This is a genomic window from Streptomyces sp. NPDC002499 (genome assembly GCF_053595415.1).
On record NZ_JBSFXO010000014.1, the window covers coordinates 333,277 to 390,947 of the forward strand.

Below are 57,671 nucleotides of genomic sequence, written 5' to 3' on the forward strand. Positions count from 1 at the left end.
TCGTCGAACGGATCCACCGGGCTCATCGTCGCCACTCCATCGCGCCTACGCACAGTGATCAGGTGCGTAACTCGTGTTCCAGCCTAGTGCGTCCCGCTCCCGCGTGAACGACAAACACCGACCATGCGGCAGGGGTGGACGACAGCGCGGGTGACCAGGCGGGAGCCGGGATGCGCGGTGATCTTGCGGCGGCCGGGCGGCGGCGGGGACCGGGCGGCCCCGCCGCCCGGTGTGGCCGCTGAGACAGAAGGCGCTTTCCGCACCCTTGACGTGGCGGTGTGGCAGGTCGTCAGAATCTGTTTGTTCGCGATCAGTTGCACGATCAGTTGTGAGTACTTCTGGGCCCTGATGAGGGAGAGCCGCCATGACGGTCACTCGCAGATCGGTATTGCTCGCCTCCGCCGCCGCGCCCGCGGCCGGAGCACTCCTCGCCACCCCGGTCGCCCGGGCCGCCGGGACCGCCACCGGGAGCGGATCCGGCCGCCTCACGGTCGCGCTGCGCGACGGCTGGCGCTTCGCGCTGGTCGATCCTGGGGGCCTCACCGATCCGACCGGCGCCTACGCACAGGCCGCCGACCCCGCCTACGACGACTCGACGTGGCGCGAGGTCGCGGTCCCGCACGACTGGAGCATCGAGCAGACCCCCACCACCGAGCACGGCACCACCAGCGGCACCGGCTTCTTCCCTGGCGGCCTCGGCTGGTACCGGATCGCCTTCACGCTGCCGCCCGCCCTGGCCGGCCGCCGCATCTCGGTCGAGTTCGACGGCGTCTACATGGACTCGTACGTCCACTGCAACGGCACCGAGGTCGGCCGCCACCCATACGGCTACACCGGCTTCGCCCTCGACCTCACCGAGCTGCTGCACACCGACGGCACCACCGAGAACGTCATCGCCGTCAAGGTGCAGAACCAGCTCCCCAGCAGTCGCTGGTACTCGGGCAGCGGCATCTACCGCGAGGCGCGTCTGGTCGTCACCGAGCCCGTGCACGTGGAGCGCTGGGGTACGTACGTCACCACGCCGGAGGTCACCGCGGAGCGGGCCGTCGTGCGGGTCGCCACGGCCGTGCTCAACGAGTCCGGAGCCGCGCACCAGGTCGAGATCAGGTCGAAGGTGAAGGACCCGCGCGGCCGGACCGTGGCCCGTACCGCGAGCACGGTCCTCGTCACCGACCGGACCGCCGAGACCCATGAACTCACCGTCCCCGAACCGAAGGTGTGGGACTTCGCGGCCCCGCACCGCTACACCCTGGAGACCGAACTGCGCGTCGGCGGCGAGGTGGTCGACACCTACCGAACCGCCTTCGGTATCCGCACCTACCGCTTCGACCCGGCCGAGGGCTTCTTCCTCAACGGCACCCACGCCAAGCTCAAGGGCGTCGACCTCCACCACGACCAGGGCGCCCTCGGCGCCGCGATCAGCGTCGACGCCGTCCGCAGACAGCTGACCATCATGAAGTCGATGGGCGTCAACGCCTTCCGCACCTCCCACAACCCGCCCTCGCCGCAGATCGTCGAGGTCTGCGAGGAGTTGGGCATCGTGATGATGGTGGAGGCCTTCGACTGCTGGCGGACCGGCAAGACGAAGTACGACTACGGGCGCTTCTTCGACGAGTGGTGCGAGCGGGACGCCACCGAGATGGTCCTCGCGGCCCGCAACTCGCCCGCCGTGGTGCTGTGGTCGATCGGCAACGAGATCCCCGACTCCACCTCCGCCGCCGGTCTCGCCATGGCCGACCGGATCATCGCCGCCATCAGGGCCGCCGACGACACCCGTCCGCTGGTCATCGGCTCCGACAAGTACCGCAGCGTGCCGCGCAAGGGCTCGGCCGCGGACCTGATGCTCGCCAAGCTGGACGGCCTCGGCCTCAACTACAACACCGCCAAGTCCGTCGACGCCCTGCACGCCGCCTATCCCGGCCTGTTCCTCTTCGAGTCCGAGTCCTCCTCGGAGACCTCGACCCGAGGCACCTACCAGGAGCCGGAGCACCTCAACACGGGCGAGAACTACACCCCTGGCAGGCGGGCGACCTCCTCCTACGACAACAACCTCGCCTCCTGGACCATGAGCGGCGAGTACGGCCACAAGAAGGACCGGGACCGGAAGTGGTTCGCGGGGCAGTTCCTGTGGTCCGGCATCGACTACATCGGCGAGCCGACGCCCTACAACGTCTTCCCGGTCAAGGCGTCCTTCTTCGGCGCCGTCGACACGGCCGGCTTCCCCAAGGACATGTACCACCTCTTCCGGAGCCAGTGGGTCGCCGAGCCGATGGTCCATCTGGTGCCCATGAGCTGGAACCACGACAAGGGCGCCACGGTCGAGGTCTGGGCCTACTCCAACGTCGGGACGGTCGAGCTGTTCCTGAACGGAAAGTCCCTCGGTACGCGGACGTTCGACACGAAGAGGACCACGGACGGCCGCACCTACCTGGAGACCACCGAGGCCACCGGTGACGACAAGACCTTCACCGACGGCCCCTACCCGGGCAGCTACACGAGCCCCAACGGCAGCGCGGGCAAGCTCCACCTGACGTGGAAAGTGCCCTACAAGCCAGGGGAGTTGAAGGCCGTGGCCCGCAGCGGCGGCAAGGTGGTGGCCACCGACGTGCTGCGCACGGCGGGCGCGCCGCATGCCGTACGGCTGACCGCCGACCGCAAGTCCCTTGCCGCGGACGGGCGTTCGCTGGTGTTCGTGACCGCGGACGTCGTCGACGCGCACGGAGTGGTGGTGCCGGACGCCGAGCACCTGATCACCTTCGACGCGAAGGGCGGCTCGCTCGCCGGACTCGACAACGGCCGCGAGGAGAGCGCCGAGCGCTACCAGGCGACCACCCGAACCGCCTTCCACGGCAAGGCACTTGTCATCGTGCGGTCAGGAACCAAGCCCGGCACTCTGAAGGTGACCGCGCGGGCGGAGGGGCTGCGAACGGGCACGACGACCATCCGCACGACGCGTGCGGGGTCGGTCGCCCTCACCTCGCCGGCCACGTTCGAGCCCGAGACGCCCGCAGCCGTGAACTACCCGCACGCGGACGCCAGTTACTCGGGCCGTCCCGACACTCTGCCCGCCGCGATGCTCGACGGCGACGCGGCCACCGGCTGGTCCAACGGCTTCGCGAAGTCGGCCACGGCCCTGCTGCCCGCCTTCAGCGGCGCTCGCCCCGAGGACTGGGTCTCCGTCGACTTCGGACGGGCTCGGAGCATCGACCGTGCCGAGATCTCCTTCACCGTGGACGCGACCCACAGCCTGCCCAAGTCCGTGGCGGCGGAGGTGTGGGACGGCCGCAGGTACGCGCCGGTCACGGGGACGGCGGTCGAGTGGGCCACCGCCTCGGACGCTCCGACCGTGGTCACCTTCGACGCCGTACGTGGCTCCCGGCTGAGGTTCACGCTGACCAGCGCGCGGCCGGGCGAGGCCGTCGGCGCGGTGCGGATCAGCAAGCTGGAGGTGCCGGCGGGCTGAGGCGGTCGTGCGGTCGGGACGGGAACCGCGGGCAACCGGGTCCTGTCCCGACCGGACGGGAAACGTGCGAATCCAGTCCCGTCCCGTCCGGACCGTTGACGTTGTGTCATGACACGAACAACATGAACCGCGTCCGCATCTGGGAGCGCTCCCATCTGAGCGATGGCGAGCGTCACCCGCACCTCCGCCCGAGGAGCCCAGACGTGAAACGACGCAGAACCGCCCTGCTGACCCTGACGGCCCTGCTGGGAGCCCTGCTCACCGCGCTGCCGGCCGGTCCGGCCGCCGCCGACGAGGTCGAGCAGCTCAAGAACGGCACCTTCGACACCACCACCGAGCCCTGGTGGACGACGAGCAACGTGACCGCGGGACTGTCCGCCGGACAGCTCTGCGCGGACGTGCCGGGCGGCACCACCAACCGCTGGGACGCCGCCGTCGGCCAGAACGACCTCACCCTCGTGAAGGGCGAGTCGTACAAGTTCGCCTTCACCGCGAGCGGTTCGCCCGCGGGGCATGTGGTGCGGGCGGTCGTCGGGCTCCAAGTGGCGCCGTACGACACGTACTTCGAGGTCAGTCCGGAGCTGAGCGTCTCCGGTGACTCCTACGCGTACACCTTCACCTCGCCCGTCGACACCACTCAGGGGCAGGTCGCCTTCCAGGCCGGTGGGAGCGCCGACGCCTGGCGGTTCTGCATGGACGACGTGTCGTTGCTCGGCGGGGTCCCGCCGGAGGTGTACGAGCCGGACACCGGACCGCGGGTGCGCGTCAACCAGGTCGCCTATCTGCCCTCGGGCCCGAAGAACGCCACGCTGGTGACCGACGCGACGGCGAAGCTGCCGTGGCAGCTGAAGAACGCGGGCGGCACCACGGTCGCCCACGGCTGGAGTGCGCCCCGCGGGGTCGACGTCTCCTCCGGGCAGAACGTCCACTCGATCGACTTCGGCGCGTACCACCGGCAGGGCAAGGGCTTCATGCTCGTCGCCGACGGCGAGACGAGCCGCCCGTTCGACATCGGCACCAGCGCGTACGAGCAACTGCGGGTCGACGCGGTGAAGTACTACTACACGCAGCGCAGCGGCACCGCGATCCGCGACGACCTGCGCCCGGGGTACGGACGCGCGGCCGGGCATCTCAACTCGACGCCGAACCAAGGCGATTACAACGTCCCCTGCCAACCCGGTGTCTGCGACTACACCCTTGACGTCACCGGCGGCTGGTACGACGCGGGCGACCACGGCAAGTACGTCGTCAACGGCGGCATCGCCACCTGGGAGTTGCTGAGCACGTACGAGCGCTCGCTGCTGGCCCGCGCCGGGCACCCCGGCGGGCTCGGTGACGGCACCCTCGCCCTCCCGGAGAGCGGCAACAAGGTGCCGGACGTGCTCGACGAGGCGCGCTGGGAGCTGGAGTTCCTGCTGAAGATGCAGGTGCCGGACGGGCAGCCGCTGGCCGGCATGGCCCATCACAAGATCCACGACGAGCAGTGGACGGGCCTGCCCCTGCTGCCGAGCGAGGACCCGCAGAAGCGCGAGCTGCACCCGCCGTCCACCCAGGCGACGCTGAACCTGGCGGCGACGGCGGCCCAGGCGGCCCGTCTGTACCGCCCCTACGACCGCGCCTTCGCGGCGAAGGCCCTAGCGGCGGCCCGCAAGGCCTGGTCCGCGGCCCTGGCCCATCCCGCGATGTACGCCTCCGAGAGCGACGGCACCGGTGGCGGCGCCTACCCCGACACGAACGCGACCGACGAGTTCTACTGGGCGGCGGCGGAGCTGTATCTCACCACGGGGGACCGGGAGTTCAAGGATTACGTCCTCGAATCCCCGGTCCACACCGCCGACATCTTCGGCAGCCTCGGCTTCGACTGGGGCCGCACGGCCGCGGCCGGCCGCCTCGACCTCGCGACTGTGCCGAGCCGGCTGCCCGGCCGCGACAAGGTGCGCGCGTCGGTGGTCAAGGGCGCCGACGGCTACCTGTCCACGCTCAGGTCGCAGCCGTACGGCATGCCGTACGCCCCGCCCGACAACGTCTACGACTGGGGCTCCAGCCACCAGATCCTCAACAACGCGGTCGTCCTCGGCACCGCCTACGACCTCACCGGCGCCTCCAAGTACCGCGACGGCGCGGTGCAGAGCATGGACTACATCCTCGGCCGCAACGCGCTGAACATGTCGTACGTCACTGGCTACGGCGAGGCCAACTCCCACAACCAGCACAGCCGTTGGTACGCCCACGAGCTGGATCCCAACCTCCCGAACCCGCCGCGGGGCACCCTCGCCGGCGGTCCGAACTCGTCCATCCAGGACCCCTACGCACAGAGCAAACTCCAGGGCTGCGTCGGCCAGTTCTGCTACATCGACGACATCCAGTCCTGGTCCACCAACGAGACCGCGATCAACTGGAACGCGGCCCTCGCCCGGATGGCGTCCTTCATCGCCGATCAAGGCTGACCTGATCCGGGTCGGCCCGGTCGGGGTCGGCCCGGTCGCGGTGGGACTCACCGCCCACGAGCTCCCCCGGGCGCTCATGGGCGGTGAGAGTGTGCAGGCGGGCCTGGTCCAGCGGCTGGTGCACCTCGACGTACTCACCGTGCGGCAGCCGTTTGATCAGGCCGGTCTCCCGACCGTGCAACACCAGCTCCCGGTCCCGGAGTTGGAGCCCCAGACAGATCCGGCGGGTGGCCACGAACACGACGGCCGGCAGGACGAACACCGCGATCCGCACCGTCCAGGTGACGGTGTTGATCGACAGATGGAGACGGGTGGCGACGATGTCGTTGCCGCCGCCCGCCAGCAGGATCAGATAGACGCTGATCCAGGCCGCGCCGATCGCGGTGCGGGTGGGGCGGTTGCGCGGGCGGTCCAGGAGGTGGTGCTCCCGTTTGTCGCCGGTGAGCCGGGACTCCAGGAACGGATAGACGCCGATGAAGACGAGGAGGAGCGGGAAGACGACGACCGGGATCAGCACGCCGAGCACCAGGGTGTGCCCCCACAGGGTGATCTCCCACCCCGGCATCACACGCACCAGGCCCTCCGCGAAGCCCAGGTACCAGTCGGGCTGGGCGCCCGTGGAGACCTGGTCGGGGCGGAAGGGGCCGTACACCCAGACCGGGTTGATGGCCGCCACGGCCGCGATCAGGGTGAGGCCGCCGAAGACCAGGAAGAAGAAGCCGCCCGCCTTGGCCAGGTAGACCGGCATGAACGGCGTGCCGACGACGTTGCGTTCGGTCTTGCCAGGTCCCGCGAACTGGGTGTGCTTGTGGTAGACGACCAGCAGGATGTGCACCACCACCAGGGCGGCCATGACCCCGGGGATCAGCAGGACGTGCAGCGAGTAGAAGCGCGGCACGATGTCGTGGCCCGGGAACTCGCCGCCGAACAGGAACATCGAGAGATACGTCCCGACGATCGGGACCGACAGCAGCGCGCCGTTGACGAACCTGAGGCCGGTGCCCGACAGCAGGTCGTCCGGCAGCGAGTAGCCCATCAGGCCCTCGAACAGGCCGAGGAACAACAGGGTCCAGCCGAACACCCAGTTGAGCTCGCGCGGCTTGCGGAACGAGCCGGTGAAGAAGTGCCGCATCATGTGCGTGAGCATCGCCGCGACGAAGATCAGCGCGGCCCAGTGGTGCAGCTGCCGGATCAGCAGCCCGCCGCGCACGTCGAAGCTGATGTCGAGCGTGGAGGCGTACGCCTCGGACATCCGGACGCCGTTGAGCGGGACGTAACTGCCGTGGTACGTCACCTCGTTCATCGACGGATGGAAGAAGAGGGTGAGGTAGACGCCGGTCAGGATCAGCACGACGAAGCTGTACAGGCAGATCTCGCCGAGCAGGAACGACCAGTGGTCCGGGAACACCTTGCGCAGGTACTTCCGGCCGAGGGTGTGGATGCCGAGGCGGCCGTCGAGCCAGTCGGCGACCCGCTCGCCCTTCGACGCCTCCTGAGTGCTCGACGCCTCCCGAGTCGCGGTCACGCTTCCTCTCCGTCCTTCTCGTTCCTGTCGTCCGTCTCGTCCTTGATCACGTGTGTGAGCTTGTCGGGATTGGTGACGATGTAGACGCCGTTGATCCGGTCGCCCTCGTCGGTGAGGTCCATGACCATCACCGCGTAGGCGGCGTCGCCCTCGAACAGCACCACGGCGTCGTCGCCGTTGACGCGGCGGTAGCGCAGGTCCAGGCCCCGCGGATCGTGCCGGGAACCGAACTTCGTGATGAGGCGGGCCGCCTTGTCCCGGCCGTGCACCGGCCGCAGCCCCGCCGGCTTGCGGTTGCCGCCGCCGTCCGTCCAGACCGTGACGTCCGGCGCGAGGATCTCGAGGAGCGCGGAGATGTCCCCGCCGAGCGCGGCCCGCACGAACCGCTCCGTCGCCTCCCGCCGTACCCGCGGATGCGCCCGGTACAGCGGCCGCCGGGCGTGCACATGGGCCCGCGCGCGGTGCGCCAACTGCCGTACGGCCGCCGGGGTCCGGTCGATGATGTCCGCGATCTCGGTGTGCGGGTACCCGAACACCTCGTTGAGGACGAACACCGCGCGTTCCAGCGGGGTCAGGGACTCCAGGACCACCAGCATCGCCAGCGACACCGACTCGGTGCGCAGGGCCGGGTCGTCGGCGCCCGCGTCGTCGCCGACCAGCGGCTCCGGCAGCCACGGGCCGACATACGTCTCCCGTCGGCGGGTGATCACGGTCCGGCGCTGGAGGGCGTGATTGACGGCGATGCGGACCAGGTAGGCGCGGGGGTTGGTGATCCCCTCGGCGCCCCGGCCCGACCACGACAGCCAGGTCTCCTGCAACACGTCTTCGGTGTCCGCGACGCTGCCGAGCATGTTGTAGACGAGGCCGAACAACAGCTCCCGATGGTCCATGAAGGCATCGGTCGCCTGGTCGGTCACATGGGTTTCGGACATAGGTGGGCCTCCCCGCTGAGCGCTCACTACTGCGAGGGCCGCAGGGGGTCGGAATGTGACAGCGGACGGCCCGAATGTGACCTATGCCTCACAGAAAAGGCGGCGCGTCACACTCGGCGACCGGCCCGGCCTCTTGAACGCGAGTCCAACGCAAGGAGACCGACATCGTGTTCAAGAAGTGGCACGGCAACCCCTGGGCGATCCTGATCACCCTCTCTCTCGGGTTCTTCATGACCCTCCTCGACCTGACGATCGTGAACATCGCGATCCCCGACCTGGGCGCGGATCTGGACGCGTCCCTCGACGAGATCCTCTGGGTCGTCAACGCCTACACCCTGGCGCTGGCCGTCCTGCTGATCACCGGCGGCCGCCTCGGCGACCTGCGCGGCAAACGCAACCTGTTCGCCACTGGAGTCGCCGTCTTCACCCTGGCGAGCCTCGCCTGCGGCCTGGCCCAGGACCCGACCCAGCTCGTCGCCTTCCGGGCCGTACAGGGCCTGGGCGCGGCGCTGTTGATGCCCCAGACCCTGTCGATCATCACCGAGGTGTTCCCTGCCGAGCGACGCGGTGTGGCGATGGGCATCTGGGGCACGGTCGCCGGCGTGTCCGGCGCCCTCGGGCCCATCCTCGGCGGCGCCCTGATCACCCACCTCAGCTGGCGGTGGATCTTCTTCGTCAACCTGCCGCTGGGCGCCCTCGTCCTGCTGCTGACGGCCACGATCATCCCGGCCGGCCGGCGCACGGTCCGCCACCGCCTCGACACCTTCGGCGTGGCGCTCGCCTCGACTGCCCTGTTCTGCCTGGCCTTCGGCCTCACGGAAGGCCAGCGCTACGACTGGAACCGCTGGATCTGGGGCCTGTTCGTGCTGGCCGGTGTGTTCTTCGCCGCGTTCCTGCTGCACGAGCGCGGCCAGCAGACCAAGGAACCCCTCGTCCCGTTCTCGCTCTTCCGCGACCGCAACTTCGCCCTGATCAACTTCGTGGGCGTCACGGTGTCGTTCGGCGTGGTCGGCATGTTCCTGCCGCTGACGATCTACCTCCAGTCCGTCCTCGGCTACAGCGCCCTCAAGTCGGGCCTGGTGCTCCTGCCCGTGGCCCTCGGCTCGTTCGTGACCGCGGGACCGGCCGGAGCGCTCGCCGACCGGATCGGCGGCAAGTTCATCCTGATGGGCGGGCTGCTCGCCTGGGCCGGGGGACTGGTGTGGGTGGTGTCCGTCGCCGACGTCGGCTCGGACTGGCCGAGCATCGCCTTCCCGCTCCTGCTCACCGGCCTCGGCGTCGGCTGCACCTTCGCCCCCATGGCCGCCGAGGTCATGCGCGGCGTCCCGGCCGCCCTGGCCGGAGCCGCGTCCGGCGTCACCAACGCGCTGCGCCAGGTCGGTTCGGTGCTCGCGGGCGCCGTCGTCGGCGCCGTGCTCCAGGCGCAGCTCTCCTCCGCACTGACCGACCGGGCCCGCGAGAGCGCGGACAGGCTGCCCGCCGCCTACCGCGACTCCTTCGTCGGCGCCTTCTCCCGGGCCGAGGCGGACGTGAGCGCTCAACAGCAGGCCGGCACCCCACAGGGGGTCCCGCAGGACGTCGCCGAGCGGATGCGCGCCCTCGGCGGCCAGGTCTTCGGCCACGGCTTCGTCGACGCGATGGGCCCGGCCGTGTACGTCTCCGCCGCGGTCCTGCTGGCCGGAGCGCTCGCCTGTCTCGCCGTACGCCGGTACCGCGGCCCGTCCGCCAACCCGCACGCCCTGCCCGTGTCCGAACCCGAGCTGGAAGAGGCCGCCTGATGACCGAGACCCGTACGGAAAAGATCGACTTCACCGCCATGTACGCCTCCCACGACGCCTTCCGGCGTGACCTGGAGCGCCTGGGCCAGGCCGTGGCCGACGGCCGGGCGAACACTCCCGGGGTGCGCGCGGGTTGGGACAACTTCACCCACCAACTCCACATCCACCACACCGCCGAGGACAGCGGCCTGTGGCCGCGCGTGCGGGACCGTGTCGCCGGGCGCCCGCGCGATCTCGCCCTGCTCGACGACATGGAGGCCGAGCACTCCCGCATCGACCCGCTGCTCACCGCCGTGGACACGGCACTGCGGGACCAGGCCCCCGAACTCCCGGACCTCGTACGGGCGTTGACAGCCACGCTCGACGACCACCTCAAGCACGAGGAGGACAGCGCGCTCCCGCTCATGCAGGACGTGCTGACCAAGGCCGACTGGGCCGCCTTCACCGGCCGCATCCGAGAGACCCAAGGCCTGCGCGGCGCGGCGGTGTTCGTGCCCTGGGTCGTCGACGGCGCCCCGGAGACAGACCGAGCGGCCTTCCTGAACTCCATGCCACCCCCGGTCCGCGTCCTCAACCGCCTTTTCTGGGAGGGCGGTTACAGGAGGAAGGGCCTGTGGACCGAACACTGAACGGACCGAACGAATACAGTTGCGGTTCCGCCGTGCCCCGGTAAGGGGCGCGGGGAACTGCGCGACCAGCCACGACGACGCGGCAGAAAACCGACGACCTACTACGGCACTCCCGTCACAGCAACGTCGGTTGAAGGGCACCCTCGTGCGTGAGCAGCTGCACCTTGCGCTCGACCCCGCCCGCATACCCCCGCATCGAGCCATCCGCACCGATCACCCGGTGACAAGGCCGAACCAGCAGCAGCGGATTCGCACCCACCGCCGCACCCACCGCCCGGACCTCGCCGCGCGGCACACCGAGCCGCTCGGCGAGCCGCCCGTACGTCGTCGTCTCGCCGTACGGGATGTCGTCCAGCGCCCGCCACACCCGCTGCTGGAACTCCGTCCCCGCGGGGGCGAGTTCGAGCGCGAAGCGGGTGCGGCGGCCGGCGAAGTAGTCGGCGAGCTGCCGGGCGGCCTCGCCGAACGCGGTGTCGTCACGGCGCCACTCCGCGCGGACGGCGGGCGCGTTCCGCTGCCCCGGCATGGACAGCGAGGTCAGCCGCGGGCCCTCGCCCACGAGCAGCAGTTCCCCGAGCGGGCTGTCGATCGTCCTGTACGTCGTTTCCATGGCTCCAGTCTGCTGCGCCGAGCGCCCCGGGACCGGCGGGATTCGGACGTGGCGTTCGCGCCGGAACCGCCCTTGACGGTACCTGGTCACAGGCACTGTGAGCAGCGCGTATTTACGATCGAGTACCCCGGCGGTACCGTATGCGCATGCCAGCTCTGAATGTGGAGTTCAGCGATCGCGAACTAGAGGATCTGAGGCAGATCGCCAAGGAACGCGGTACGTCGATGAAGGCGCTCGTGCGCGAGGCGGCCGCGGCCGACATCGCCAGGCACCGCGCGCTACAGGAAGGCGCCGAGGCTTTCCGGCGTTTCTTCGCCACGCACGCCGACGAGTTCGCCGCCGCCTTCCCTGACGACGAACCACCCGCGGCCGGCGAGGGGCGGGTCGCCTGAGCGATGGCACCCGTCATCCACATCGACGTGCCCTGGCTGCTCCAGCGGCACGAAGAGGTGCTGCCCGAGCAGCCCACGATCAACGACTTCTCCGCCCTGGTCGCCGCCGTCGCGCGACACCGCGTCGATCCGCCCCGGCTCGGCACGGACTCCGACCCCGCCTGGCGGGCCGCCGCGCTGCTGCACACGCTGGCCCTGCTCAAGCCCCTGCCGTCGGCCAACGCCCGGTTCGCCTGCGCGACGGCGGTGGCCTACATGTTCGTCAGCGACGTCGGCATCGATCCGCCCTACGGCGCGCTCGTCGACCTCGCCCGCGATCTGATCTCCGGCAAGACCGACGTCTACGGCGCGGCCGACCGGCTGCGCTCCTGGCAGATCTGAGGCGCGAGGATCCAAGGCCCGGAGATTCGAGAAGTACGGTCCCGGGGCCGCCGACCGAGGGCGGGAGGAACAAGGTCGGCGGCCCGGATGGGCGCGGGAGAGCCGCCGTTCCGCGCCGGGCCTCCGAGAAGGGCCGGTCCCATCTGACTACGCCCGCGCACCCGGGGGGAGCGCACGTGGCGCTCCGGCGCGTGCGTGTGTTTCACACGGGGCGCATGGAATGCCGAATGGTGGCGAACACGATCCGACTAGCCGTCGTATCAGACTTCCGTTCAATGAGGCCGATGTTGCCCAAGTGCCTTGTTGGTCATGAGTGTGTTGTGCGAGGGTGAAGCACCTGTGCGGGGGGTAATGGCCGAACCTCGTTCGACCTATGGGGATCCGGGTCGGACGGACGTAGCTGAATTTCACGCCTCTCGTGCTCGCCGTCCAGAAGGTATGCACCACAGGGGGCCTTTCGGCGGTCACCGCTCACGTGCCCCATGTGTGGGAAGGAATCCGCTCCGTGTCCACCCCCCACCCCCCTCAGCCCCCTTACCCGCCGCCCGGCGGGGTTCCCGGAGAATCCGACGAGAACCTCGCGGCCATGCTCGGCGGCCGTCCCGACGGTGAGGTCACCCATTCCGTCGCGCTGCTCATGGCGCGGCACTGGCCGGCGGCCCACGACTACGGGTCCATCTGCCTCGCCTCCTCGGGCGACGTCGTCTCCATGGTGACCTCGGCCGCGTTCCACCAGGTGCTCGACCGGCTGGCGCTGGGCGAGCCCGGCGTCGCGCTGCGCCCCAGGATTCTGCTGGCCGTGCGGGACACGGCCCGGGTGTGGTCCGCCGAGGACCGAATATCCGCGGTTCTGCCGCAGTTGCAGAAACCCGCCGGCGGGCGCGGTATGCGTGACGCCAAGTCGATGACGCCCGATAACCGCAAGCTGGCGGAGCGTTCATTTCACGCTCTTCCCGGACTCGCCCGGTGTTTGCTGTGGCACACCGAGGTCGAGGCGGAACCGATTTCCGTTCCCGCCGGACTGCTCGGCATGGATACCGACAGCGCGTCGGCGGCACTCGAACAAGCGCGGGAAAAACTCCGCGAGGGTTGTGTACATGCCCATCGGGAACTCGCCCCGTCCAAGGAATGCAGCTACTACAGCCGCCTCCTGGATGTTTCGCTGCGCCGTGGCGGCACCCTGCTGCCGGATGTCCAGCAGCATCTGTCGGTGTGCCGCTACTGCCGTTTCGCCGCCGAACAACTGAGCCAATTCGAGGGCGGGTTGGGGGTGCTCCTGGCCGAGGCGGTACTGGGCTGGGGTGCCCGCCGCTACGTGGACTCCCGCCCCGGGCGTACGCCGGGGGAGTCCCGCGGCGCGCGCAACGTCGGCCGGCACGGCGGCGGACGCCACCGGGTCCTGCCCCGCATCACTCTGCCGCTCCGCCGTCCGCCGGGATCGCCGAGGGCCTCGCGCACTCTGATGACCGGCGTGGGCCTCGTCTCGGCCGGGGTGATCGTGACCTTGGTCGCCGCCGGCATGTGGTCCCACGACAGCGGCGTCGACCCGGCCGCCTCCAACAGCGCGAGCGACGGCACGTCACCGAGCGCCGGGACCCAATCGTCTCCGGGCACCGCCAAACTCCCCACGGCCGGTGGCCGGTCCAGGCTGCGCAACGTGGCGGCCGGCCTCTGCCTCGACATCAAGGGCACGGTACGGGCCGGCGCCGGGGCCGAACTGGCCACCTGCTCCGACGTCTTCACCCAGCAGTGGACGTACGGCGACGACGGGCTGCTGCGCAGCGCGGCCGACCCCGCTCTGTGCCTGGACTCGCACGTGGACGCCGGTGTGGTCGTCCTCGGCACCTGCGCCGACGAGAAGGCCAAGCGCGGTGACGACGTCCGCTACGACTTCACCGTGCAGGGAGAGGTGGTGCCCCGCTGGGACGACAGCCTCGCCCTCGCCGCCACCACCGGCGACCCCGGTGCCGACATCGTTCTCAAGGTGCGGGACCGCTCCACCGGGCAGCGCTGGGTGGGCGACGCGCAGACCACGGCGAGCCCCAGCTCGCTCGCGGTCACGCGGACCGAGGAACCGCCCGAACAGCAGCCGGCGGAGCTGAACCGCCGGACGGCGTAAGGGGAGTGCGACGACCGCGAGGACGTCGCACGGGACGTGACGGCGCGCCGGTCAGCCGGATTCCTCGGTGAGGTCGGCGGCGCCGATCGTGGCGGGCGTGGCATGGCCGGAGAGGGCGAGGGTGAGGTCCAACTCGGCGAGCAGGCAGCGGATCACGTGCTCGACGCCCACCTGTCCGTCGAGGCCGAGCCCATACACGTAGGGCCGCCCCACGAGCACCGCCCGGGCGCCGAGCGCGAGGGCCTTGAAGATGTCGTCGCCGGTGCGGACGCCGCTGTCGAACAGGACGGTCAGCCGGTCGCCGACCGCCTCGACCACTCGGGGCAGCGCGTCGGCCGCCGCCACGGACCCGGCCACCTGCCGGCCCCCGTGGTTGGAGACGACCACGCCGTCCATCCCTGCGTCGGCGGCGAACCGGGCGTCGTCGGGGTGCAGGATGCCCTTGAGGACGATCGGACCGTCCCAGTTCTCGCGTAGGAACGCCAGGTCCGGCCAGGTCTTGGCGGGGTCCGAGAACATGCCGACGAAGTGCATCACCGCCGCGTTCGGGTCCTCGGCGACCGGCTTGGCGAGGCCCGCCTGGAACGCCGGGTCGGAGAAGTAGTTGGCGGTGCCCACGCCGTGCAGGAACGGCAGATAGGCCTGGTCGAGATCGCGCGGGCGCCAGGCCAGCAGCGGGGTGTCCAGCGTGACGACCAGCGCGGTGAAGCCGGCCGCCTTCGCCCGGTTCAGGAAACTCCGCGCCACCTCCGGGTCCTTGGGCCAGTACAGCTGGAACCAGCGCTCGGCGTCCCCCATCGACTCGGCGACCTGCTCCATGGGGGTGCTGGACGCGGAGGACAGGATGAACGGCACCCCCTGCGCGGCGGCGGCCCGGGCCGCGGCGGACTCGGCGTCGGGGTGCATGATCGACAGCACGCCGACCGGCGCCAGGGCCAGCGGCGCGGGCAGGGCGCGCCCGAGCACCTCGACCGACAGGTCCCGCTCGTGCACGTCCCGCAGCATGCGCGGCACGATCCGACGCCGTTCCAGCGCGGCCCGGTTCGCGCGCGCCGTGCTGCCGTCACCGGCGCTGCCCGCCACATAGCCGACCGGGCCGGGGCCGAGCCGCTGCTCGGTGATCTCCTCCAGCCGGGTGAGGTCGGTGGGCAGCCGCGGCACGGCCCCCGACATCCCGTTGAGATAGATCTCGTACTGGAAGTCCGCCCAGTGCTTGCCCATGGGGCCATCCCGCCTCTCGTCGCTGAGAACGCGCTGCACCCGAACGATACTGGCGAGTAGGCGCAGGTCCGAGACCCGGGGCGGGCGTCAGCGGTTGGCGGGCGTCAGCGCGCGGTGCCCGACTCGTGCAGGATCCGGGCCAGTTCGGCCGGCTCGGAGAACATCGGCCAGTGACCGGTGTCCAGGTTCACCAGCTCCCACCGCTCACCGCGCAGCAACTCGGCCACGGAAGGCGGCGGTTCCGGACCGTCCAGGAGGCACTTCACGTACGTCGAGGGCAACTCGCCCGGGGAGCCGGTCAGCACGGCCGGTTCGGTGAGCGTGGCGCCGGGGTGCGGGGTGCCGCCGGCGAGGATCCGGGCGATCTGCTCGTCCGTGAGGCCCTGCCCCGCGTAGTCCTCGGCGTCGAGCGGCGGCCAGAAGCCGTCGTGCTCGTCGATCGCCTTACGGACGTGGTCGCTGGGCCAGTCGTCCAGGAAGGACTCTCCGTCGGTCGGGAGGTTCGCATCGATGTACACGACTCTGCGCAGCCGGTCCCCGATCCGCTCGGCTGCCTGGCCGACAGGAACACCTGAGTAGCTGTGCCCGACCAGGACCACATCGCGCAGGTCGAGCCGCTCGACCTCGTCGACGATGTCCTGGACGTGCGTCTGCTGCCCGGCCGGGACCCCCCGCTTCTCGGCCAGTCCCGTCAGAGTCAGGGGATGAGGTTCGTCCCCGGCCGCGCGCAGCCCGTCCGCCACCTCGTCCCACGCCCACGCGCCCAGCCAGGCGCCCGCCACCAACACGAATCGAGTCATGCTCGCAACGTAGCGGAGGGGTCTGACACCGGCCCCTCGTCGGCTTCCGTGCCGGGACCCGTGATCGGCGGCACCGGCACCTCCACGGTGCGGGCCAGCCGCGCGCCCTCGGGCCCGTACACCGCGCGGGGCTCGGGGAAGAGCCGCAGCAGCGACAGGAACAGCACCGCGGCCACCACCAGGGACAGCGGCAGGCTGATGTCGACGCCGTTGGCCAGATCGCCGAGCGGTCCCACGAACTGGCCCGGGATGTTGGTGAAGAGCACGCCGATGACGGCGGAGACCCACCAGGCGGTCATGCCCCGCCAGTTCCAGCCGTGCGCGAACCAGTAACGGCCGCCGCGCTGACGGCGGTTGAAGACCTGGAGCGCGTCAGGGTCGTACCAGCCGCGCCGGGTGAAGAAGCCCAGCATCATCACGACCATCCACGGCGTGGTGCAGGTGATGATCATCGTGGCGAAAGTCGAGATCGACTGGACCAGGTTCAGTCCGAACCGGCCGATGAAGATGAACGCGATCGACAACACGCCGACCAGCACGGTCGCCCGCACGCGCGAGAGGCGCGGGAACACCGACGAGAAGTCCAGGCCGGTCCCGTACAGCGCGGTCGTCCCCGTCGACATGCCGCCGATCAGGGCGAGCAGACACACCGGCAGGAAGTACCAGGTCGGCGAGATCGCGAGCAGTCCACCCACGAAGTCGGGGGCCGCCGGGTCGACGTACTTCGGAGCCTTCGTCGCGATGATGCTCGCGGTCGTCAGGCCGAAGAGGAACGGCACCAGCGTGGCGATCTGCGACAGGAACGCGGCGCCGACCACCCGGCGGCGCGGGGTGCTCGCCGGGATGTAGCGCGACCAGTCACCGAGGAAGGCCCCGAACGACACCGGGTTCGACAGCACGATCAGCGCGGCGCCGATGAACGACGGCCAGAACAGCGACTGGGTCGCCGCGTCCGCCGAGTCCGTGAAGGCACCGGCGTACGACGGGTCGAAGTCGCCGGCGAAGGCGAACGCGCCGACCAGGAACAGCACCGTCGCCGAGGTCACCGCCACCTTGTTGACGAACAGCATGAACGGGAAGCCGTACACGCACACCGCGAGGACCAGTACGGCGAACAGCGCGTACGCGACGACGTAGGAGAGGTCGCTGCGCGCCAGGCCGAACAGCCGGTGCGCGCCGCCCACCAGGGCGTCGCCCGAACTCCACACCGAGATCGAGAAGAAGGCGATCGCCGTCAGGAGGGACAGGAAGGATCCCACCACGCGCCCGTGCACCCCGAGGTGCGCGGACGAGGAGACGGCGTTGTTGGTGCCGTTGACCGGACCGAACACGGCCATCGGGCACAGGATCAGCGCGCCCGCGACGACCCCGAGGAGGGTGGCGGCGAGCCCCTGCCAGAAGGAGAGTCCGAACAGGATCGGGAAGGCGCCCAGCACGCAGGTCGAGAAGGTGTTGGCACCGCCGAAGGCGAGCCGGAACAGGTCGAGCGGGGTCGCGGTACGGTCCGCGTCGGGGATGCGCTCGACGCCGTGCGCCTCCACCTCGGTCAGGGACGGGGGTGGCGCGGCGGGGGAGTTCGAGGGCAGGGACGACAAGGTGGGCTCCGGCGGGGCTACGAGCGTGGAGCGCGGGGGTCGGCGCGGGCGGTCGGGACGGCCGTGGCGACTCGCTGGGGGTGGGCGAGGAGACGGGTGGCGTCCGGCGGGCGTCTGCCGACGTTAAGGCCCGGGACGCCACCCGTACCAGTGGACGTTTCATCCATCTTCGGCGTCCTTGGTGGACGAATCAGTCACCTCCTCGACGTCCGGGCCCTGGGCCCGCACCCGCTGGACGTGTTCGAGGGAGTCCCGCAGTTCGGCGAGCCAGTCGTCGGTGTGGCGCTCCACCAGCCGCACGCACCAGGCGAGGGCCTCGCTGCGGCTGCGGGCGACCCCGCCCGCAATCAGGGTGTCGAGGACCTGGCGCTCGGGCTGGCGCAGCCGGGTCATGACGGGTGCGGCGATGTGCGTGAACAGGGCGCGCTCGCCGCCCACTTCCACCCCCCAGGAGACCTTCCGGCGGAACCGGTGCTCGGCCTCGCGGGCCACCTCGATCCGTGCCTCGCGCGTGCGCTCGCGGAACTCCTGGACGCGGCCCTGTATCGCGGCCTCGCGCTCGGCCGCCGAGGCGTCCTCGGCGAGCGCGGGTTCGGGGACCCGGCCGATGACGGTGATCTCCTCGCGGTCGACCGTGAGCTCGACCGGTCCCTCGAAGAGGTCGTCGGGGATGCGGCCGGCGAACCAGCCGCGCAACTTCTCCTGCTGCTCTGTCGTAATCATGTAATCACGATTACTCGCCCACTCCATGAACACAAGGGGTCGCGGCGGAGTCAGCCGACAGCTCAATCGGAATGTTTCAGGCCTATTAACAAGGCCAGGTAAATCGGCCAGTCGGCCGTTTTCGGCGATCAAGAACCGTGCGGTTCCTGGGTTCGTACGTTCGAAAGCCGTAACTTCGCGCCACTGATTCAATACGCAAGGTTACTGAAACGCATGGGGTCGAGGTGTGTTTCCGCCGCGGACTCGGCAGACTCGCGCTCGCCGGTCCGGCACCAACCCGATGAGGTCCGGCTCACCCTCGAAACCAGCGGAAGGATGCACACAATGCGGAACACCGCGCGCTGGGCAACGACCATCGCTCTCACGGCCACCGCCGTCTGCGGCCCCCTCACCGGAGCCGCCCTCGCGGCCCCGGCCACCACCGCCCCCGCCTCGCTGTACGCCCCCTCGGCCCTGGTGCTGACCATCGCCCACGGCGACAGCTCCGCCACCGCCGCCCCGCAGCGCGCGGTCACCCTGACCTGCGCCCCGACGGCCTCCGGCACCCACCCGGCCGCCCGCCTGGCCTGCGCCGAACTGCGCGGTGTCGACGGGGACCTCGACGCGCTGGCGGCGAGAGACGACGTGCTGTGCACCAGGGAGTACGACCCCGTCGTCGTCACCGTCGACGGCGTCTGGCAGGGCAAGCGCGTCTCCTACGAGCGCGCCTTCGCCAACGACTGCGTGAAGACCTCCTACGGGACGAGCGTCTTCAGCTTCTGAGACCGGGGTCGCGTGGTCCCCGCGTCCACGTGACGCGGCTCGCGGATGGGGAGTGCGAGCTCCGGACGCGGGGACCCCGGCGATCTCGCACCAGGGGTCGGCGGGCGGTGTGGGGCTGCCCGCCGGCCCCTGGCTTTTCTACGTCCGTGCCCTGCTGCGCCTTCTCTGCCTTCCGTGTCTTCTCTGCCTTTCTACCTCCGTTCCTCGGGCCCTTCCGGCAGGCCGGGGAGCGGTGGGAAGCGGTGCAGCAGTCCGGCCCCGGCCAGCAGCCGGTGCAGGCGCGGGACATCCGAGACGATCCGCAGCCGGCCGCCGCGCTCCCTGGCCCGCGCCTCGGCCCGGCACAGGACGCGCAGGCCCGAGCAGTCGAAGAACTCCACCGCGCGCAGGTCGACCAGCACGTCCGGTGCGGCCCCCGAGGTCGCCGCGTCCAGGTGTTCGCCGAGGGACTCCGCGGTCGCGAGATCGATCTCGCCGAGCGCCTCGACCACGGTGAAGGGACCGTCCGCCCGGGTCCGGGCGTGCGCGTTCGCCGCGGGCGGCGCGGAACCGACGAGGTCCGCGGCCGGGCCCTCGGAGGGTTCGGGGACGCGGTCGTAGGAATCCGGCGTCATGTCCGCTCCACCTGGCAGGCGCATTCGATCTCGGTAGTTACCCCGACGGGGCGCCGACCATCCCTGTGCGGCGGTCCGCAAGACCGGGTTCACTCGACTCGGTGAATTGCGGCGGAATCGCTTGACGACAGACAGGGAAGAGGGGCCACTCGTCTCCCTGCGGACGGGTGGCCCCTCGGTCTGGTGCGGCTCAGGTGCGGGTGATCACATGTGGACGACCGGTGCGGCGTTCTCGTCCTGCTGCGGCACCCCGCGGCGGAAGAGCAGGAAGGTGATCACGGCACCCGCCGCGAACATGCCCGCCGACCACCAGAACGCGGTGGTGTAGCTCTCGATCGTCGCCTCGGCCTGGACCAGCTTGCTGGTCGCGTCCTTGCCGACCAGGTACGAGGTCGCGGCGCTCGCGGCGAGCGTGTTCAGCAGCGCCGTACCGACCGAACCGCCCACCTGCTGCATGGCGTTGACGGAGGCGGAGGCGACGCCCGCGTCCTCGGCCGCCACCCCGCCGGTGGCCAGCTGCATGGCCGGCGGCATGACCAGGCCGAGGCCGATACCGGTGATGATCAGCTGCGGCAGCACCGCGCTGACGTAGCTCGACCCGTTGTCGATCCCGGTCAGCCAGGCCATGCCGAGCGCGGCGACCGCGAAGCCCAGCGGAACGATGACCTTCGGGCCGATCCGCGGAACCAGGACCGTGGTGCCGAGCTGGGCCGCCACCATCAGCGCCGCGACCATGGGCAGGAACGCCACACCGGTCTTCGTCGGGCTGAAGCCGAGGTTGAGCTGGAGGTAGTAGGTGAGGAACAGGAAGACACCGAACATGCCGCCGCCGGAGATCAGCAGGGCCAGGAACGAGGCCCCGCGGTCACGGTCGAGCAGGATGCGCAGCGGCAGCAGCGGGTGCTCCGCCCGGTTCTGCCACCAGGCGAAGGCGGCCAGGAGTACTACGCCCGCGATCAGGAAGCCCCAGGTGAGGGGCGAGCCCCAGTCGTGCGTCTCGGCGTTGGAGAAGCCGTAGACCAGCGAGAACAGACCGCCGGCGACCAGGATCGTGCCCGGCACGTCGAGCTTGGAGTTCCCGGCGTCACGGTGGTTGGTCAGCAGCATCCAGCCGGCCGCGAAGGCGATGAAGGCGATGCCCACGTTCACGTACAGGGTCCAGCGCCAGTCGAGCGCGTCGGTCAGCAGACCGCCGAGCAGCAGGCCCACCGCGCCACCGGCACCGGCGATGGCGCCGTAGACGCTGAACGCCCTGGCCCGCTCCCGTGCGTCGGTGAAGGTCGTGTTGAGGATCGACAGGGCGGCCGGTGCGAGCAGCGCGCCGAAGGCACCCTGAAGGGCGCGGGCGACGACCAGCATGCCGAAGCCGTTGGCGGCGCCGCCGAGGGCGGAGGCGACGGCGAAGCCGACGATGCCGATCAGGAAGGCGGTCTTGCGGCCGAAGAGGTCGGCGATGCGGCCGCCGAGCAACAGCAGGGACGCGAACGCGAGGGCGTAGGCGGTGACGATCCACTGCCGGTTGCCGTCGTTGAAGCCGAGGTCGGCCTGGGCCGACGGCAGGGCGATGTTCACGATCGTGGTGTCCAGGACCACCATGAGCTGTGCGAGGGCGACGACCGCGAGGATCCACCACCGCTTGTTGGTCGACGCGGCGGTCCCCGCCGACGTCTCGACTCCCTCGCGGGAGCCCTCGGTAAGGGTCTTCTCGGACATGGAGAACCACTCCAGGGAAAGTCGTTCGGAGGTGTGGGCAAAGAGCTGGTAAACGAAACGGTTTCGTACACGTCGAGGCTAGACCACTTTCTGCGAAACGGCAACGTTTCGCTTGGGAGGTTGCTCGGGAGGGCGACCGAGAAGGGAATCCGCCATGGCCACAGAGCTCACCGGCACCTGTCTGACACTGGACGACGGCCGTCCGGCCGTCCGCTTCAGCCGCATTCACGATCACCCCGTCGCGCACATGTGGCAACTCGTGACCGACGCGGGCGAACTCGCCCGGTGGTTTCCGTCCCGGGCCGAGATCGAGTTGCGTCCCGGCGGCGTCATCACCTTCAGCCGCGATCCGAACATGCCGGAGTCCACCGGCCGGGTGCTCGCCGTCGACGCGCCCCGGCACCTGTCCTTCGCGTGGGGCGGCGACGAACTGCGCTTCGATCTGGAGGAGTTGGGCGACAAGCGCACCCGCTTCACCCTCACGGACGTCCTGGAGGCCGCCGACACCGCCGCCCGCAACGCCGCGGGCTGGGAGGTCTGTCTGGCCGCCTTCGACGCGACGGCGCGGGGCGAGCGGTCCGAGGGGCCGCACGCCGGGACGACCGCTTCCTGGAAGGAGTTCTACGCGGCATACGTCGAGGCCGGTGTGCCCTCCGGAGCACCTGTCCCCGGCCAGGACTGAGCCTTCAGGTGTCTGGGCCGAGCCCTTACGCCAGCTGTCGGCGCACCAGTTCGTGCAGCCGGCCGCCCGTGTCCGCGAGCAGTTGGGCGGGTGGGCCCTGCTGGGCGACCTTGCCGTCCTCCATCACGATGACGCGGTCGGCGTCGAGCACGGTCGACAGGCGGTGGGCGATGACGACGCGGGTGGCGTTGAGGGCCTTGGTGGACTCGATGACCGTCCGCTGGGTCTCGTTGTCGAGGGCGCTGGTCGCCTCGTCGAAGAAGAGGATCCGCGGCCGGCGGATCAACGCCTGGGCGATCATGAGGCGTTGACGCTGACCGCCGGAGACCGAACCGCTGCCCGAGACGATCGTGTGCAGGCCCATCGGCATCCGCTTGATGTCCTCGGCGAGCCCCGCCATCTCGGCCGCCGCCATGGCCTCCTCCGGCGTGTACGGCTCGGTGCCGCAGATGACGTCCAGGATCGAGCCCGTAAAGGGCTGCGCGTGCTGGAGCACCACACCGCACTGCCGGCGCACCGCCGACTGGTCGAGCGCCGCCAGGTCCTGACCGTCGTAGAGCACATTGCCCGAGACCGGCTTGTCGAAGCCGATCAGCAGCCGCAGCAGCGTCGACTTGCCGCAGCCGCTGGGGCCCACGATCGCCACGAACTCGCCCGGACGGATCGCGAACGACACGTCGTCCAGCACCAGCGGCGCGTCGTCCGCGTACCGGAAGGAGAGGCCGCGCGTCTCGATCGCGCCGGTCAGCGGGCCCGGCCGGGTGCTCGCCGTGCGTACCTCCGGGGTCGCGTCGAGGACCGGCTTGATCTCCTCGAAGAGGGGCAGCGCGGACACCACCGAGACGAAGGCGCCGGTCAGTTGGGTGACCGAGGTCAGCAGCATCGTCACCGAGGTGTTGAAGGTGAGGAAGGCCGCCGCCGACATCGACCCGCGCGCCGGACCGGCGAGCAGCATGAACATCAGCAGGGTGCACAGGGGGAGATAGACCGCCCCCATCACCGTCGTGAGGTTCTTGATCCGGCCCACCCGCTGCTGGAGTTCACGGCTGCGCGCGAACTCCGAGGCCCAGGCCGCGTACGCGTAGTTCTCGGCGGCGGCCACCCGCAGCTTGGGCAGGCCGCGCAAGGTCTGGAAGGCCTGGTTGTTCAGCTTGTTGCTGAGGACCACAAGCCGGCGCTGCCAGCGCACCTGCCACAGGCCGAGGCCCAGGAAGGCCCCCGCGATGACGACGAGCATGCCGATCGCCGCCAGCGCCATCGACGGGCTGTACCAGAACAGCAGTCCCAGGTTCATCGCGCCGATCGTGAGCGACTGGGCGACGGTGGGCCCGATGCCGGCCATCATGCGGCGGATCGCGCTGATGCCCATCGCCGCGCTCGCCAGTTCGCCGGTCGAGCGTTCCGTGAAGAACTTCGTCGGCAGCCGCAACAGGCGGTCCCAGACGGCCGGTTGGAGCGTGGCCTCGATGCGGCCCTCCAGCCGGAGGATGGTGAGGTTCTCCAGCAGCATGAAGGCCGCCGCCACCACGCTGGTCATCATCACGGCCAGACAGACCTGCACGATCAGATGCGTCTGCGCCTTGGGCACGAACTCGCCCAGCACCTTGCCGGTCGCGATCGGCACCAGCGCGCCGATCGCCACGGTCACCAGACCGCCGAGGAGCAGGCTGGTGAGGTCGTTGCCGGTGCCCTTCATGCTGAACCGCAGCAGCTTCAGGGGGCTGAGGCCGTGATCGGGCAGCGGGCGGTAGAACATCACCGCGCGCGGCTCGAACTCCTCCGCGTTCGCCTTCTCGATCGGCGTCTCACGGCCCGTCGCCGGATGCACGGCCACATATCCGCCGCGCCGCCACAGCAGCGCGACCGGCGCCCCGGACAGAGCGCGGTGTCCGACCAGCGGCCCGATGTTGTCACGCCACCAACGGCCGTCCAGGCGTACGGCCCTGGTCCGTACCCGGGAGGCGATCGCCACCTGCTCCACCGGGTCGAGCCGGTCGCTCTCCGTACCGCTGCGCGCGGGCGCGGACAGGGTGATCCCGGCGGCCTGGGCGACCAACTTGCAGGCCGCGTACGAGGCGTCGGCGTCCGCGGCCGTGGTGCGCTTGGAGGACTTGCCGATGGAAGCGAGCAGGGTGCGGTCGGCCTGGGCGCGCACGGCCTCACCGGCCTTGATACCGGCGGCGGTTCGGGTCTCGTGGGTGCGCTCCAGCTGCTCGATCCAGCGGTCCAGGGTGGTCAGCAGCCGGTACTGCTGGTCGACCATGCTCTGCCAGAGCCCGGGGTCCATCAGCAGGTCGGCAGCGGCTTCGGCGCCGTACAGCGAGCCGTACTGCACGCTGCCCGGCGGCACCTGCATCCAGAAGACGTCGTCGTCGGTCAGCTCGGCGGCGCGTTCGCCGGCCGTCGGCGCCTGGAAGAGGACGGACAGACTGCGTCCGACGCCGAGGGCCAGGGCGTACTCCAGCGGGCTCGTCGTCGGCGGGACGTACTGGGCGTTGCCGTACTCGTCGTAGGACCAGGTCTGGGTGTCGGCCGTCTGGTACAGCTCGCGCAGGCCGATGCGGTGGACCACGCAGTCGCGCAACGGGCGGGCGACCAGGGTGTGTTGGGGGCCGGCCACCGGTCCCAGGAGGAGCGAGCCCGCCCCCAGGCGGCCGAGGTGGTGCCAGTGGCCCTGCTGGGCGGCGTCCACCGCGAACAGGTCCAGGCTGCCCGCCGTGATCAGCCACAGCACCTGCGGGCCCTCCAGGTCGAGTCGGTTCAGACCCGAGCAGTCGACCGGGGTGCCCATGGAGCCGAGTGCGCCGAGAACGAGGTCGCCTTCGTGTGCCGTCGTCATCTCAACGCTCCCTGACCAGCGCCGCGTAGGCGCCGCCGTGCGCCACCAGGTCCTCGTGGCGCCCGCGTTCCACGATCGTGCCGTGCTGGAGCACGACGATCTCGTCGCTGTCGCGCACGGTGCTGAGCCGGTGCGCGATCACCACACAGGCACAGCCGCGCCGACGCAGGTTGTCCATCACGGCCAGCTCGGTCTCCGCGTCCAGCGCGCTCGTCACCTCGTCGAGGACCAGGATGCTCGGCCGGCGCACCAACGCCCTGGCGATCTCCAGGCGTTGGCGCTGCCCGCCGGAGAAGTTGCGCCCGTCCTGCTCGACCCTGCTGTGGATGCCGCCGGGCCGGCGCGTCACCACGTCCAGGAGCGCCGCGTCCCGCAGCGCCTCCACCACCGCGTCGTCCGGGATCGACGGGTCCCACAACGCCACGTTGTCGCGGACCGAGCCCTCGAACAGGAAGACCTCCTGGTCGACGAAGGAGACCGAGGCCGCGAGCGCGCCGCGCGGGATGTCGTCCAGGCGCTGGTCGTCGATGCGGATCACGCCCTCCCACGGCGTGTAGAGACCCGAGATCAGCCGGGAGACCGTGGACTTGCCGCTGCCCGAGCCGCCGACGAGGGCGACCTGCTGCCCGGGGCCGACGGTCAGGTCGAAGCCGGTGAGCAGGGGCTTGTCGAGCGGGTTGTAGCCGAAGGTGATGTTCTGGAGCTCGACGTGCCCCTGGAGGCGGCGCGTGGAGTCGCCGGCGCCGGGACGGTCGTAGAGCGGGTCGGTCTGGAAGTTCTCGACGTCCTTCAACCGGGCCACGTCGGCGGCGAAGTCCTGGATGCGGCCCGCGACGCCGTTCAGACGCGTGATCGGCGCAGTGAAGCGGGTGACCAGGGACTGGAAGGCGACCAGCAGACCGACCGAGATACCGCCCTCCACGGCCCGCATGCCGCCGATCCACAGGATCAACGCGCTGTTCAGCGAGGCCAGCGTCGGCGCGACCACCCCGAGCCAGGCGCTCGGCACCCCGAGCCGCTGCTGCTCCTCCAGCGTGGTGGCGTGCTGCCCGGCCCACTTGCGGAAGTACCCGTCCTCACCGCCGGTCGCCTTCATCGTCTCGATCAACTGGAGCCCGGAGTAAGCGGTGTTGGTCAGCCGCGCGCTGTCGGCCCGCAGCTTCGCCGTCCGCGTCGCCCGCAGCCGGATGACCACCCGCATCGCGACGATGTTCAGCAGCGCGACGCCGATCCCGAGATACGTCAACTGCGGGTCGTACGTGTAGAGGAGCACGGCGTAGAGGACGACGACCACCGCGTCCACGCCCGCCGCGGCGAGATCGCGGGCCAGGGTCTCGGCCACCTGGTCGTTGGACTGAAGGCGTTGGACCAGGTCGGCCGGGCTGCGCTGGGAGAAGAAAGTCACCGGCAGGCGCAGCAGATGGCGCAGGAAGCGGGCGCTGGAGAGGGTGGAGGAGATGATGCGGCCGCGCAGCAGGTTCGCCTGCTGGAGCCAGGTCAGCACGATCGTGAGCAGGACGCTCGCGCCCATCGACGCGAACAGCACGCCGAGCAGCGAGGTCTGACCCCCGATCAGGAACATGTCGATGTAGGTGCGGCTCAGCGCGGGCACCGCCGCGCCGACCAGCACGAGCAGCAGGCTGGCGAGGACCGCGGCCGGCATCGTGCCCGCCGTGCCGCGCAGCCGGGCCGGCATCGCGCCCAGGACACCCTGCTTGCGGCCGCCCTTGGTGAAGTCGTCGCCGGGCTCCATGACCAGCACGACCCCGGTGAAGCTGCCGTCGAAGTCCTCCATGGGGACGAACCGGCGGCCCTTGCCGGGGTCGTTGACGAAGACACCGCGGCGGCCGAAGCGGCGGCCCATGCCGTCGTAGACGACGTAGTGGTTGAACTCCCAGAAGAGGACGGCCGGGGTCTGCACCTCGGCGAGGGCGGCCGTGTCCATCTGCATGCCCTTGGCCGTCAGGCCGTAACTGCGGGCCGCCTTCAGCAGGTTGCTCGCGCGGGAGCCGTCCCGGGAGACACCGCAGGCGATGCGGAGTTCCTCCAGCGGGACGTGCCTGCCGTAGTGGCCGAGGACCATCGCGAGGGAGGCGGCACCGCACTCGACCGCCTCCATCTGGAGCACGGTCGGTGTACGGACGGTCTTCGCCCGGCCTTTGGGAACCGGGCGTTTGGGCGCGGTGGCGCGGCGTCTGCTCCGCGTCTCCTGTGCGGTGCTCACGGCAGTAGCCAATCGACGGGACGCTGGTCGGCCAGCCGGATCGAGCCCGAGGCCATGGTCATGGAGCTGAGGGCGAAGGGCGGTCCGTCGGCGGACGACCACTTGTAACCGCTCTTCGTGCCGGACGACTTGTCCAATCGGACCAGCACGGCCACCGGCCTGCCCTTCTTGGTGAACTGCTCGCCCAGCTGGCTGTCCCCGAGGAACGCGCCGATCTGCTGGGCCGATTGGGCCGAGCGGTCCACCGACTTCACGTGGCCGCGCAGCACGCCGTACTCCTGGGTCGGCACGGAGGAGACGGTCAGGTCCACGGCGGCGTTCGCCGGAATGGAGGCCGCGTTCTCGGCGGGCACGTACACCGTCGCGTAGAGCGGGTCGCCGGCGTGGGCGACCTTCTCGACGGCGGCGACATTGGCACCGGTCTGGATGATCTGGCCGATGGTGGCGGCGAGCGCCGTGATCCGGCCCGCGGCCACCGTACGGACGACCGTACTGTCCTCGCTGGTGCGGACCTTGAGGACGGGGGAGCCGGCCGGCAGCCGCACGCCCTCCTTCGCGAGCACCGCCGTGACCTGGCCCGCGACCGGGCTCTGCAGGATGTAACTGCCCTCCCCGTGCGTGAGGACGGCGGGCGCGCCGACCGTGGAGGCCACCGAGCCGGTCACCGCCCACACGGAGGCGGCGGCCATCGCGACCACCGTCACGGACAGCACGAGCCAGCCCTGGGGGCGGGCGAAACGCACCGGGAGGTCGAGATCCTCCGGTGACTGGAGCTTGGTGAGGGCCTGCTGGCGGAACTGCACGGGGGCTTCCCTTGATTCAGGGCGTCTGCTGATTCAGGGCATCTGCTTCAGGGCGTCCGAGAGCCCCGGAGCCGGGTGACGGCTCCGGGGCTCGACGGCACAGAAGGTGCGATCAGAGACCGGCGACCAGGTTGGTGACCGGGGCGGTGTTCAGACCGGTCGTGGCCTCGACGGTGCCGACCACGGTGTCGACCAGGCCGGAAACGGGGACGATGCCGTCCACCAGGCCGGTGACGTTGCTGACGGCGTTCACGGAAAGGCCGCCGGAGACGTTGTCGAGCTCGGCGTCGGAGATCTCGACGGTCTGAACCTGGGGGGTGGAGTTCATGATGGAACTTCCCTTCGTATGGATATTCAGCAAGGGGGAGCGGCCCCTCTGGGGACAGATGGACGCCGCGACCGCGGACGCCGTGCGCCCGTTTCCGGGAGCCGTTGGCGGACCCTGCGGTGCGATGGATCAAAGCACGCGGCGGGTACGGGCTTCCAATCAACCAAACGTCCTACCAGGGCACTTGAGCCTCACGGGCACTATTCCGTGCAGGTGTGCGCACGCCTCGCGGGCGAGTTCTTCACATGCCTCACGGCATTGGTTCACGCGAGGGCTTGCGGCCCTCGAGGCGAATGCGACACTCCCGCCCCAATGACGTGGCGGCGGCCTTTCCTGTGTGGAGAACCTCCGCCCACGGTGACTTGGTTGGGTAGTCGATGTGCAGATTCGCTGAAGCCGGGATTCCGCTCCGTGATCGGAACGGACTGTTGTCGACCGGTCGCTGATCGTGTCGGCGAGCCGTCGTGAGTCGCCGGTGAGCCGTCGGCGCGCACCGCTTCGATCAGGACATCCGCATCGGTCACCGCAGCGTGGACATGGTGTGGATGCGGCATGGACAGGGCGTGGTGGCGCCGGGAAGCGCTTGCCCGGCGCGCCGGCGGGTCAGGCGCGGGTCATGGCTGATTCGGCGTAGGGCAAAGCGAGTTGGCAAACGGAATTGAACGCACCAGACGGCACGTGCGTACCAACAGCCAACCAGGCGCCCCGAACAGAACAGCTGCCGAACGGCGGCACCCACACTCCGGTCCCCCAGGAGGTCGAGTAGTTTGAGTCACAAGCGAATTCCGAAGCGCAAGGTCGCGATCGCGGCAGGCAGCGTCGTGGCGCTCGGCGCGGCCGCAATACTGCTGCCGAACGCCAATGCGTCGCAGGACAATTCGTCCGACGCGGCCCCCAAGACCCTGAAGGCGACCGACGCCTCGGATCTCGCCTCACAGCTCCAGGATCTGCTCGGTCAGGCCTTCGCCGGTTCGTACTACGACTCCGGCAGCCAGCAGTTGGTCGTCAATGTCATATCCGGCGACAACAACAACGTGATAGTCCAGGCCGAAAAGGCGGGCGCGAAGGTCCGCGAGGTCGACAACAGCCTCGCCGAGCTGAAGACCGGCGCGCAGACCCTGAAGACCGACGCGACCATCCCGGGCACCGCCTGGGCGCTCGACGCACGCACCAACAAGATCGTGGTCACCGCCGACAGCACGGTCACCGGCGCCAAGTGGAACCAGCTGGAGTCCACGGTCCAGGGCCTCGGCGCGGACATGGCGACGCTGAAGAAGTCGGCCGGCACCTTCAAGCCCTTCGTCTCGGGCGGCGACGCGATCTTCTCCCAGGTCGAAGGCGGCACCGTCCGCTGCTCCCTCGGCTTCAACGTCACCGCGAGCGACGGCGCGCCGGCCTTCCTGACGGCCGGTCACTGCGGTGTGGCGGCGAAGCAGTGGTCCGACTCCGAGACCGGTGAGCCCATCGCCACCGTCGACCAGGCCACCTTCCCGGGCGAGGGCGACTTCTCCCTGGTGAAGTACGACGACCCGGCCACCGTGGCGCCGAGCGAGGTCAACGTCGGCGGCGGCCAGACCGTCCAGATCGTCCAGGCCGAGGAGGCCACGGTCGGCACGCAGGTCTTCCGGATGGGCAGCACGACCGGCCTGAAGGACGGCACGATCACCGGTCTGGACGCCACGGTCAACTTCCAGAGCGAGACGGACCCGAGCGGCGTCGACACCGTCACCGGGCTCATCCAGACCGACGTCTGCGCCGAGGCGGGCGACAGCGGCGGCTCCCTGTTCACGCAGGACGGCGGCGCGGTCGGCCTCACCTCCGGCGGCAGCGGCGACTGCACCGTCGGCGGCGAGACCTTCTTCCAGCCGGTGACCACCGCCCTCGCGGCGACGGGCGCGACGCTCGGCGACGCGGGTGCCGGCGACGCCGGTGCGGGTGACGCGGGTGCGGGTGACGCCGGTGCCGGTGACGAAGGCGCCGTCGACCCGAGCGCGAGTGCGGGTGACGAGGGCGTCGGTGGCGAGGAGATCGGCGGCGAGGCGGCCGACCCCTCCGCGACGGCGGGCGAGGAGCAGCAGGGCGCCGGTGACGACGCGAACGGCGCCGGCGACGACCTGAACGGGACGGGCCAGGAGGACCAGACCGGCAACGGCGCGGACGACGGCTCGCAGCTCACCGGCTCTCACTGAGGCCTCCGTAGGCAGGCGCGGTGATCGGTTGTCGATCGTCCGCGGCGCCATCGTGGCTGGTCGCGCCCACGCGGCGGAGCCGCACATAGATGCAGCCCCGCGCCCCTTCAGGGCGTTGCCTGACCGTCCCTTGCCGAGGGCCATCCATCGGGCCCCACCCCGTTGGCCCTCGGCTCGGGTTCCCCCCACGCAGACCCACTGTCGGTCGGCTCATCGTCCCGGTCGGCGGTGGACGGTCCGGCCCTCCGGCGGGAGGGCCGGACCGCATTCATGTGTCCGTCCTTCATGGGCCCGTCGGAGTCGCCCTCAGCAACAGCAGCGCCACGTCGTCCACCCGCTCCCGGGCCGCCGTGCTGTGCCGCACGAGGTGGTCGGCCAACTCCTCCAGCGGCAGGTCGCCCGAGGACGTGAGCAGTTCGCCGAGGTCGGCCAGCGCGTCCTCGATGTCGACGCCCGGGGACTCGATCAGACCGTCGGTGTAGAGGACGAGCACGGAGCCGGGGGCCAGGTCGACCTCCGTCGTCGGATAGGTGGCCGCCTCGTCGATGCCGAGCAGCGGACCGCCGGCCAGGTCGAGGACCCGTACCCGTCCGTCCGGTCGGCGCAGCAGCGGCGGCGGATGGCCCGCGCGTGCCATCACCGCACGCCCCCGCGCCGGATCCAGCCGCAGATAGAGACAGCTGGCGAAGAGGTCCGCGCCCAGGTCGATCAGCAGCCGGTTGGTGCTGCGCATGACGTCCTCGGGAGCCTGCCCGACCGTGGTGTACGCCCGTACGGCGGTACGGATCTGGCCCATGAGGCCGGCCGCGGTCACGTTGTGCCCCTGGACGTCCCCGATCACGGCCGCCGCCACTCCGTGCGAGGGCACCAGGTCGTAGAAGTCGCCGCCGATCTCCATGCCCTGGGTCGCGGGCAGATAGCGCGCGGCGGCCTCGATGCCGGGCAGCGTCGGCAGAGTGCTCGGCAGCAGCGCCTCCTGAAGCCCGTGCGCGAGCTGGTGCTTGGCGTCGTAGAGCTGGGCGCGCTCCAGGGCCTGGGCGACGAGCCCGCCCAGACTCGTCAGCACGGCCCGCTCGTCCGCGGGGAACGGGTGCCGCTCGGTGTAGGCGAGCACGCAGGTGCCCACGGTCCGCCCTGAGGCGATCAGCGGAAGGTACGCCCAGGCCGCGAAGCCGTCGGGGGAGTCGAGCCGCCCCGGATACAGGCGCTCCAGTTCCCCGCGTGAGTCGAAGAACGCCGGCACGCCCGTGGTGAGCACGTGCGTGCCCGGCGTCCGCTCGGCCAGCGGCAGCCCGTCGAACCGCTCCACGACGTGCGCGTCCGGATAGCCGCGATGCCCCAGCACATGCAGCCGCCCCGCCCGCGAACCCAGCACGACCAGGGCCTGGCTGCCCACGGCCGGCGCGATCTCGTCCGCGACCAGCTGCACCACGTCCTGCACCCCCACCGCCTCGGTGAGCGCGCCCGCCAGGCTGAGCACCTGAGAGATGGTGACCAGCCGGGGCGCGGCGTCACCCGGCTGCGGCCCGGCGCGGTTCATCTCCGCCACCGGCCGCGCCCTGGTGATCCGTACGCTCAACCCGGTCGTACTGGGATGCAGCCGGAACGACAGCCAGTCGCCCGGCGGACGCAGCGCCATGAACGAGGTGGTGTGCTGGCTGAGCAGCGCGGCCCGGTAACGGTCCTCGTACACCGGGTCGTTGAGCCAGGGCACCGACGCCCACAGCTGGGTGCCCAGCAGCGCGCTGACCGGGACACCGATGAGTTCGGCGGCGGCCGCGTTGGCGAAGCTGATCCGGCCGTGCAGATCCAGCGAGCACAGCCCGTACGGCAGCCGTGCCACCATTCGGGCCGCCTCCAGCGTGCCGAGCGTCCCCGCCGCGCCCGCCGGCGGGGGAGTGGCCAGCAGATCGTGCTCCGGAAACACCGGACGGTTCTCCTCGACGGCCCGTTCCAGCCGCACCGCGAGCCGGTCGCAGGCCGCGGTCAGATGGCCCCGCTCCCGGTCGGACAGCTCCGGCGGATGGGAACCGGGCCAGGTCACGAACACCGCGCCGTACGCCGTCGACCGCGTCGCCACCGGCAGCGCGGCCAGCGCGAAGGGGTACGGCAGCACCACCGCGATGCGCGGATAGCTGCGCGCCATGTCCTCCTCGCCGCCCACCCAGACCAGCCGCCGCTCCCGCACCGCCTGCGCCACCGGGATCGGCGCGCTCAGCCCGACCCGCTCCCACGGAGCCGCGAACGCCCGGGGCAGCCCCGCCATCACCGACATCTCCAGTACGGGCTCGTCGGCGGCCAGCAGATACACCGCGCCGGAGTGCGCGTGCACCTCGTCCATCATCGAGGCCAGCGCCAGGGACAGCAGCGGCCGGCCCACCCGCGCCCTCGCGGTCGCCGGCGACTGTGCGGACGTATGCCCGTCGGACACGCCGACCACCTCCTCGCACGGCCGCGCGACGGGTCCCAGGGACAAATCTGCCTCCCCCGGGCCGGACGCGCACGGCGAGCGGAACGGCCCGGAGAACCACCGCAGGTTCGGTACGTATCGGGCGGACCGGCCCTTCGGCCTCCACGGAACGTCCACAGGGGCTGCGCAGGCGCCGCATACGCGCTGTAATGACGGACGTGGTCAGTGAGGGCGCTGCGGGACGCGGAACGAGAACGTTGCGTGCCGAAAGCGCCCTGAAAGCGCTCACGTCCGAACCGACATCGCTCGATCGGGTGCGCCGCGTCCTGGAACAGGCGCTCGTCTTCGCGGGCGCCTCGCTCGCCGCCTTCTACACCCCCGCGCAGGACGGCGACGTGCTGTGCCTGGTCGAGTCGGCCGGCGTACCGCGGACCCTGTTCGGACTGCGCGACGGCTACCTCCTCACGGGCGGCTCCCCGGTGGCCGACGCCCACCGCACCGGGAACGCGGTGTGGCTGGGGCCGAAGGAGCTGTCGGGGAGCGCGGAGTCGCGGCGCACGTCCGCGCGGGACTTCTTCCTGGCCGTGCTGCCCGCGCGCGGGGACGCCGGCGGCGGCTGCCTGGTGGCGGTGAGTGAACGCCCCGAGGGGTTCGACACCGACGACCGCAAGTCTCTTGAGCTGATCGCCGACGCCGTGTCCTGCCCGGCCGCGGACCGGGCCGCGGAGGGCGGGGAGCTGCCGGCCAACGCGTTCGGCCTGGCCATGGACACCGGACGCGTCGAGGTCGGCGACGAGATCCTCGACCTGTTCGGCCTCACCCGTGACGACTTCGACGGCAAGGTCGAGACCCTGCTCGGTCTCGCGGTCCCGGAGGACCTGCCCTCGCTGATGTCGGTGGTCGAGGCCGACCACATGTCCATCGGTGACCGTGAGCTGGAGTTCCGGGTGCTCCAGCCCTCGGGACCGCCCAAGTGGCTCAGGCTGAGCGGACGTCTGGTGCCCGGCGGCGAGGGGCGGCCCGCCCGGCTCGTGGGAACCGTCGCCGACGCCTCCAAGCTGCGCTCCGACGTCACGGACGTGGCCCGTGTCCAGCGCCTGGCCGCCGCCCTCGCCACCGCGGGCACCGTGCGCGACGTCAGCCAGGCCGTGGTCTCCGCGCTGCGCAAGCCGCTGCACGCCGACCGGATCGCGCTCGCCGAGCTGGAGAACGAGCGGCTCGTCGTCATCGTCCTCGACCCGCCCGAGCCGGAGTCCTGGCCCGAGCTGTGGCGCCTGGAGTGGCGCTCGGAGTGGCCGGACGCGCCCGTTCGGAGCATGCCCACCCTCGCCGCCGCCCTGCGCGAGGGCCGCGCCCGGATCTGGCCGGCCGGCAGTGACCTGGAACCCGCGCTCGCCGAGGTCGGCCCCGGCGGCCTGGCCGTTCTGCCGCTGCCCGCCGGGGGCCGCATGGCCGGCGCCTGCCTCATCGGCTGGGACGCCCCGCACGACTTCGGCACCGACGAACGTGCCCTGCTCACCGCCTCCGCGGGCCTCGCGGGCCAGGCCCTGCTGCGCGCGCACGCCTTCGACGCCGAGCACGAACTCGTCGGCATGCTCCAGCGCCAGCTGCTCCCGCGCCGCCTGCCCACCCTGCCCGGCGCGGCCGCCGTCGCCCGCTATCTGCCCACCACGGCCGGTCTGGAGGTCGGCGGCGACTGGTACGACGTGATCCCGCTGCCCGACAACCACGTCGCCCTCGTCATTGGCGACGTCCAGGGGCACAACGCGGGCGCCGCCACCCTGATGAGCCAGATGCGCACCGCCCTGCGCGCGTACGCCGTCGAGGGGCACCCGCCGGACGTCGTGGTCTCCCACGCCAACCGCCTCCTGATGGACCTGGAGACGGACCTCTTCGCCACCTGCTGCTACGTCGACGTCGACATGGAGGAGGGCTTCGCCTGGTACGTCCGCGCCGGACACCTCCCGCCGGTGCTGCGTCACCCGGACGGCGGTATCGAGATCCCCGACGTCGAGGGCGGGCCGCCGCTCGGCGTGGTCGCGCAGGCCGACTTCCCGATGAGCCCGCTGCGCCTCCAGCCCGGCACCGTCATCGCGCTGACCACGGACGGCCTCGTCGAGTCCTCCGACGCCGACATCGACGAGGGCCTCGACCGGCTCGCGCACGAGCTCTCCGCCGCCGACCCCGCCCACCTCGACCTCGTCGCCGACGCCCTGCTCGTGGGCGCCCGCCGCAGCGACGACGTGGCCCTGCTCCTGCTGCGCTACGACGGCATGACCCTGCGCCCGCTGCGCGAGACCTGGACGGTGTGGCGGGTGCCCGAGGCCGTCGGCCACGCCCGCCGCTTCACCCGGCGCGCCCTGCGCGGCTGGGGCGTGCCACGGGACGACATGGACGCGGCCCTGCTCGTCGTCTCGGAGCTGGTCACCAACGCCCTCGTGCACACCGACGGCCGGGTCCGCCTCGACCTCACCCTGCTCGGCGACCGGCTGCGCGTGGCCGTCGCCGACTCCTCGCCCCGCACCCCGGTCAAGCCGACCAGTATCGGCTGGGAGGCCACCGGCGGGCGCGGCATCCTCCTCGTCGAGGCCATGTCGGGAACCTGGGGGACCGTGCCCGTCAGTGGAGGCAAGCAGGTGTGGGCCGAACTCTCGGTCAGCCGTTCGTGACGTTGGCCGTGATCAACCGCAGCAACTGCTTGGCCAGGACGTCCTGTTCGGGCGTGAGACCCATGGCGTCGCCGATGGCGAGCGGGACCGTCGCCGCGCGGTCCCGCAGGGCGGCGCCCGCCTCGGTGAGCCGGATGGCGACCGAGCGCTCGTCCTCCGCCCGGCGCTCCCGGCGCACAAGACCGCTCGCCTCCAGCCGCTTCAGCAGCGGCGACAGGGTGCTGGACTCCAGCTGGAGCGAGGCCCCGAGGTCCCGTACGGAGATCGAGTCCTGCTCCCAGAGCACGAGCATGACCAGGTACTGCGGGTAGGTCAGGCCGAGTTCGTCCAGGAGCGGGCGGTAGCGCGCGGTGACGGCGCGGGAGGCGGCGTACAGGGCGAAGCAGAGCTGGTCGTCCAGGAGCAGCGATCCCTGGCTCGGCTCCACGCCCAGCTCCACGCTCGGCTCCACTGAGGCTTGGCTCACGGCACGGCTCCCGGTTGCTGTCCTGTTCACGACGGTCACCACCCTAGTCACCACCCTAACGGTCAGGTCCTCTCGATTCTATCGTGCCCTAATTAGTTGCGCGCGACTAAAACGAGGGCTACTGTCCATGGCGTGCCGCACCACCGGCTCCCGCACCTCCGCCGGAGCCGTCGCGGCACCCGTACCGAGGAGGCAGTCATGACCGACAGCACCGCACCCCGCCCCGTCCTCGAACCCGCCGCCCAGGCCTTCGTCGAGGCCACGGCGAACCCGCCGTACCTGTTCGACCTGGCGCCCGCCGAGGGCCGCAAGGCGGTCGACGAGGTCCAGTCCGGCGACATCGAGAAGCCCGCCGTGGACGAGGAGTGGATCACCGTCGAGGGCGGCCCCACCGGCCAGGTCCGCGCCCGGATCGTCAAGCCGGCGGGCACCACCGCCACCCTTCCGGTGATCCTTTACATCCACGGCGCCGGCTGGGTCTTCGGCAACGCCCACACCCACGACCGACTGGTGCGCGAACTCGCCGTCGGCGCCGGTGCCGCGGTCGTCTTCCCCGAGTACGACCTCTCGCCCGAGGCCCGCTACCCGGTGGCGATCGAGCAGAACTACGCCGTGGCCCGCTGGATCGTCGAGCAGGGCGCGGGCAAGGGCCTCGACGCCTCCCGGCTGGCCGTCGCCGGCGACTCGGTCGGCGGGAACATGACCGCCGCGCTGACCCTGATGGCCAAGGAGCGCGGCGACGTCCCGCTGGTCCAGCAGGTGCTGTTCTACCCGGTCACCGACGCGAGCTTCGACACCGCCTCCTACCACCAGTTCGCCACCGGCTACTTCCTGCGGCGCGACGGCATGCAGTGGTTCTGGGACCAGTACACGACCGACGAGAGCGAACGCGCACAGATCACGGCATCGCCGCTGCGTGCCACCACCGACCAGCTCACCGGTCTGCCGCCGGCCCTGGTCATCACCGGCGAGGCCGACGTCCTGCGCGACGAGGGCGAGGCCTACGCGGCCAGGCTGCGCGAGGCGGGCGTGCCGGTCGTCGCGGTCCGCTACCAGGGGATCATCCACGACTTCGTGATGCTCAACGCCCTGCGCGGGACCCACGCCGCCGGAGCGGCCATCGCACAGGCCGTCGCCACCCTGCGCACCGCGCTCGGCACCGCCTGACCGAAGGGGCGTTTGTCCCCGGCACCGCCGGGGACCCGTCCCGGAGCAGTCAACGGATGCAGAGAAGAGATGAACCGCGGTGACCTCGCCCCTCAGTGACAAACCCGTCGTCCGCCGGCCCCGCACCGGCTGGTCCAAGGCCCGCCGCCCGCTCGGCGCGGTCCGCACCTGTCTGCCCGCCGTCGAGGAGCGGGTCGGACCGTACGTGGTGCCCGTGGGGCCGGAGTGGAACATCGTGCGCGGCGAGGACTGAGCGTCACCTGGAGTCCACCGGGCCGCCATGCCTGATTCGTGACCATCGAGCGTCACCGTCCCGCGTCACACCCGGACGATCGAGGCTAAGGTGAAGCAGATGAAGGCTCTTGTGCTGTCCGGCGGAGCCGGTACACGCCTGCGGCCGATCACGCACACTTCGGCGAAGCAGCTCGTGCCCGTGGCCAACAAGGCCGTGCTCTTCTACGGACTGGAATCGATCGCCGCGGCCGGCATCACCGAGGTCGGCGTCATCGTCGGGGACACCGCCGCCGAGATCGAGGAAGCCGTCGGCGACGGCTCCAAGTTCGGGCTGCAGGTCACCTACATCCCGCAGGAACGGCCGCTCGGGCTGGCCCACGCGGTGCTGATCGCGCGGGACTGGCTCGGCGACGACGACTTCGTGATGTATCTGGGCGACAACTTCATCGTCGGCGGCATCAGCGCCCTCGTCGACGAGTTCCGGCGCGACCGCCCCGCCGCCCAGATCCTGCTCACCCAGGTCGCGGACGCCCGCGCCTTCGGCGTCGCCGAACTCGACGCCACGGGCCAGGTCGTCGGCCTGGAGGAGAAGCCGGAACACCCCAAGAGCGACTTCGCCCTCGTCGGCGTCTATCTGTTCACCCCCGTCGTCCATGACGCGGTGCGCGCCATCCGCCCGTCCTGGCGAGGGGAGTTGGAGATCACCCACGCCCTCCAGCACCTGATCGACACGGGCGCCGACGTACGCAGCACGGTCATCCAGGGCTACTGGAAGGACACCGGCAATGTCACCGACATGCTGGAGGTCAACCGGACCGTCCTGGAGACCCTCGAACCCCGCACCGACGGGGAGGTCGACGAGGAGTCCGAACTCATCGGACGGGTGGTCGTCGAGGAGGGGGCGCGGATCGTGCGCTCCCGGATCGTCGGACCCGTTCTGATCGGCGCCGGCACGGTCGTCGAGGACTCCTACGTCGGCCCGTTCACCTCGGTCGCCGAGAACTGCGGCATCACCGACAGCGAGCTCGAGTTCTCCATCGTGCTGCGCGACTCCTCGATCCGCGGCGTGGGCCGCATCGAGAACTCCCTGATCGGCCGGCACGTGGAGGTCACTCCGGCCCCCAGCGTGCCCAGCGCCCACCGGTTCGTCCTCGGCGACCACAGCAAGGTGCAGATCCATTCATGACCGTTGTCGCCGACGGCCGCGCCGCCACCATGCACGGAGCAAAGCCACACATCCGCTAGGAGTCCCTTCGTGAATCGCCATGAGTTCCTCCGGGAACTGCACAAGGCCACCGCCAACCGCAACTACCTGGAGATCGGGGTCAACGACGGACGCAGCCTCGCGCTGTCACGCGTCCCGAGCATCGCGATCGACCCCGCGTTCAAGGTGGTCACGGAGGTGCGGAACGACGTCCACCTGGTGAAGGCCACCAGCGACGACTTCTTCAAGCGCAACAACCCGCTGGCCCACCTGCGCAGCGGCCGCCACCCCCTGCGCAACCTGCGCCGGGGCCGTAAACCCTTCGGCTACTGGCGGCGCACCACCCTCGACCTGTCCTTCATCGACGGCATGCACCTCTTCGAGTACGCGCTGCGGGACTTCATCAACGTCGAGAAGCACTCCGACTGGGCCAGCGTCATCGTCTTCGACGACATGCTGCCGCGCAGTATCGACGAGGCCGCCCGGGACCGGCACACCAAGTACTGGACCGGTGACGTCTACAAGGTCGTCGAGATCCTCAACCGCTACCGTCCGGACCTGGTGACCGTCCTCGTCGACACCCAGCCCACCGGCCAGCTGGTCGTCTTCGGCGCCGACCACACCAACACCGTGCTCAGCGACAAGTACGACGAGATCATCGCCGAGTTCGAGGTGCCCGACCCGCAGAAGGTGCCCGAGGCGATCCTTGAGCGCGTCCAGGCGGTCCAGCCCGAGACGCTGACCCGCGCGGACTTCTGGCGCCCGCTGGTACGGGCCCGCAACCTCGGCCTCGGCCGCTCCCGGGGTTGGAAGCCGCTGAGCTCCGCGCTGGGTCAGATCACCGGCGGTCGCTGACCCTTTCGCCCCGCGCAGGACGCGCCCTTTCGGGAGAGCGGTCGGCCTGCGCGGGGCGCGGTCATGTTCCTCGGTTCGCGTCCGCGGATGCCTTACGGCCGATGGTGACGGCGAGCAAGCGCCGTACCCGGCGGGCGAGTTGACGTACGACGCCGGGTCGGGGCGGCCGTACGACCTCGACCGAACCGGCCGCGGCGCGCAGGGCGAGCGGCAGCGGCAGGAAGCGCGGCTCGTCGGCGTCGGGGGTCAGACACAGCGCGGCACGCCAGGTGGCGCCGTCGAGTCGGTCGACCGGCAGGGCGGCCTCCAGGACGGCCCCGTCGGCGGCCGGGGAGAGCGTGCCCGGTGTCTCCACCGAGGCGTCGGAGGACGTGAGCTTCAGCAGGACGCGGGTCCCGGCGGGGGTGTACAGCGGCAGCGGCACGCGCAGTCGGCCGGCCGAGGCGTCGGTGTCCTCCGGGCTCAGTCCGTTCAGGCCGAGCCGCTTGACCGCCCGGTCGACGTCGAGCGAGAGAGTGCCGTGCCGGTCCGTCCAGTACGGCAGCACCACACGGTCGGCCACCACCCCGGCCGCCGTCGCCGCCCGGGCCTTGCGCGGGCCGGGACCGACCCGGCTCTCCTTGGTCCAACCGCCCAGCCTGATCCGGGCGTAGGTGTCCCACAGCCCGCCGTGCAGCGGGGCGCCGCCCGCCGCGTTGGCCGCGTCGACGGTGACCACCCCGCGCAGCACCAGCCGGACCCGCCCGCTGTCCTCGACCGGCACGATCTCCCGGGTGACCTCGACGGGCTGGAAGTACTGGGCGCCGGTGGCCCGTTCACGCAGCAGCAGATCCGCGCTCGCCCGGCCGAACCGGCTCACCGCCCCGGCCCCCACCCTGGCGATCGCGTCGGCGACATCACGGGGCGGCTCGTCCGGCCTCGTGCGCACACTGCCGCCGGGATACGTCAACGACGTACCGTCCGCGGTGAGTTCGGCGGCGAAGTCGAACCGCAGCAGACCGTCCCGCCACTCGACGCGATCGGGCGCCGCCGCCAGTTCGACACCGGCCTCCCACTCCGCGAACGCCGTCACGTCGTCGAGCCGGTCCGCGGCGACCAGCGCGGCGACGACCTGCTGCGTCGGCTGGAGCCCGGCGGCGACACCGGGCCCGAAGCGCTCCACGACGACCTGGCGGATCTCCTCGAAGAGCTTCCTGCGGTGGTCCTCCGGCAGGGCGAGCAGGCGCCGGCCGCGCAGCCGGTCCACCATCTCCACCCGCAGCCAGCGCCGGTAGAGCCGGTCGCGCACCGGGCCCGGTTCGGTGTACCGCTCGACGACGTCCAGCGCCTCGCGGAGGTTCTTGTAGTAGCCGGCCGGGTCGAAGGGCTGGATGCCCGCCTTGGAGTGGTCGTCGCGCCTGCTGTGGTAGTAGCAGACGTAGTCGCCGATCACGGAGACGTTGGCCGCGCGCAGATAGGCCTCGGTCACGAAGACGTGGTCGTCCAGGCGGCGCCGGCCCTCCGGGAACCGTAGGCCGATGTCGTCGAGGAACGCCTTGCGGTACATCTTGTGCGGGGTGAGGCTGTCGATGAGCGGGGCGTCCGCGACGCTCGCGCGCGGCAGGTTGTGGCGGAACAGCTCCACCGGCACCGGTCGCCCCCGCGCGGCCATCTTGCCCACGACCACGTCGGCGCGGTTGGCCACCCCGTACCCGTACATGCGCTCCAGGGCCTCGTCGCCGAGGACGTCGTCGTGGTCGACGAACATCACGTACGTGCCGCGGGCGGCGGCGATGCCGACGTTGCGGGGCTTGCCGGACCAGCCGGAGTTGTCCTGGTGGACGACCCGGACCCGGGGGTCGGCGGCGGCGAGCGCGTCGAGCCGGGCCGGGGTGGCGTCGGTGGAGCCGTCGTCGACGAAGATCACTTCGTAGGCGTCGGGCGGCAGCGACTGCTTGAGCACTGAGGCGATGCAATCGCCGATGCGGGCCCCCGGGTTGTGGACGGGGACGATGACGCTGACCTTGACCGGCATCGGGCTTCCGAGCCCCCTCGGGTCGCTCGCCGTACGGTTGGTGCGGGTGGCCAGATGCTAACCCGGGAGAGGGCCCCGTCCCCCTCGCACCTTCCTGTCGGGACGGTGACTTTGCGGCGTCAGTCGTGTGTCTTGGCGAGGAGTTCCAGGATCTCCGCCGTGCTGCCCCGCTCACCCAGACGCGGGAAGATCCGCTCGATGCTGTTGTCGTGCGCCTCGCTGCTCAGGTCGCTCATCGCGTCGGTGGCCAGCGTGACGTGGTAGCCGTGCTCGTAGGCGGCGCGGGCGGTGGACTCGACGCCGATGCTGGTGGCGATGCCCGTCAGCACGATCTGGGTGACACCGCGCCGGCGCAGCTGGACGTCGAGGTCGGTGCCGTGGAACGCGCCCCAGTTGTGCTTGGTCACGGTGATGTCGCCCGCGTGGCCCGCGAGTTCACCGACGATCCGGTCCCAGCCCTCGGGCGGAGACCCGGTCCGTCCGGTGGCCTCGGTGCGCCCGGAGGGGGCGTCCGCGCCGTCGGCGGCGAACGAGACCCGGACCAGGACCACGGGCAGCCCCCGGTCACGGAAGGCGTCGGCGAGCGCGACCGTGCGGGCCACGACCTCTTCGCCGGAGTACGGCTGGGTGGGCGCGCCGACTATGCCGGCCTGGAGATCGATCACGACGAGGGCGGTACGCGGGTCGAGGGCGGTGACGGTCATGGACGTGCCTTTCGGGAGAGTGCGGTGGTGCTGGGGGAGGGGGGTGAGCGCGTTCGGTTCCGGGCCCTGTCGGACGACTGCGACGAGGCCCTGCTACTCCTGCGTCAGCCGTTCCAGCAGAGCCAGCCCCTCCAGGAGCCTGCTCCGCTCGGCCTCGGTGAACCGGTCCTGGAGGGCCCGGGCCAGCCATTCCTCGCGTGCCTGCTGATCGCCGTCGACGCGTCGGCGCCCGGCGTCGGTCAGGGTGACGAGCTGACGGCGGCCGTCGTCGGGGTCCTGGGTGCGCCGGATCAACCCCTGCCGGTCGAGCGCGGCGAGCGTGGTCGCCATGGATTGCGGACGCACGCCCTCGGCCGTGGCCAGCGCACTGGCCGTGGCGGCGCCCTGTTTGGCGACCAGGGTGAGCGCGGACACCTGGGGCGGCGTGAGCTCGTCGTTCTCCGCGACCACCCTGATCCGGCGGCGCAGCCGGCTGAACACCACCCGCAGGTCGCGCGCGGCCCGGGCCGCCGAGTCGGAAATGCCGGCGGGCGGGTCGGTGGCCGATGCGTTCATGGGCCCACCGTAAGACCGTGATCCGGAAACTGTCCAGCCCAGACTGAACAGTTTCAACTGTAGACCTGGTCGAGCGCAGACCTCCGTCGAGTCCAGACCTCCGTCGAGCCGGCCGAGCGGACTTCCGCCACCCTCCCTAGGCTGACCCCGTGCGCCTCCTTCTCATGTCCGACACCCACCTCCCCAAGCGCGCCAAGGAACTGCCCGCGCCGCTGCTCGCCGAACTCCCGCGCGCGGACGTCGTGTTGCACGCCGGCGACTGGGTCGACACCGCCACCCTCGATCTGCTGGAGGACCGCTCCCGCCGCGTCGTCGGCGTGTACGGCAACAACGACGGGCCGCCCCTGCGCGCCCGGCTGCCCGAGGTGGCGTACGCCGAACTCGGCGGCCTGCGCTTCGGCGTCGTGCACGAGACGGGCGCCGCCCAGGGCCGGGAGGCACGCTGCGCCGCACGCTTCCCCGACCTCGACGTGCTCGTCTTCGGGCACAGCCACATCCCCTGGGACACCACCGCCGCCACCGGCCTGCGCCTGCTCAACCCCGGCTCCCCGACCGACCGCCGACGCCAGCCGCACTGCACGTACATGACCGCCACGGTCGCCGACGGCCGGCTCACCGACCTGGAACTGCACCGCCTGCCCCCGAGATAGCACCCACCGGTGCCGGGTAATTCGCTGGATCTGCGGCCACCGCCCGGCTGAGATGGACGGCATGCTGATCGATGCCCCGCTCGTACGCCGTCTGCTCGCCGCCCAGTTCCCGCACTGGGCGGACCTGCCCGTCGCCCCGGTTCCGCTGTCGGGCATGGACAACGCCACCTTCCGGCTCGGCGACGACCTGTCCGTACGGCTGCCGCGGTACGCCCACTGGGTCGGCCAGGTCGAGCGCGAGCACCGCTGGCTGCCCCGCCTCGCCCCGCAGTTGCCCCTGACCGTCTCCGAACCGGTCGCGATGGGCGAGCCCGGCGAGGGCTACCCCTACCCGTGGTCCGTGTACCGCTGGCTGGAAGGCGAGACTGCGACCGACGAGAACCTCGCCGACCCCGTCCGTACCGCCCTCGACCTGGCCGGATTCCTGCGCGCGCTGCAAGCCGTCGACGCCACCGGGGGACCCGGTCCCGAGGCCAGCAACGCCTTCCGTGGGGTCCCGATGGGCGACCCGCGCGACTCCATCGCCGTCGAGGCACGCGTCCGGCCCAAGATCGAGAAGCTGAGGACGACCGGGCTGGTCGACACCGACGCCCTCACCGAGGTCTGGGAGGCCGCGCTCGCCGCGCCCGCCTGGGACCGGGCCCCGGTGTGGATCCACGGCGACCTCGACGCGGGCAACCTCCTGACCAGGGACGGCCGGCTCAGCGCCGTCATCGACTTCGGGACGCTGGCCGTGGCCGACCCCGCGGTGGACCTGGTGCCCGCCTGGAAGTTCCTGCCCGCCGAGGTCCGGGACACCTTCCGCGAGGCGGTCGGCGCCGACGACGCCACCTGGGCACGGGGCCGCGGCTGGGCGCTCGCGGGCTCGCTCCCCGTACCGGACGACCCCTTCTTCCGGGACCATCCGGCCCGGACCAAGGCGGCGCTGAACCACCTGGAGCGGATCCTGGCGGACTACCGGGAGACCGGAGCCTGACGGCGTCCGGCCAGGTCAGGCTCGCCGTCGCCTTTGTGCGGACGACAGCAGCCGTGCGCCGCCTACGGCGACGGATGGATCTTCCCCGCCGTGGCCGAGAGCGGCGAGCCGCTGCCGCCCCAGCGCAGGGCGATGATCTCGGCCGCGACGGACACCGCGACCTCCTCGGGCGTACGCGCCCCGAGGTCGAGTCCGACGGGGGAGCGCAGCCGGGACAGTTCGGCGTCGGTGAGGCCGGCGTCGACCAGGTGCCGCATCCGGTCGTCGTGGGTACGGCGGCTGCCCATCGCCCCGATGTAGGCGGCCGGCCGGCGCAGCGCCTCCGTCAGCAGCGGCACGTCGAACTTGGGGTCGTGGGTCAGCACGCAGACGACCGTGCGCTCGTCGGTGTCGGTGCCGTGGAGGTAGCGGTGCGGCCAGTCGACGACCACCTCGACGCCCGCCGGGAAGCGTTTCGGCGTGGCGAAGACCGGGCGGGCGTCGCACACGGTGACGCGGTAGCCGAGGAAGCCGCCGATGCGGGCGACCGCGGCCGCGTAGTCGATCGCGCCGAAGACCAGCATGCGGGGCGGTGGGGCGAAGGAGTGCAGGAAGACGGCGACCGTGTCCTCGCGGCGCTCGCCGTCCGGACCGTAGTGCCGCAACCCCGTTGCGCCCAGGGCGAGTTCGCCCCGCGAGTCGGCGGCGACGGCGAAGTCCAGACCGGCCGACCCCAGCGTGCCCGAGACCCCGTCGGTGCCGACCACGAGGGTGGCCCCGCGCGGCGCGGGCCCGTCGACCACCGTCGCGACGGTCACCGGACGGCCGGCGGCGACGGCCTCCGCCACCGCCGGGAACGTCGGATCGGTCTCCGCGGTGACGGGCCGGACCAGCAGCGTGATCTCGCCGCCGCAGGTGAGCCCGACCGCGAACGCGTCCTCGTCGCTGTACCCGAAGGTCTCGAGCCGTGCCTCGCCGCTCGCCACCACCTCCTGGGCGAGTTCGAAGACGGCTCCCTCGACACAGCCGCCGGACACGCTCCCCACGACCTCGTCGCCGGGCCCGACCGCCATGGCCGCGCCGGGATCGCGCGGCGCGCTGCGGCTGACGGCGACGACGGTCGCGAGGCCGAACGGCACCCGGTCCGCATACCACTCGCTCAACCGCGGGAGGATGTCACGCACGCTCCGCTCCTTAAGACAGGCCCAGGTCAGCCGGTGTGCCGACGGTGAGATCAAGCGTCGCATCCGGGCCACGAGCGACTCCGTATCACCACGCTTCGCATCATCACGCTCCCGGTTAATCCGTTGGCATCGCGGGCGCCGGTCTGCTGCACTGCTCAGGCACCCCTACCGAAGGATCCGAGGAGCTGAGATGCGCGCACCGTTCATGTCCACCCAGGAAGGAAGCACCCCCTATCCAAAGGACATGACGCTTCGTGCACTTGCTCAACCTCGGCATCCTCGCGCACGTCGACGCAGGTAAGACCAGCCTGACCGAACGGCTGCTGCACACCGTCGGCGTGATCGACGAGATCGGCAGCGTCGACGACGGGAACACCCGTACCGACACCCTCGCGCTGGAGCGCCGGCGCGGCATCACCATCAAGTCCGCCGTCGTCTCCTTCCAGGTCGACGACGTGACGGTCAACCTCATCGACACCCCCGGCCACCCGGACTTCATCGCCGAGGTGGAGCGCGTGCTCGGCGTGCTCGACGGCGCCGTGCTCGTCGTCTCGGCCGTGGAGGGCGTCCAGGCGCAGACGCGCGTCCTGATGCGGACGCTGCGGCGGCTGGGCATCCCGACCCTGCTGTTCGTGAACAAGATCGACCGGCGCGGGGCCCGCCAGGACGGTGTGCTGCGCGAGATCGCCGACCGGCTCACACCGGCGATCGTGCCCATGGGCACGGCCGAGGGGCTCGGCACGCCCGGCGCCCGCTTCACGCCGGGACTCGCCCCGAGCGCGCTCGACGTCCTCGCGTCCCAGGACGACGACGTCCTGTCCGCGTACGTCGACGGCACCCTCTCCCACGACCGTCTCCGCGCGGCACTCGTCACCGGCACCCGTCGGGCGCAGGTCCATCCGGTGTACTTCGGGTCCGCGATCACCGGCGCGGGCGTCCGTGAACTGGTCGCCGGGATCGGGGAGTTGCTGCCGCCGGCCGACGGGGACGCCGAAGGGCCGGTCTCCGGCACGGTGTTCAAGGTCGAGCGGGGCCCGGCGGGGGAGAAGGTGGCGTACGCCCGGATCTTCGACGGCACCCTGCGCACCCGCGACCGTGTGCCCTTCGGTGCGGCCGGGACGGAGGACGCGGCCCGCCCGGAGGGCAGGGTCACCGCGATCACCGTCTTCGACCACGGCACCGACGTCCGCGACGACGCCGTCCCCGCCGGACGCATCGCCCGGCTGTGGGGTCTGACCGACGTACGCATCGGCGACACGATCGGTGAACCCCGGGACACCCAGGGGCACTTCTTCGCTCCGCCGACCCTGGAGACGGTCGTCGTCCCGGGCGCGGACACGGACCGTGGGCGACTCCACCTCGCCCTCGGTCAACTCGCCGAACAGGACCCGCTGATCGACCTGCGCCACGACGAAGTGCGCCGCGAGCTGTCCGTGTCGCTCTACGGCGAGGTGCAGAAGGAGGTCATCCAGGCGACGCTCGCCGACGAGTACGGACTCGACGTCACCTTTCGGGAGACCACCACCATCTGCGTCGAGCGACCGGCCGGCTCCGGCGCGGCGGTCGAGTACAACAAGAAGGACGACAACCCCTTCCTGGCCACCGTCGGCCTGCGCGTCGACCCCGCCCCGACCGGCTCGGGCGTCGACTTCCGCCTCGAGGTGGAGCTGGGCTCCATGCCGTACGCCTTCTTCAAGGCCGTCGAGGACACCGTCCGCGAGACCCTCGGACAGGGCCTGTGCGGCTGGCGGATCCCGGACTGCACGGTCACCATGACCCACTGCGGCTACTCGCCCCGGCAGAGCCACGCCCACCAGGGCTTCGACAAGAGCATGTCCAGCACCGGGTACGACTTCCGGGGGCTGACCCCGCTCGTCCTGGTCGAGGCGCTGCGGCGGGCGGGGACGCGGGTGTACGAGCCGATGCACGCGTTCCGTGTCGAGGCCCCGGCGGACACCCTGGGCGCGCTGCTGCCGGTGCTGACCTCGCTGCGGGCCGTGCCGGAGAGCACCGAGACGCACGGCGGCGTCTGTGTGCTGACGGGCGCGGTACCGGCCGGCCGGGTGCACGAACTGGGCCGGCGGATCCCCGGACTCACGCGTGGCGAGGGCGAGTTGGAGAGCGCCTTCGACCACTACGCGCCGATCACGCACGGCACGGTGCCGACCCGGTCGCGTACCGACCACAACCCGCTCGACCGACGGGAGTACCTGTTGAACATGACCCGACGAGTCGGGAGTTGAGGTGACTGGGGCGAAACAGGTCCGAAAATCCTGAAACTTACTCAAGAGTCAGAAGTATTGACGGTGTCGGGAAATCCCCGGACTGTAGTGGACATGCCGAATATCCGGGCTCGTCTGCTCGTGGTTCTGGTTGTCCTCTGTGGATTCCTGACGGTGGTGGGCGCCTCGCCCGCCACCGCCGCCACCGTCCCCGACTCCCTCTCGTTCGACGGCACGACCCTCACCGTGTCGAACGGCCGCTTCGTCGACGCCACCGGCCGCGAGGTCGTACTGCGCGGCTACAACGTCTCCGGCGAGACCAAGCTGGACGAGAACAACGGTCTGCCCTTCGCCTCGGTGGCCGACGCCAAGAAGTCGGCGACCGCGCTGCGCGCCCTCGGCGGCGGCAACGCGGTCCGCTTCCTGCTGTCCTGGGCCTACGCCGAACCCGTCCGCGGTCAGGTGGACACGGCCTACCTGGCCGCCGCGACCGCGCAGATGCAGGCCTTCCTCGACACCGGCATCCGCGTCTACCCCGACTTCCACCAGGACCTCTACTCCCGGTACCTGTTCAACACGGGCAGCTGGTACACGGGTGACGGAGCCCCCAAGTGGGCGGTGGACCTGGGCAGTTACCCGCAGGAGTACTGCGGGATCTGCTTCTTCTGGGGGCAGAACATCACCCAGAACGCGGCCGTGACCAAGGGGCAGTACGACTTCTGGCACAACAACTACGGCCTTCAGGACGCCTTCCTGGCCACGGCGCAGTCCACGATGACCTACCTCGCGCAGCACCTGACCACCGCCGAGTTCGCGGGCGTCGTCGGCTTCGACCCGTACAACGAGCCGTTCGCGGGCACCTACGACTCCGGCCAGGCCTCCCGGACCTGGGAAGCGAGCCTGCTGTGGCCCTTCTACCAGAAGTTCCGGGCCCGGATGGACGCGGCCGGCTGGCAGTCCAAGCCCGCCTTCGTCGAGCCGAACCTGTTCTGGAACTCCAACATCGACTCCCAGAAGCAGGAGGGCGGCCTGCTGGACGCGGGCACGCTCGGCTCGCGGTACGTCTTCAACACCCACTTCTACGACCAGAAGGCCATCTCCGGCATCCTCATGTGGGGCAACGCGTCCGACGGCCAGTACGCGACCGACTTCGGCACGATCCGCGACCGCGCCTCGGCCGCCGGGACCACCGCGATCGTCAGTGAGTTCGGGCACCCCCTGAACGGGACGGTCGCCGGCAAGGCGCCGACGGTCCTGAAGGCGGTGTACCAGGCCCTGGACTCCCGTGTCCCCGGGGCGAGTTGGTGGACCAGCCCGGCGAACTCCGGTCCTGTCCTGTCCGGTTCCCAGTGGCAGTGGGACATCTACAACGGCCGCCACCACGAGCTGATGAACGACAACCCCGACAAGGTGCTCACGTCCGGCGACGCCTGGAACGACGAGGACCTCTCCGCCGTCAGCATGACCGACTCCGGCACGGTGGCTCTGCGCCAGGACGCCCGGCTCCTGGACCGGATCTACCCGAGCGCGACCTCCGGCTCCACGGCCGCGTTCACCTACGAGGACCGCTCCCGGGACGGGTCGACGACCCTGACCTGGAACCCCGTACCGAGTTCACTCCCGAACGTGTCCTCGCTGGTGGGATCCGGCCAGTACAGCCTGCTCGTGTGGCGCTCGGGCAGCGCCACGGCACCCACCGAACTGCACCTCCCGGCGTCCTTCCCGACAGCGACGACCACGGTCGTCTCCGACCTGGGTACGGCCTACGCGCCGCCCGCCTACACCTCGTCGACCCCGGTCGGCGTGGCCCCGGAGCCCGGCGGCACCGGCAGCCGCCGGCTGCTGCTGACCGACTCCGACTCCGGCGTCCTGCACTACGCGCTGGTGACCAACGGAGCGACCGCACCGTCCGCCACCCTGCTGAGCGCGGCGAAGTCCGAGCTGGCGACTTGGGCGGCGGCGAAGTTCTGAGAAAGGGAAGTGGCAAAAGGTTCTGAGGAAGGCGAAGGCCCGGCCAGGCCCTCGACCGGTCGACTCCGGCGGGGGTCGGCCGGGTCGGGGGCCACCTGTCGGTATCGGCCAGCAGCCCGATCACGTAGACCGTGATCGCACGCTCGAGAGTCGCGGCGAAGGAGTCGGGAGGAACGCGAGACTCGCGTCGGTGGCGTAGGCGGCACGCACGGCCTCCGCCGGGTGGCTGTGCGTCCACAACGCCCCGACGAGAACGATGGTCATGCTGGCCGCTTCGGCGGCCTTCCCGTCGTCGAACTCGGGCAGGATCTCCTGGAACATGCCCGCCAGACCGGCGAGACCAGCCTGGGCCTCCCGCTTGTACTTCATGGCCAAGTCGGCGGAGACGTTGTGCTCGAGGATGCCACTCCCTCAACGTCGTCACCGGGCTCGGCCCCACGGTCGGCATCGCCCTCGAACTGGGCGGCAAGAGCCCGCTGTTGGTCTTCGCCGACGCCGACCTCGACGCTGCCGCGAGGGCGGCGGCGATGGCCGTCCTGATCAACTCCGGGCAGATCTGCTCCGCGACCACCCGGCTGCTGGTCGAGCGCGGTGTGCAGGACGAGCTGGTAGGTCGTATCAGCGCGATCCTGAGCGACAAGCGGCCCGGCGAGTACTTCGGCCCGATTGTCACTCCACCGCAGTTCGACAAGGTGCTCGGGATGCTCGCCACCGCACGGCAGGAGGGCGCCCGATCGGCCGTCGGCGGGCACAAGTGCGAGGACGGGGTGCCCGAGCGGGGGCGCTACATCCAGCCGACCGTGCTCACCGACGTCAAGCCCGACATGCAGGTGGCACGGGAGGAGACCTTCGGGCCGGTGCTGGTCGCCCTGCCGTTCGACACCGAGGACGAAGCCGTCGCCCTCGCCCACCGCATCGAGGCCGGCCAGGTCACCGTCAACGGCGGCGCCATCGGCGTCGAGACACCGTTCGGCGGCTACAGGATGAGCGGCATCGGCCGGGAGAAGGGCATCGAGGCCCTCTACGAGTACACCCAGCTCAAGACGGTCAGCGTCACCCTGCCGGGGCCCGCCACCCAGGTGACGGGCCGCCCGGGCCTAATACTCCAGCTGTAGATAGTGATCTTCACGCTTCTGTGGCTTGTCGTCGGTAGTGACTGGCCTGGGATCTGGCCTGGTGGCGGCGTCGCCAGTGCGACCAGTCGAGCCGATGGGCGGCATCGTGCACGGGGCGGGCCACGAGAGCGATGAACAGGCGCTGGATCTCGTTGCAGGTGAGCGGTACGAGATCCCCGGAAGGGGCCTGACGGGTGTGCTCGTCTGCGCGTACGACCGCGAGGGAGGCATGCGCGAGCATGACCAAGGTGACCCACCGCGACCACGAGGTATAGCGGCGGACCTGGTGCTCATCCAGGCCCGCCAAGCCCTTTCCGGATTGGAAGAACTCCTCCACTCGTCATCGAGAGCCGGCGACCCGGACCAATGTGGTCAACGGGACCGGCATGGGCGAATAGCAACGGTAGAAGGCGAGTTCGCCTGTGCTCGGGTTGCGGCGGATCAGCAACTGACTGCTACCGGGGCCGGTCAGGTCGATGACCGCCCAGTCGTAGAAGCGGTGGCCTTTTGCCCCTGCTCCTGCGGAGAGCCTCTGCCACGCACGCTTGAGCACCTTCTTGGCCAAGACGTCCGCGCGCAGCTTTCCCCCTCCGGTGGTTGCTTCGTGCGAGCATGCCACTGCCAGGGCGTAGCCGATGCCGCGTCCCTCCAGCGTTGTTCGCAGTTTCGGGTTTCCGCCGTAGACCTCGTCGCCGGCCACCCATGCGGGCCGGTGGCCGGCATCCAGAGACCGGGTGATCATGCGTGCGGCCACTCCGGCTTGGTGGCCATGACGGTCTCCTCGGCCAGACCTGCAGCGCGGCAGCGTTCGGGAGCAGAGGTCCAAGAACCGGGGACATACAGTTCCCGGTCGACCGCAGCGTGGCCATGCTGACCTGCGTAAATCATGTAGACGGCGACTTGGGCATTCTCGATGCGTCCTGCTGTGCCCGTGTACTGGCGCTGGACGCCGACGGTGTGGATCCCCTTCTTCAGGTCTCCGGTCTCATCGACCACCAGTACGGCGTCGGGGTCATGTAGGTGCTCGACCACGTACTCCCGTATGTCGCCACGGACTGCATCGGCGTCCCAGGAAGCCCGGCACAACAAGTGCTGCATCCCGTGCGGGCTCGCCTCGCCAACCCATTCGGCGATCGTCCAGCACTTCTTGCGGGGCAGGTCCGACAACAGGCCCAGGATCAGCCTCCGGGCACTCCGACGGGGTTCGATTCGCGCGAACCGGCCTGCGATCCGGCTCAAGACCGCCTCGAAAGACTGCCGCCAATGGACGGGATCTATGCTGTGGCCGACGGCCACCGTCTCTTCGTTAGTCCACACACCTCACGATGATCAACGGTGGCCGCTTCCCCTACGGGACTGGCCGGCCGCTCAGCCACCGAGGGCAGCAGGATCGGCGGTCTGAGCTGTACGAGGATGGAGCGCAGTGCAGGTCGCCGGAGTCGACATCTACGTGAACCACGCCGTGCTGCACCTGGGGGCAACCGATTGGGTTCCCCTCTCCCTCGCCTTGGCGGAGGCACCCGCAGCCAGCTGCGATACCCACGTAGCGGTTCGAGTGCGGCCGCAGACGGGACTCATCAAAGTACGTCTCTTCGTGCAGCCGCAGTCTGAGGATCCCGAAGGGGCCGACCCCGCGTTCACCACGGTCTTCGACGGCTCCCTGCTACTGCCTGACGGCCGCATTGCCGTCGGCGACGTAGAGCAACTGACCCGCTTCGTATATCGAGTGGGAGACCGCGGCGAGTTCAGAGTGCGAGTCGCAGTGGACTCTCCAGGCGCGGACGCTCGTGCCATCGACGTCACGATCGTCCAAAGCGTCATCTGACAACCCAAGACGGCCAGTTGGCGCAAGCATGCTGGGTGGTCAGCCGCCTCCACCAGCAAGATCACGATCTACAGCGAGTACTAAGCGACGGGAAAATCGAAATAGGTGTCCGGAAAAGGCTCGGATTCGAGTGTGTAGTGCCACCACTCGCAGGCGTAGGAACGAAAACCGCAGGCTTCCATGATGGAGCACAGATGCTGACGGTTCGCCGCTTCGACCTCCGTGACTCCCTCTGCTCCGTGATGTGAGATCAAATCCATCAGGTCGTGGTCACCGCCCATGGGTACCAGTTCAGCGGTATCCAGGTGGAACAGCGTCAGGTCGACGGTGCTGCCGCGGCTGTGACCCGACCTGGTGGCCACGTATCCCAGGTCGAACATCCCGGCTCTGTCGATGTTCGGATAGTGGCGTCGCTTCGTGCGGCCGTTCTCCGGCTGTCGGGACCACCGGAGAAACGAGTCCACGGCGCGTTGCGGACGATAACCGTCCCAGAGGAGAAGGCCGAAGCCGAGGGATTCGGCCTTCTCCTGCGCCCTTTCCAGAGCTGCGCACACGTCCCGCGTGCCGACGATCCGGTTGGCCAGGTACCCGTCCACAGGTTTGCCGGTGAAGTTGTCCCAGGTGGCGTACTTGGCGTCCCAGCGTATTCCGGACACCACCTCGTCCACGAAGACGAAATCATCGGTCATCGGATCTTCCCCGTCAACGCCAACGACACCATCCGGTCGATCACCTCGGAAAGCGGCAACCCGGCGGCCGCCATCATCCTCGGATAACGGCTGTACGAGGTGAGACCGGGCAGGGTGTTGACCTCGTTGAGGACGACTTCCCCATCCTCCCGGAGAAACATGTCGACCCGAGAGAGTCCCGTACATCCCAGCGCGCGGTACACGGCCTTCGCCGTCTCCTGGACGAGAGAACGCGACTCCGCCGGAATGTCGGCGGGAACGATCGGCGTGGAGTTCTCGGAGCCGCTCTCCGGTTCGTCCTCCTGGTGGATGCGGAAGAATCCGTGCGAGAGGGAAATGTGATCCACCTCGCCGGCGAACAGATCCACCTCGTTCCCGAGGATGGCGCACCCGATCTCGCTGCCGACGACCGCCTCTTCGATCAGTACCTTCGCGTCGTACCGCCGTGCGGTCTCCACCGCGCTCAGCAGGTCCTCTTTCCCGGACACCTTGCTGACGCCGAAGGACGAACCCGAACGGGCCGGTTTCACGAAGACGGGATAGGTGAGCCGGTCGGGATCGATGTTCTCGTGCGCCATGACGGTCCAGAAATTCGGCGTGGCGATTCCCGCGCTCCTGGCGACGAGATAGGCGAGGGACTTGTCCATGCACAGCGCTGAACTCTGCACATCGCAGCCGACGTAGGGGATGCCGGAGAGCTCCAGCAGCCCCTGCATCGCGCCGTCCTCGCCGAGCTTGCCGTGGAGGACAGGAAGCACGAGGTCCAGGCCGATCGTTTCGAATCGTCCCTGTTCCAGGACGAGCAGGCCGCGGACGCTCCTGTCCGGCGAGAGCACAACCGGGCGGCACCTGCCGGCCTCCCAGTCCGGGCCGGGCCCGTCGCAGAGCTTCCAGGCGCCGCTCTTCGTGATCCCCACATAGAACGGCTCGTACTTCTCGAGGTCGAGGTTTCGCGCGACCTCCTGCGCGGACTTGACGGAGACGGGGTGCTCTTCAGAGACGCCCCCGAATATGACGACGACCTTCAACCTAGCCATGCTGAATTCTGCTTTCGAATGTGAGGCAGTTGGTGAGGGAGTTCTCGACCATGTCACTCAGGGCGTGGTCCGTGTAGTAGGCGGTGTGCGGACTGATCAGCACATTCGGCAGACTCTGGAGCCGCAACAACGGTTTGCTGTCGATGGGTTCGTCCCTGCGGTCGGCGTAGAATATTCCTTCCTCTCCTTCGAGGACGTCCAATGCCGCGCCGCCCAGCCTGCCGCTTTCCAATGCCTCTACAAGGGCCTCGGTATCGATGAGCGCGCCACGTCCGGTATTGACGATCAGCGCGCCGTGCTTCATCTGCTCCATGCGCTGCCGATCCAGCAGATGACGTGTCTCCGAGGTGAGCGGCGCGTGGAGCGTGACCATGTCGCTCAACTTCAGCAATTCGTCGAGCGGCACGTAATCGGCGTCGGATTTGGGGCGATTGTCATGAGCCAGGATTCGGCAGCCGAAACCCCGAAGCCTGTCCATGACCGCCGTGCCGATGCGGCCCGTGCCGATCACCCCGACGGTCAGGTCGCGCAGCTCTCTCCCGCGCAGTTCGCTCAGTCGGTAGTCGTGTACGTCCGTGCGACGGATGGTGGATTTCGCGTCGCGCACCGCCATCAACATGAGCATCAAGGTGTAGTCGGCCACGCTGTCCGGCGAGTAGTTGACGTTCTCGACGGAAAGGCCGACGCCGCTCGCGTACTCCACGTCGATGTGGTTGTAGCCGATGCTCCTGGTGGAGATGTACTCCACGCCGGCTTGACCAAGTGCGCGAAGAGTGGAGTTGGTTATGTGCGTCTTGTGGCCGACGCTGATGCATCTGCTTCCGGACGCCAGTTCAATGGTGGCCGGGGATACCGGCGCGTCGGTGATGGTCGGCGTTATGTCGAAGCGAGACGCCAGCTCTCGGAACAAGACGGCTTCATCTGGGCCGCACCCGTAAATGGTGATGCGGGGCGGTTCGCTGTCGCTGTCGGTCATGCCCACAGTCAAGGGGGCGTGGTGTTGCCCGGATGTATGGGGTTTTCGATATGCCTGCGATACACCGCGCTGCCTTGACTGGAGGCATGTCTTTCCAAGAAACAGCCTCCATAGGAGCCCGGTCGTGATCCCGCTCGGCCTCGGCGAGATCGCCGCGGTCGTCGGCGGTGTGGTCAAGGGCGACGGAGCCGTGAGGGTCACCGCGCCGGCCGTGCTCGACGGACGGCGGGCCGAGCCGGGCGGCCTCTTCGTCGCCTTCGCCGGCGAGCGCGTCGACGGCCACGACTACGTCGACCAGGCCCGCCGGGCCGGCGCGGTGGCCGTGCTCGGCTCCCGGTCCACACCGCTGCCGACCGTCGTGGTCGACGACGCCCAGGCCGCGCTCCAGGCACTCGCCGCCCATGTCGTCGCCCGGCTGCGCGACGGGCTGATCGTCGTCGCGGTGACCGGCTCCCAGGGCAAGACCGGCACCAAGGATCTGCTGTCGGCCGTGCTGTCGAGCACCGCGCCGACGACCGCCACCATCGGCTCGCTCAACAACGAACTCGGCGTGCCGCTCACCATGTTGCGCGCGGACGCGGCCACCCGGTTCCTCGCCCTTGAGATGGGCGCCCGGCATGTCGGCGACATCGCCCGGCTCACCGGTCTGGTCGCGCCCGACATCGCCGTAGTCCTCAATGTCGGTCAGGCCCACCTCGGCGAGTTCGGATCGCGCGCGGCCATCGCCGAGACCAAGGGCGAGTTGGTGCGGGGTCTGACGCCCGGCGGTACCGCCGTCCTCAACGCCGACGATCCCCGCGTGGTCGCGATGCGTTCGCTCACCGACGGTCCGGTGGTGACCTTCGGCCGGGCGGAGCACGCCGATGTGCGGGTGCTCGACCTGGCGCTGGACCGACTCGGCCGGCCGTCCTTCACCCTGCGGACCGCCGACGCCTCGGCTCACGTCGTGCTGCCGTTGGTAGGTGCCCACCAGGCGCTCAACGCGTCGGCTGCCGCGGCGGCGGGGCTGGCGGCCGGCGTACCCCTCGACGTGGCCGCGACCGCACTCGCCACCGCCGCACTCTCCAAGTGGCGCATGGAGCCGCGCGACCTCGCCGGCGGCGCGACCCTGCTCAACGACTCCTACAACGCCAACCCCGACTCGACCCGCGCCGCCCTGGACGCGCTGGCCGCGATCGAGGGCGGACGCCGTGTCGCCGTCCTCGGCGCAATGCTCGAACTCGGCGACGAGAGCGACGCCGAACACCGTGCCGTCGGGGCGTACGCCGCCGCCCGGGTCGATGTGGTGGTCGTGGTCGGCGAGGGCGCCCGGTCGATCGCCGACGGCGCGGGGGAGAGGGCGGTGCTGCTGGCCGACAACGACGCGACCGTCGACTGGCTGCGCGGCCACCTCGCCGCCGGCGATGTGGTGCTCGTCAAGGCCTCGCGCGGGGCGCGCCTCGATCAAGTCGCCGCCGCGCTCGAGTAGTTGGGCCGGGCGACACTGGACTAGGTCGGCCGTTTCGCGGTGAACCGCTCAGCGTCCGCGCCGCCTCATGTACAGGTCGAACGCCCGGTAGACCATCGGCCGCAGCGGCAGGTCCCACTCGCCGACGTACCGCACCGCCCGACCACCCGTGCCGACCTTGAACTGGATCAGCCCGACATGCGGGTCGTCGGCGTCGAGGGTGGGGGTGATGCCGCGCAGGTCGTAGACATCGCAGCCGGCCGCGAGCGAGTCGCGGATCATCACCCACTGGCAGGCGTTGGAGCCGCGCACCTCGCGCTTCTCGGTGGAGGAGGCGCCGTAGGAGTACCAGGCGTGGCCACCGACGCGGACCAGGACGGTGGCGGCGACCAGGTCGCCCTGGTGGTGGGCGAGGTAGAGCTTGATCCGGTCGGGATCCTCGGTACTCAGCGCCTGGAACATGGTCTCGAAGTAGCGCAGTGGGCGGGGCGTGAAGCGGTCGCGTTCAGCGGTGTGGACGTAGAGGTCGTGGAACGCCTTGAGGTCCCGACCG

General features: G+C 70.4%; 47 protein-coding genes and 1 pseudogene (2 of these 48 only partly in view). 22 read left to right on the forward strand and 26 right to left on the reverse strand.

Features of this window, described 5'->3' with window-relative positions; genetic code table 11:
• On the reverse strand, positions 1 to 26 hold the beginning of the coding sequence (locus tag ACWD5F_RS36705) for a SpoIIE family protein phosphatase (RefSeq protein WP_451260635.1). It extends 2,353 nt beyond the left edge of the window; only the first 26 of its 2,379 coding nucleotides appear in the window; the start codon lies at positions 24 to 26; its stop codon lies off the left edge, out of view.
• A 338-nt stretch (positions 27 to 364) separates the two neighbouring features.
• Between ACWD5F_RS36705 and ACWD5F_RS36710 the strand changes: the two genes are divergently transcribed.
• Both ACWD5F_RS36710 and ACWD5F_RS36715 read left to right on the forward strand, forming a co-directional pair.
• A complete protein-coding gene (locus ACWD5F_RS36710; RefSeq protein ID WP_451260636.1) occupies positions 365 to 3,463 on the forward strand; it encodes a glycoside hydrolase family 2 TIM barrel-domain containing protein in 3,099 nt (1,032 codons plus the stop codon).
• A 203-nt stretch (positions 3,464 to 3,666) separates the two neighbouring features.
• Positions 3,667 to 5,910 carry a glycoside hydrolase family 9 protein gene (locus tag ACWD5F_RS36715; protein ID WP_451260637.1) on the forward strand — a complete coding sequence of 748 codons (2,244 nt, stop codon included), beginning with the start codon at positions 3,667 to 3,669 and terminating at the stop codon, positions 5,908 to 5,910.
• Here ACWD5F_RS36715 and qcrB read toward each other — a convergent pair.
• Positions 5,891 to 7,435, reverse strand: a complete 1,545-nt coding sequence (gene qcrB / locus ACWD5F_RS36720; protein ID WP_451260638.1) for a cytochrome bc1 complex cytochrome b subunit — start codon at positions 7,433 to 7,435, stop codon at positions 5,891 to 5,893. The two genes, ACWD5F_RS36715 and qcrB, sit on opposite strands and share 20 nt — an antisense overlap.
• Positions 7,432 to 8,367: an RNA polymerase sigma factor SigJ gene (gene sigJ, locus ACWD5F_RS36725; RefSeq protein WP_451260639.1), complete on the reverse strand. Its 936-nt coding sequence runs from the start codon at positions 8,365 to 8,367 to the stop codon at positions 7,432 to 7,434. Before sigJ ends, qcrB begins: the two co-directional genes overlap by 4 nt.
• Before the next feature lie 167 nt (positions 8,368 to 8,534).
• On the opposite strand from sigJ, the gene ACWD5F_RS36730 reads away from it, so the two are divergent.
• Positions 8,535 to 10,145: an MFS transporter gene (locus ACWD5F_RS36730; RefSeq protein WP_451260640.1), complete on the forward strand. Its 1,611-nt coding sequence runs from the start codon at positions 8,535 to 8,537 to the stop codon at positions 10,143 to 10,145.
• Positions 10,145 to 10,774 (forward strand): hemerythrin domain-containing protein, encoded by a 630-nt coding sequence (locus tag ACWD5F_RS36735; RefSeq protein ID WP_451260641.1) that lies wholly within the window; start codon positions 10,145 to 10,147, stop codon positions 10,772 to 10,774. Before ACWD5F_RS36730 ends, ACWD5F_RS36735 begins: the two co-directional genes overlap by 1 nt.
• A gap of 115 nt (positions 10,775 to 10,889) precedes the next feature.
• On the opposite strand, the gene ACWD5F_RS36740 is transcribed toward ACWD5F_RS36735, so the two are convergent.
• A complete protein-coding gene (locus ACWD5F_RS36740; protein ID WP_451260642.1) occupies positions 10,890 to 11,384 on the reverse strand; it encodes a methylated-DNA--[protein]-cysteine S-methyltransferase in 495 nt (164 codons plus the stop codon).
• Positions 11,385 to 11,530: 146 nt separating this feature from the next.
• Here ACWD5F_RS36740 and ACWD5F_RS36745 point away from each other — a divergent pair, with 146 nt between their 5' ends.
• The 3 genes from ACWD5F_RS36745 (at position 11,531) to ACWD5F_RS36755 (ending at position 14,276) form a co-directional block, all read left to right on the forward strand.
• Positions 11,531 to 11,776, forward strand: a complete 246-nt coding sequence (locus ACWD5F_RS36745) for a hypothetical protein (RefSeq protein WP_123996220.1) — start codon at positions 11,531 to 11,533, stop codon at positions 11,774 to 11,776.
• Between the two features lie 3 nt (positions 11,777 to 11,779).
• Complete coding sequence (locus ACWD5F_RS36750) at positions 11,780 to 12,157, forward strand: toxin Doc (protein WP_123996219.1); 378 nt, start codon at positions 11,780 to 11,782, stop codon at positions 12,155 to 12,157.
• Between the two features lie 505 nt (positions 12,158 to 12,662).
• Positions 12,663 to 14,276, forward strand: a complete 1,614-nt coding sequence (locus ACWD5F_RS36755; RefSeq protein WP_451260643.1) for an RICIN domain-containing protein — start codon at positions 12,663 to 12,665, stop codon at positions 14,274 to 14,276.
• Between the two features lie 51 nt (positions 14,277 to 14,327).
• Here ACWD5F_RS36755 and ACWD5F_RS36760 read toward each other — a convergent pair whose 3' ends face one another.
• From ACWD5F_RS36760 to ACWD5F_RS36775, 4 genes are all read right to left on the reverse strand, one after another.
• Entirely contained in the window at positions 14,328 to 15,497 is a 1,170-nt protein-coding gene (locus tag ACWD5F_RS36760) for a lactate 2-monooxygenase (RefSeq protein ID WP_451260644.1), read from the reverse strand.
• Positions 15,498 to 15,601: 104 nt separating this feature from the next.
• Positions 15,602 to 16,297, reverse strand: coding sequence for an alpha/beta fold hydrolase (locus tag ACWD5F_RS36765; protein WP_451260645.1), 696 nt, complete (start codon positions 16,295 to 16,297; stop codon positions 15,602 to 15,604).
• Positions 16,294 to 17,892: a purine-cytosine permease family protein gene (locus ACWD5F_RS36770; protein ID WP_451260646.1), complete on the reverse strand. Its 1,599-nt coding sequence runs from the start codon at positions 17,890 to 17,892 to the stop codon at positions 16,294 to 16,296. Before ACWD5F_RS36770 ends, ACWD5F_RS36765 begins: the two co-directional genes overlap by 4 nt.
• A gap of 159 nt (positions 17,893 to 18,051) precedes the next feature.
• Positions 18,052 to 18,615 (reverse strand): hypothetical protein, encoded by a 564-nt coding sequence (locus tag ACWD5F_RS36775; RefSeq protein WP_451260647.1) that lies wholly within the window; start codon positions 18,613 to 18,615, stop codon positions 18,052 to 18,054.
• 324 nt (positions 18,616 to 18,939) lie between these two features.
• On the opposite strand from ACWD5F_RS36775, the gene ACWD5F_RS36780 reads away from it, so the two are divergent.
• Positions 18,940 to 19,377, forward strand: a complete 438-nt coding sequence (locus ACWD5F_RS36780; protein ID WP_451260648.1) for a protease inhibitor — start codon at positions 18,940 to 18,942, stop codon at positions 19,375 to 19,377.
• Between the two features lie 191 nt (positions 19,378 to 19,568).
• Here ACWD5F_RS36780 and ACWD5F_RS36785 read toward each other — a convergent pair whose 3' ends face one another.
• Positions 19,569 to 19,991 carry an STAS domain-containing protein gene (locus ACWD5F_RS36785; RefSeq protein ID WP_451260649.1) on the reverse strand — a complete coding sequence of 141 codons (423 nt, stop codon included), beginning with the start codon at positions 19,989 to 19,991 and terminating at the stop codon, positions 19,569 to 19,571.
• 204 nt (positions 19,992 to 20,195) lie between these two features.
• Positions 20,196 to 21,704: an MFS transporter gene (locus tag ACWD5F_RS36790; protein WP_401710567.1), complete on the reverse strand. Its 1,509-nt coding sequence runs from the start codon at positions 21,702 to 21,704 to the stop codon at positions 20,196 to 20,198.
• A gap of 154 nt (positions 21,705 to 21,858) precedes the next feature.
• On the opposite strand from ACWD5F_RS36790, the gene ACWD5F_RS36795 reads away from it, so the two are divergent.
• Positions 21,859 to 22,386, forward strand: coding sequence for an SRPBCC family protein (locus tag ACWD5F_RS36795; RefSeq protein WP_451260650.1), 528 nt, complete (start codon positions 21,859 to 21,861; stop codon positions 22,384 to 22,386).
• 25 nt (positions 22,387 to 22,411) lie between these two features.
• On the opposite strand, the gene ACWD5F_RS36800 is transcribed toward ACWD5F_RS36795, so the two are convergent.
• The 4 genes from ACWD5F_RS36800 to ACWD5F_RS36815 form a co-directional block, all read right to left on the reverse strand.
• Positions 22,412 to 25,225, reverse strand: a complete 2,814-nt coding sequence (locus tag ACWD5F_RS36800) for an NHLP bacteriocin export ABC transporter permease/ATPase subunit (RefSeq protein ID WP_451260651.1) — start codon at positions 25,223 to 25,225, stop codon at positions 22,412 to 22,414.
• 1 nt (position 25,226) lies between these two features.
• Positions 25,227 to 27,449, reverse strand: coding sequence for an NHLP family bacteriocin export ABC transporter peptidase/permease/ATPase subunit (locus ACWD5F_RS36805; protein WP_451260652.1), 2,223 nt, complete (start codon positions 27,447 to 27,449; stop codon positions 25,227 to 25,229).
• Positions 27,446 to 28,252, reverse strand: coding sequence for an HlyD family efflux transporter periplasmic adaptor subunit (locus ACWD5F_RS36810; RefSeq protein WP_451260653.1), 807 nt, complete (start codon positions 28,250 to 28,252; stop codon positions 27,446 to 27,448). Before ACWD5F_RS36810 ends, ACWD5F_RS36805 begins: the two co-directional genes overlap by 4 nt.
• Before the next feature lie 112 nt (positions 28,253 to 28,364).
• Positions 28,365 to 28,580, reverse strand: coding sequence for a type A2 lantipeptide (locus tag ACWD5F_RS36815; protein WP_123996206.1), 216 nt, complete (start codon positions 28,578 to 28,580; stop codon positions 28,365 to 28,367).
• Positions 28,581 to 29,347: 767 nt separating this feature from the next.
• Here ACWD5F_RS36815 and ACWD5F_RS36820 point away from each other — a divergent pair.
• Positions 29,348 to 30,769: a S1 family peptidase gene (locus tag ACWD5F_RS36820; RefSeq protein ID WP_451260654.1), complete on the forward strand. Its 1,422-nt coding sequence runs from the start codon at positions 29,348 to 29,350 to the stop codon at positions 30,767 to 30,769.
• Positions 30,770 to 31,052: 283 nt separating this feature from the next.
• Here ACWD5F_RS36820 and ACWD5F_RS36825 read toward each other — a convergent pair whose 3' ends face one another.
• Positions 31,053 to 33,209, reverse strand: coding sequence for a SpoIIE family protein phosphatase (locus ACWD5F_RS36825; RefSeq protein ID WP_451260685.1), 2,157 nt, complete (start codon positions 33,207 to 33,209; stop codon positions 31,053 to 31,055).
• Between the two features lie 179 nt (positions 33,210 to 33,388).
• On the opposite strand from ACWD5F_RS36825, the gene ACWD5F_RS36830 reads away from it, so the two are divergent.
• The gene (locus ACWD5F_RS36830) at positions 33,389 to 35,848 is read left to right on the forward strand and encodes a SpoIIE family protein phosphatase (protein WP_451260655.1); all 2,460 of its coding nucleotides are present in this window, start codon (positions 33,389 to 33,391) and stop codon (positions 35,846 to 35,848) included.
• Here ACWD5F_RS36830 and ACWD5F_RS36835 read toward each other — a convergent pair.
• Positions 35,835 to 36,314 (reverse strand): MarR family winged helix-turn-helix transcriptional regulator, encoded by a 480-nt coding sequence (locus tag ACWD5F_RS36835; RefSeq protein ID WP_451260656.1) that lies wholly within the window; start codon positions 36,312 to 36,314, stop codon positions 35,835 to 35,837. The genes ACWD5F_RS36830 and ACWD5F_RS36835 overlap by 14 nt on opposite strands.
• Before the next feature lie 198 nt (positions 36,315 to 36,512).
• Between ACWD5F_RS36835 and ACWD5F_RS36840 the strand changes: the two genes are divergently transcribed.
• From ACWD5F_RS36840 to ACWD5F_RS36855, 4 genes are all read left to right on the forward strand, one after another.
• Positions 36,513 to 37,481, forward strand: coding sequence for an alpha/beta hydrolase (locus ACWD5F_RS36840; protein WP_451260657.1), 969 nt, complete (start codon positions 36,513 to 36,515; stop codon positions 37,479 to 37,481).
• Positions 37,482 to 37,560: 79 nt separating this feature from the next.
• Entirely contained in the window at positions 37,561 to 37,734 is a 174-nt protein-coding gene (locus ACWD5F_RS36845) for a hypothetical protein (RefSeq protein ID WP_401710549.1), read from the forward strand.
• Positions 37,735 to 37,833: 99 nt separating this feature from the next.
• On the forward strand, positions 37,834 to 38,901 hold the full coding sequence (locus tag ACWD5F_RS36850) for a glucose-1-phosphate thymidylyltransferase (protein WP_451260658.1): 1,068 nt from the start codon (positions 37,834 to 37,836) through the stop codon (positions 38,899 to 38,901).
• Between the two features lie 69 nt (positions 38,902 to 38,970).
• Positions 38,971 to 39,774: a class I SAM-dependent methyltransferase gene (locus ACWD5F_RS36855; protein ID WP_401710543.1), complete on the forward strand. Its 804-nt coding sequence runs from the start codon at positions 38,971 to 38,973 to the stop codon at positions 39,772 to 39,774.
• A 61-nt stretch (positions 39,775 to 39,835) separates the two neighbouring features.
• On the opposite strand, the gene ACWD5F_RS36860 is transcribed toward ACWD5F_RS36855, so the two are convergent.
• The 3 genes from ACWD5F_RS36860 to ACWD5F_RS36870 all read right to left on the reverse strand — a co-directional run bounded on the left by ACWD5F_RS36860 (position 39,836) and on the right by ACWD5F_RS36870 (position 43,047).
• Positions 39,836 to 41,788, reverse strand: coding sequence for a glycosyltransferase family 2 protein (locus ACWD5F_RS36860; protein ID WP_451260659.1), 1,953 nt, complete (start codon positions 41,786 to 41,788; stop codon positions 39,836 to 39,838).
• 119 nt (positions 41,789 to 41,907) lie between these two features.
• Positions 41,908 to 42,492 carry a hydrolase gene (locus ACWD5F_RS36865; RefSeq protein ID WP_451260660.1) on the reverse strand — a complete coding sequence of 195 codons (585 nt, stop codon included), beginning with the start codon at positions 42,490 to 42,492 and terminating at the stop codon, positions 41,908 to 41,910.
• Between the two features lie 93 nt (positions 42,493 to 42,585).
• Positions 42,586 to 43,047: a MarR family winged helix-turn-helix transcriptional regulator gene (locus ACWD5F_RS36870; protein WP_451260661.1), complete on the reverse strand. Its 462-nt coding sequence runs from the start codon at positions 43,045 to 43,047 to the stop codon at positions 42,586 to 42,588.
• A gap of 149 nt (positions 43,048 to 43,196) precedes the next feature.
• Between ACWD5F_RS36870 and ACWD5F_RS36875 the strand changes: the two genes are divergently transcribed.
• A complete protein-coding gene (locus tag ACWD5F_RS36875) occupies positions 43,197 to 43,697 on the forward strand; it encodes a metallophosphoesterase family protein (protein ID WP_451260662.1) in 501 nt (166 codons plus the stop codon).
• A 61-nt stretch (positions 43,698 to 43,758) separates the two neighbouring features.
• Positions 43,759 to 44,673 carry an aminoglycoside phosphotransferase family protein gene (locus tag ACWD5F_RS36880; protein ID WP_451260663.1) on the forward strand — a complete coding sequence of 305 codons (915 nt, stop codon included), beginning with the start codon at positions 43,759 to 43,761 and terminating at the stop codon, positions 44,671 to 44,673.
• Between the two features lie 62 nt (positions 44,674 to 44,735).
• Here ACWD5F_RS36880 and ACWD5F_RS36885 read toward each other — a convergent pair whose 3' ends face one another.
• Positions 44,736 to 45,836: an XdhC family protein gene (locus tag ACWD5F_RS36885; RefSeq protein ID WP_451260664.1), complete on the reverse strand. Its 1,101-nt coding sequence runs from the start codon at positions 45,834 to 45,836 to the stop codon at positions 44,736 to 44,738.
• Between the two features lie 254 nt (positions 45,837 to 46,090).
• On the opposite strand from ACWD5F_RS36885, the gene ACWD5F_RS36890 reads away from it, so the two are divergent.
• Complete coding sequence (locus tag ACWD5F_RS36890) at positions 46,091 to 48,079, forward strand: GTP-binding protein (protein ID WP_451260665.1); 1,989 nt, start codon at positions 46,091 to 46,093, stop codon at positions 48,077 to 48,079.
• Between the two features lie 93 nt (positions 48,080 to 48,172).
• Complete coding sequence (locus tag ACWD5F_RS36895) at positions 48,173 to 50,029, forward strand: cellulase family glycosylhydrolase (RefSeq protein ID WP_451260666.1); 1,857 nt, start codon at positions 48,173 to 48,175, stop codon at positions 50,027 to 50,029.
• 120 nt (positions 50,030 to 50,149) lie between these two features.
• Here ACWD5F_RS36895 and ACWD5F_RS36900 read toward each other — a convergent pair whose 3' ends face one another.
• Complete coding sequence (locus ACWD5F_RS36900; RefSeq protein WP_451260667.1) at positions 50,150 to 50,398, reverse strand: hypothetical protein; 249 nt, start codon at positions 50,396 to 50,398, stop codon at positions 50,150 to 50,152.
• A 110-nt stretch (positions 50,399 to 50,508) separates the two neighbouring features.
• Between ACWD5F_RS36900 and ACWD5F_RS36905 the strand changes: the two genes are divergently transcribed.
• Entirely contained in the window at positions 50,509 to 51,144 is a 636-nt protein-coding gene (locus ACWD5F_RS36905) for an aldehyde dehydrogenase family protein (protein ID WP_451260668.1), read from the forward strand.
• A gap of 10 nt (positions 51,145 to 51,154) precedes the next feature.
• On the opposite strand, the pseudogene ACWD5F_RS36910 reads toward ACWD5F_RS36905, so the two are convergent.
• A pseudogene (locus ACWD5F_RS36910) lies at positions 51,155 to 52,440 on the reverse strand (IS701 family transposase).
• A gap of 127 nt (positions 52,441 to 52,567) precedes the next feature.
• Here ACWD5F_RS36910 and ACWD5F_RS36915 point away from each other — a divergent pair.
• Positions 52,568 to 52,969, forward strand: a complete 402-nt coding sequence (locus ACWD5F_RS36915) for a hypothetical protein (protein ID WP_450351280.1) — start codon at positions 52,568 to 52,570, stop codon at positions 52,967 to 52,969.
• Positions 52,970 to 53,049: 80 nt separating this feature from the next.
• Here the strand turns inward: ACWD5F_RS36915 and vanX are convergent, their stop codons facing one another.
• From vanX to ACWD5F_RS36930, 3 genes are read right to left on the reverse strand one after another with little or no spacing between them, the layout of a single operon-like run.
• Positions 53,050 to 53,658, reverse strand: coding sequence for a D-Ala-D-Ala dipeptidase VanX (gene vanX, locus ACWD5F_RS36920; protein ID WP_451260669.1), 609 nt, complete (start codon positions 53,656 to 53,658; stop codon positions 53,050 to 53,052).
• Positions 53,655 to 54,695: a D-alanine--(R)-lactate ligase VanA-Sc gene (vanA-Sc, locus tag ACWD5F_RS36925; protein WP_451260670.1), complete on the reverse strand. Its 1,041-nt coding sequence runs from the start codon at positions 54,693 to 54,695 to the stop codon at positions 53,655 to 53,657. Before vanA-Sc ends, vanX begins: the two co-directional genes overlap by 4 nt.
• Positions 54,688 to 55,671 (reverse strand): D-isomer specific 2-hydroxyacid dehydrogenase family protein, encoded by a 984-nt coding sequence (locus ACWD5F_RS36930; RefSeq protein ID WP_451260671.1) that lies wholly within the window; start codon positions 55,669 to 55,671, stop codon positions 54,688 to 54,690. Before ACWD5F_RS36930 ends, vanA-Sc begins: the two co-directional genes overlap by 8 nt.
• 124 nt (positions 55,672 to 55,795) lie before the next feature.
• Here ACWD5F_RS36930 and ACWD5F_RS36935 point away from each other — a divergent pair, with 124 nt between their 5' ends.
• Positions 55,796 to 57,139, forward strand: coding sequence for a UDP-N-acetylmuramoyl-tripeptide--D-alanyl-D-alanine ligase (locus tag ACWD5F_RS36935; RefSeq protein WP_451260672.1), 1,344 nt, complete (start codon positions 55,796 to 55,798; stop codon positions 57,137 to 57,139).
• Positions 57,140 to 57,187: 48 nt separating this feature from the next.
• Here ACWD5F_RS36935 and ACWD5F_RS36940 read toward each other — a convergent pair whose 3' ends face one another.
• A protein-coding gene (locus ACWD5F_RS36940; RefSeq protein ID WP_451260673.1) for a lipid II:glycine glycyltransferase FemX crosses the window boundary here: on the reverse strand, positions 57,188 to 57,671 show its end. The gene runs 689 nt beyond the window's last position; 484 of the gene's 1,173 nt are visible here — the last part of the coding sequence; its start codon lies beyond the right edge, outside the window — the gene reads right to left on this strand; the stop codon is at positions 57,188 to 57,190.

What these genes read in the sequence shown, in the direction of transcription:
- ACWD5F_RS36710 (WP_451260636.1), top strand. Translation starts at nt 365, where the DNA reads ATGACGGTCACTCGCAGATCGGTATTGCTCGCCTCCGCCGCCGCGCCC.
- sigJ (WP_451260639.1), bottom strand. Translation starts at nt 8,367, where the DNA reads ATGTCCGAAACCCATGTGACCGACCAGGCGACCGATGCCTTCATGGAC.
- ACWD5F_RS36735 (WP_451260641.1), top strand. Translation starts at nt 10,145, where the DNA reads ATGACCGAGACCCGTACGGAAAAGATCGACTTCACCGCCATGTACGCC.
- ACWD5F_RS36740 (WP_451260642.1), bottom strand. Translation starts at nt 11,384, where the DNA reads ATGGAAACGACGTACAGGACGATCGACAGCCCGCTCGGGGAACTGCTG.
- ACWD5F_RS36745 (WP_123996220.1), top strand. Translation starts at nt 11,531, where the DNA reads ATGCCAGCTCTGAATGTGGAGTTCAGCGATCGCGAACTAGAGGATCTG.
- ACWD5F_RS36750 (WP_123996219.1), top strand. Translation starts at nt 11,780, where the DNA reads ATGGCACCCGTCATCCACATCGACGTGCCCTGGCTGCTCCAGCGGCAC.
- ACWD5F_RS36760 (WP_451260644.1), bottom strand. Translation starts at nt 15,497, where the DNA reads ATGGGCAAGCACTGGGCGGACTTCCAGTACGAGATCTATCTCAACGGG.
- ACWD5F_RS36765 (WP_451260645.1), bottom strand. Translation starts at nt 16,297, where the DNA reads ATGACTCGATTCGTGTTGGTGGCGGGCGCCTGGCTGGGCGCGTGGGCG.
- ACWD5F_RS36775 (WP_451260647.1), bottom strand. Translation starts at nt 18,615, where the DNA reads ATGATTACGACAGAGCAGCAGGAGAAGTTGCGCGGCTGGTTCGCCGGC.
- ACWD5F_RS36780 (WP_451260648.1), top strand. Translation starts at nt 18,940, where the DNA reads ATGCGGAACACCGCGCGCTGGGCAACGACCATCGCTCTCACGGCCACC.
- ACWD5F_RS36785 (WP_451260649.1), bottom strand. Translation starts at nt 19,991, where the DNA reads ATGACGCCGGATTCCTACGACCGCGTCCCCGAACCCTCCGAGGGCCCG.
- ACWD5F_RS36790 (WP_401710567.1), bottom strand. Translation starts at nt 21,704, where the DNA reads ATGTCCGAGAAGACCCTTACCGAGGGCTCCCGCGAGGGAGTCGAGACG.
- ACWD5F_RS36795 (WP_451260650.1), top strand. Translation starts at nt 21,859, where the DNA reads ATGGCCACAGAGCTCACCGGCACCTGTCTGACACTGGACGACGGCCGT.
- ACWD5F_RS36800 (WP_451260651.1), bottom strand. Translation starts at nt 25,225, where the DNA reads ATGACGACGGCACACGAAGGCGACCTCGTTCTCGGCGCACTCGGCTCC.
- ACWD5F_RS36815 (WP_123996206.1), bottom strand. Translation starts at nt 28,580, where the DNA reads ATGAACTCCACCCCCCAGGTTCAGACCGTCGAGATCTCCGACGCCGAG.
- ACWD5F_RS36830 (WP_451260655.1), top strand. Translation starts at nt 33,389, where the DNA reads ATGACGGACGTGGTCAGTGAGGGCGCTGCGGGACGCGGAACGAGAACG.
- ACWD5F_RS36840 (WP_451260657.1), top strand. Translation starts at nt 36,513, where the DNA reads ATGACCGACAGCACCGCACCCCGCCCCGTCCTCGAACCCGCCGCCCAG.
- ACWD5F_RS36850 (WP_451260658.1), top strand. Translation starts at nt 37,834, where the DNA reads ATGAAGGCTCTTGTGCTGTCCGGCGGAGCCGGTACACGCCTGCGGCCG.
- ACWD5F_RS36860 (WP_451260659.1), bottom strand. Translation starts at nt 41,788, where the DNA reads ATGCCGGTCAAGGTCAGCGTCATCGTCCCCGTCCACAACCCGGGGGCC.
- ACWD5F_RS36865 (WP_451260660.1), bottom strand. Translation starts at nt 42,492, where the DNA reads ATGACCGTCACCGCCCTCGACCCGCGTACCGCCCTCGTCGTGATCGAT.
- ACWD5F_RS36870 (WP_451260661.1), bottom strand. Translation starts at nt 43,047, where the DNA reads ATGAACGCATCGGCCACCGACCCGCCCGCCGGCATTTCCGACTCGGCG.
- ACWD5F_RS36880 (WP_451260663.1), top strand. Translation starts at nt 43,759, where the DNA reads ATGCTGATCGATGCCCCGCTCGTACGCCGTCTGCTCGCCGCCCAGTTC.
- ACWD5F_RS36895 (WP_451260666.1), top strand. Translation starts at nt 48,173, where the DNA reads ATGCCGAATATCCGGGCTCGTCTGCTCGTGGTTCTGGTTGTCCTCTGT.
- ACWD5F_RS36900 (WP_451260667.1), bottom strand. Translation starts at nt 50,398, where the DNA reads ATGAAGTACAAGCGGGAGGCCCAGGCTGGTCTCGCCGGTCTGGCGGGC.
- vanX (WP_451260669.1), bottom strand. Translation starts at nt 53,658, where the DNA reads ATGACCGATGATTTCGTCTTCGTGGACGAGGTGGTGTCCGGAATACGC.
- vanA-Sc (WP_451260670.1), bottom strand. Translation starts at nt 54,695, where the DNA reads ATGGCTAGGTTGAAGGTCGTCGTCATATTCGGGGGCGTCTCTGAAGAG.
- ACWD5F_RS36930 (WP_451260671.1), bottom strand. Translation starts at nt 55,671, where the DNA reads ATGACCGACAGCGACAGCGAACCGCCCCGCATCACCATTTACGGGTGC.